This is a genomic window from Roseateles sp. FW305-36 (assembly GCF_058787015.1).
This window is the reverse complement of the sequence record NZ_JBYSZK010000003.1, coordinates 275,937-333,607: the sequence shown is the minus strand read 5'-3', so window position 1 is coordinate 333,607 and position 57,671 is coordinate 275,937. Positions and strand designations below refer to the sequence as shown.

Annotated in this window: 44 protein-coding genes and 1 tRNA gene (2 of these 45 cut by a window edge); 33 read left to right on the top strand and 12 right to left on the bottom strand. The window is 69.1% G+C overall.

What is annotated here, in order from left to right:
* The 14 genes from AC3WOE_RS08220 to AC3WOE_RS08155 form a co-directional block, all read left to right on the top strand.
* On the top strand, positions 1-271 hold the 3' end of the coding sequence (locus tag AC3WOE_RS08220; protein WP_492689611.1) for an Lcl C-terminal domain-containing protein. 515 nt of this gene lie to the left of the window's left edge; only the last 271 of its 786 coding nucleotides appear in the window; its start codon lies off the left edge, out of view; it ends in the stop codon at positions 269-271.
* Between the two features lie 100 nt (positions 272-371).
* The gene (locus tag AC3WOE_RS08215; protein ID WP_492689609.1) at positions 372-3,401 is read left to right on the top strand and encodes a CHAT domain-containing protein; all 3,030 of its coding nucleotides are present in this window, start codon (positions 372-374) and stop codon (positions 3,399-3,401) included.
* Positions 3,402-3,411: 10 nt separating this feature from the next.
* On the top strand, positions 3,412-4,023 hold the full coding sequence (locus AC3WOE_RS08210; RefSeq protein WP_492689607.1) for a FecR family protein: 612 nt from the start codon (positions 3,412-3,414) through the stop codon (positions 4,021-4,023).
* The gene (locus tag AC3WOE_RS08205; RefSeq protein WP_492689606.1) at positions 4,020-6,971 is read left to right on the top strand and encodes an EAL domain-containing protein; all 2,952 of its coding nucleotides are present in this window, start codon (positions 4,020-4,022) and stop codon (positions 6,969-6,971) included. Before AC3WOE_RS08210 ends, AC3WOE_RS08205 begins: the two co-directional genes overlap by 4 nt.
* Before the next feature lie 136 nt (positions 6,972-7,107).
* Entirely contained in the window at positions 7,108-8,604 is a 1,497-nt protein-coding gene (locus AC3WOE_RS08200) for a DUF7125 family protein (RefSeq protein WP_492689605.1), read from the top strand.
* A complete protein-coding gene (locus AC3WOE_RS08195; RefSeq protein ID WP_492689604.1) occupies positions 8,585-10,153 on the top strand; it encodes a hybrid sensor histidine kinase/response regulator in 1,569 nt (522 codons plus the stop codon). Before AC3WOE_RS08200 ends, AC3WOE_RS08195 begins: the two co-directional genes overlap by 20 nt.
* Before the next feature lie 90 nt (positions 10,154-10,243).
* Complete coding sequence (locus AC3WOE_RS08190) at positions 10,244-13,057, top strand: M16 family metallopeptidase (protein WP_492689603.1); 2,814 nt, start codon at positions 10,244-10,246, stop codon at positions 13,055-13,057.
* A 268-nt stretch (positions 13,058-13,325) separates the two neighbouring features.
* Positions 13,326-13,748 carry a VOC family protein gene (locus AC3WOE_RS08185; RefSeq protein ID WP_492689601.1) on the top strand — a complete coding sequence of 141 codons (423 nt, stop codon included), beginning with the start codon at positions 13,326-13,328 and terminating at the stop codon, positions 13,746-13,748.
* Positions 13,745-14,275 (top strand): hypothetical protein, encoded by a 531-nt coding sequence (locus AC3WOE_RS08180; protein ID WP_492689600.1) that lies wholly within the window; start codon positions 13,745-13,747, stop codon positions 14,273-14,275. Before AC3WOE_RS08185 ends, AC3WOE_RS08180 begins: the two co-directional genes overlap by 4 nt.
* A gap of 8 nt (positions 14,276-14,283) precedes the next feature.
* Positions 14,284-14,805 (top strand): hypothetical protein, encoded by a 522-nt coding sequence (locus AC3WOE_RS08175; RefSeq protein ID WP_492689599.1) that lies wholly within the window; start codon positions 14,284-14,286, stop codon positions 14,803-14,805.
* Positions 14,802-15,428 (top strand): glutathione S-transferase, encoded by a 627-nt coding sequence (locus AC3WOE_RS08170; protein WP_492689597.1) that lies wholly within the window; start codon positions 14,802-14,804, stop codon positions 15,426-15,428. The genes AC3WOE_RS08175 and AC3WOE_RS08170 overlap by 4 nt, the downstream gene beginning before the upstream one ends.
* Positions 15,428-16,531 (top strand): patatin-like phospholipase family protein, encoded by a 1,104-nt coding sequence (locus AC3WOE_RS08165; protein ID WP_492689595.1) that lies wholly within the window; start codon positions 15,428-15,430, stop codon positions 16,529-16,531. The genes AC3WOE_RS08170 and AC3WOE_RS08165 overlap by 1 nt, the downstream gene beginning before the upstream one ends.
* 7 nt (positions 16,532-16,538) lie before the next feature.
* On the top strand, positions 16,539-17,774 hold the full coding sequence (locus AC3WOE_RS08160) for a DUF2252 domain-containing protein (RefSeq protein ID WP_492689594.1): 1,236 nt from the start codon (positions 16,539-16,541) through the stop codon (positions 17,772-17,774).
* Positions 17,767-19,392, top strand: coding sequence for a SulP family inorganic anion transporter (locus AC3WOE_RS08155; protein ID WP_492689593.1), 1,626 nt, complete (start codon positions 17,767-17,769; stop codon positions 19,390-19,392). Before AC3WOE_RS08160 ends, AC3WOE_RS08155 begins: the two co-directional genes overlap by 8 nt.
* On the opposite strand, the gene AC3WOE_RS08150 is transcribed toward AC3WOE_RS08155, so the two are convergent.
* The 7 genes from AC3WOE_RS08150 to AC3WOE_RS08120 all read right to left on the bottom strand — a co-directional run bounded on the left by AC3WOE_RS08150 (position 19,383) and on the right by AC3WOE_RS08120 (position 28,437).
* Positions 19,383-19,898, bottom strand: a complete 516-nt coding sequence (locus tag AC3WOE_RS08150) for a DUF1697 domain-containing protein (protein ID WP_492689592.1) — start codon at positions 19,896-19,898, stop codon at positions 19,383-19,385. The two genes, AC3WOE_RS08155 and AC3WOE_RS08150, sit on opposite strands and share 10 nt — an antisense overlap.
* Before the next feature lie 2 nt (positions 19,899-19,900).
* Positions 19,901-21,571, bottom strand: a complete 1,671-nt coding sequence (locus tag AC3WOE_RS08145) for an amidohydrolase (RefSeq protein WP_492689591.1) — start codon at positions 21,569-21,571, stop codon at positions 19,901-19,903.
* Positions 21,572-21,610: 39 nt separating this feature from the next.
* Positions 21,611-22,180: a hypothetical protein gene (locus AC3WOE_RS08140; RefSeq protein ID WP_492689590.1), complete on the bottom strand. Its 570-nt coding sequence runs from the start codon at positions 22,178-22,180 to the stop codon at positions 21,611-21,613.
* Positions 22,181-22,298: 118 nt separating this feature from the next.
* Positions 22,299-24,287 (bottom strand): M3 family metallopeptidase, encoded by a 1,989-nt coding sequence (locus tag AC3WOE_RS08135; protein ID WP_492689589.1) that lies wholly within the window; start codon positions 24,285-24,287, stop codon positions 22,299-22,301.
* Position 24,288: 1 nt separating this feature from the next.
* Positions 24,289-25,149 carry a bifunctional methylenetetrahydrofolate dehydrogenase/methenyltetrahydrofolate cyclohydrolase FolD gene (gene folD / locus AC3WOE_RS08130; RefSeq protein ID WP_492689587.1) on the bottom strand — a complete coding sequence of 287 codons (861 nt, stop codon included), beginning with the start codon at positions 25,147-25,149 and terminating at the stop codon, positions 24,289-24,291.
* A gap of 67 nt (positions 25,150-25,216) precedes the next feature.
* Positions 25,217-25,840 carry a response regulator transcription factor gene (locus AC3WOE_RS08125; protein ID WP_088483486.1) on the bottom strand — a complete coding sequence of 208 codons (624 nt, stop codon included), beginning with the start codon at positions 25,838-25,840 and terminating at the stop codon, positions 25,217-25,219.
* Positions 25,837-28,437 carry a PAS domain S-box protein gene (locus tag AC3WOE_RS08120; protein WP_492689585.1) on the bottom strand — a complete coding sequence of 867 codons (2,601 nt, stop codon included), beginning with the start codon at positions 28,435-28,437 and terminating at the stop codon, positions 25,837-25,839. Before AC3WOE_RS08120 ends, AC3WOE_RS08125 begins: the two co-directional genes overlap by 4 nt.
* 183 nt (positions 28,438-28,620) lie before the next feature.
* Between AC3WOE_RS08120 and aceE the strand changes: the two genes are divergently transcribed.
* From aceE to AC3WOE_RS08090, 6 genes are all read left to right on the top strand, one after another.
* Positions 28,621-31,332: a pyruvate dehydrogenase (acetyl-transferring), homodimeric type gene (gene aceE / locus AC3WOE_RS08115; RefSeq protein WP_492689584.1), complete on the top strand. Its 2,712-nt coding sequence runs from the start codon at positions 28,621-28,623 to the stop codon at positions 31,330-31,332.
* A gap of 20 nt (positions 31,333-31,352) precedes the next feature.
* Positions 31,353-33,008, top strand: a complete 1,656-nt coding sequence (aceF, locus tag AC3WOE_RS08110) for a dihydrolipoyllysine-residue acetyltransferase (protein WP_492689583.1) — start codon at positions 31,353-31,355, stop codon at positions 33,006-33,008.
* A 15-nt stretch (positions 33,009-33,023) separates the two neighbouring features.
* On the top strand, positions 33,024-34,820 hold the full coding sequence (lpdA, locus tag AC3WOE_RS08105) for a dihydrolipoyl dehydrogenase (RefSeq protein ID WP_492689581.1): 1,797 nt from the start codon (positions 33,024-33,026) through the stop codon (positions 34,818-34,820).
* Between the two features lie 138 nt (positions 34,821-34,958).
* Complete coding sequence (locus AC3WOE_RS08100; RefSeq protein ID WP_492689580.1) at positions 34,959-36,281, top strand: NTP/NDP exchange transporter; 1,323 nt, start codon at positions 34,959-34,961, stop codon at positions 36,279-36,281.
* On the top strand, positions 36,278-37,384 hold the full coding sequence (locus tag AC3WOE_RS08095; RefSeq protein ID WP_492689578.1) for an NAD-dependent epimerase/dehydratase family protein: 1,107 nt from the start codon (positions 36,278-36,280) through the stop codon (positions 37,382-37,384). Before AC3WOE_RS08100 ends, AC3WOE_RS08095 begins: the two co-directional genes overlap by 4 nt.
* Before the next feature lie 66 nt (positions 37,385-37,450).
* On the top strand, positions 37,451-37,663 hold the full coding sequence (locus AC3WOE_RS08090; protein WP_492689577.1) for a hypothetical protein: 213 nt from the start codon (positions 37,451-37,453) through the stop codon (positions 37,661-37,663).
* 7 nt (positions 37,664-37,670) lie between these two features.
* Here the strand turns inward: AC3WOE_RS08090 and AC3WOE_RS08085 are convergent, their stop codons facing one another.
* Together AC3WOE_RS08085 and AC3WOE_RS08080 are read right to left on the bottom strand one after the other, a co-directional pair.
* Positions 37,671-38,237 (bottom strand): hypothetical protein, encoded by a 567-nt coding sequence (locus tag AC3WOE_RS08085; protein WP_492689575.1) that lies wholly within the window; start codon positions 38,235-38,237, stop codon positions 37,671-37,673.
* The gene (locus AC3WOE_RS08080; RefSeq protein ID WP_492689574.1) at positions 38,234-39,139 is read right to left on the bottom strand and encodes an HDOD domain-containing protein; all 906 of its coding nucleotides are present in this window, start codon (positions 39,137-39,139) and stop codon (positions 38,234-38,236) included. The genes AC3WOE_RS08085 and AC3WOE_RS08080 overlap by 4 nt, the downstream gene beginning before the upstream one ends.
* Positions 39,140-39,247: 108 nt before the next feature.
* On the opposite strand from AC3WOE_RS08080, the gene AC3WOE_RS08075 reads away from it, so the two are divergent.
* A complete protein-coding gene (locus AC3WOE_RS08075; RefSeq protein ID WP_492689572.1) occupies positions 39,248-39,889 on the top strand; it encodes a transglutaminase-like cysteine peptidase in 642 nt (213 codons plus the stop codon).
* 13 nt (positions 39,890-39,902) lie between these two features.
* A complete protein-coding gene (locus AC3WOE_RS08070; protein ID WP_492689570.1) occupies positions 39,903-41,822 on the top strand; it encodes a bifunctional diguanylate cyclase/phosphodiesterase in 1,920 nt (639 codons plus the stop codon).
* Between the two features lie 360 nt (positions 41,823-42,182).
* On the opposite strand, the gene AC3WOE_RS08065 is transcribed toward AC3WOE_RS08070, so the two are convergent.
* The 3 genes from AC3WOE_RS08065 to AC3WOE_RS08055 all read right to left on the bottom strand — a co-directional run bounded on the left by AC3WOE_RS08065 (position 42,183) and on the right by AC3WOE_RS08055 (position 46,121).
* Positions 42,183-44,444, bottom strand: a complete 2,262-nt coding sequence (locus AC3WOE_RS08065; RefSeq protein ID WP_492689568.1) for a TonB-dependent receptor plug domain-containing protein — start codon at positions 44,442-44,444, stop codon at positions 42,183-42,185.
* Positions 44,445-44,785: 341 nt separating this feature from the next.
* Positions 44,786-45,217, bottom strand: a complete 432-nt coding sequence (locus AC3WOE_RS08060) for a group I truncated hemoglobin (protein WP_492689567.1) — start codon at positions 45,215-45,217, stop codon at positions 44,786-44,788.
* Between the two features lie 10 nt (positions 45,218-45,227).
* Positions 45,228-46,121, bottom strand: a complete 894-nt coding sequence (locus AC3WOE_RS08055) for a DUF3034 family protein (RefSeq protein WP_492689565.1) — start codon at positions 46,119-46,121, stop codon at positions 45,228-45,230.
* 116 nt (positions 46,122-46,237) lie between these two features.
* Here AC3WOE_RS08055 and apbC point away from each other — a divergent pair, with 116 nt between their 5' ends.
* The 11 genes from apbC to AC3WOE_RS08000 all read left to right on the top strand — a co-directional run.
* A complete protein-coding gene (gene apbC, locus AC3WOE_RS08050) occupies positions 46,238-47,332 on the top strand; it encodes an iron-sulfur cluster carrier protein ApbC (RefSeq protein WP_492689563.1) in 1,095 nt (364 codons plus the stop codon).
* A gap of 177 nt (positions 47,333-47,509) precedes the next feature.
* A complete protein-coding gene (gene fdnG, locus AC3WOE_RS08045) occupies positions 47,510-50,581 on the top strand; it encodes a formate dehydrogenase-N subunit alpha (RefSeq protein WP_492689561.1) in 3,072 nt (1,023 codons plus the stop codon).
* A gap of 12 nt (positions 50,582-50,593) precedes the next feature.
* Entirely contained in the window at positions 50,594-51,508 is a 915-nt protein-coding gene (gene fdxH, locus AC3WOE_RS08040) for a formate dehydrogenase subunit beta (RefSeq protein WP_492689560.1), read from the top strand.
* Between the two features lie 12 nt (positions 51,509-51,520).
* Positions 51,521-52,147: a formate dehydrogenase subunit gamma gene (locus AC3WOE_RS08035; protein WP_492689558.1), complete on the top strand. Its 627-nt coding sequence runs from the start codon at positions 51,521-51,523 to the stop codon at positions 52,145-52,147.
* Positions 52,134-53,135 carry a formate dehydrogenase accessory protein FdhE gene (gene fdhE / locus AC3WOE_RS08030; RefSeq protein WP_492689557.1) on the top strand — a complete coding sequence of 334 codons (1,002 nt, stop codon included), beginning with the start codon at positions 52,134-52,136 and terminating at the stop codon, positions 53,133-53,135. The genes AC3WOE_RS08035 and fdhE overlap by 14 nt, the downstream gene beginning before the upstream one ends.
* Positions 53,135-54,571 (top strand): L-seryl-tRNA(Sec) selenium transferase, encoded by a 1,437-nt coding sequence (gene selA / locus AC3WOE_RS08025; RefSeq protein ID WP_492689556.1) that lies wholly within the window; start codon positions 53,135-53,137, stop codon positions 54,569-54,571. Before fdhE ends, selA begins: the two co-directional genes overlap by 1 nt.
* On the top strand, positions 54,568-56,433 hold the full coding sequence (gene selB, locus AC3WOE_RS08020; RefSeq protein ID WP_492689554.1) for a selenocysteine-specific translation elongation factor: 1,866 nt from the start codon (positions 54,568-54,570) through the stop codon (positions 56,431-56,433). Before selA ends, selB begins: the two co-directional genes overlap by 4 nt.
* Positions 56,434-56,446: 13 nt before the next feature.
* Positions 56,447-56,542: transfer RNA gene (locus AC3WOE_RS08015), tRNA-Sec, on the top strand.
* A 21-nt stretch (positions 56,543-56,563) separates the two neighbouring features.
* Positions 56,564-56,989 (top strand): glycine cleavage system protein H, encoded by a 426-nt coding sequence (locus tag AC3WOE_RS08010; RefSeq protein WP_492689552.1) that lies wholly within the window; start codon positions 56,564-56,566, stop codon positions 56,987-56,989.
* Positions 56,986-57,366, top strand: coding sequence for a DsrE family protein (locus AC3WOE_RS08005; protein ID WP_492689551.1), 381 nt, complete (start codon positions 56,986-56,988; stop codon positions 57,364-57,366). Before AC3WOE_RS08010 ends, AC3WOE_RS08005 begins: the two co-directional genes overlap by 4 nt.
* 17 nt (positions 57,367-57,383) lie before the next feature.
* Positions 57,384-57,671 carry the 5' end (the start) of a putative selenate ABC transporter substrate-binding protein gene (locus tag AC3WOE_RS08000; protein ID WP_492689549.1) on the top strand. Its footprint extends 582 nt past the window's final position, so only the first 288 of its 870 coding nucleotides appear in the window; its start codon is at positions 57,384-57,386; its stop codon lies off the right edge, out of view.

The window sequence follows — 57,671 nt, the reverse complement described above, 5'->3', positions numbered from 1 at the left end:
CTACGACGATGCCTGGAATTTCGACTTCAGGACCGGATATCAGGGCTTTCTGATCAAGGAGTACGACTTTCACAGCTGGGCTGTGCACGACGGCGACGTGGGCAGCCCCATGCCCACCGTGCCCGAACCGCAAGGCCTCCTGCTGGTGCTGATCGGCCTGGCGGCGCTGGCCCTCAGCCGCCCTGGCTGCAAGTTTTCAACGCGTCGAATCCGGCTGACAGCCGCGCAGCGAAAGATGGATTGCCGTCCGGCGGGCCGACAGGGGCGGTGAACCCGCCGCCCTGCGAGCCTGCAGTCGACCGGACGGCCCCCGGCTTGCGTGCTTGCGCCTGTGCGCTTGCGCCGCCTAGCATCGATGCCGGGAGGCGGGTATGCAGGGCAGACGACGAAAGGCGCGCGCGGCCGCATGGCTGGGCCTGATGGTGCTGGCCTTGCTGGCGGCTCAGCCGCTGCGTGCCCAGGTCGACGACGAGGACCCGGGCGACGTGTCCGCCGTTGCCATGCCGGCGGCAGAGGCCGAACGCCTGCTCGCCCAGCCCCTGCCCGCCGACGTCGCCGCCCGCTATGCGCTGTTGCAGCGCCAGGCGAGCGCGGCCCAGGCCCTGGAGCAGCGTGGCAAATACGTGGAGCTGTTGCGCGAACTCGCAACGCTGGGCCGCCGCCAGCCCGGCGGCGAGATCTGGATCCGCCAATACCTCAGCGCTGAATTCATCTGGGGCAGCTCCGGCCAGTCCCTGACGGCGGCCGACGCCTTCGCCAGCGACACCACGTTGCCGCTGACCGCCCGCGCCGAGGCCGCGCTGCGCCAGGTCTATGCCCTGGCCCAGGCCCGCGACCGCGCGGTGCTGGACCGCATGTGGTCGCGCGCCCAGGGCCTGGTCAAGCAGGCCCAGGAATCGCTGGGCGACCGCGACCCCGCCGCGACCCTGAGGCTGCGCGTGCAGTTCCTGCAGGTGCGTACCGAGATCGAGCGCTGGGACGGGCGCCTCGCTGAAGCGGTGGCCACATTGCGCGAGGCGGTGCGGCTGTCGCAAAAGGGTGTCGAGGACGCGCGACGCCTGGCCAAGGGCCCGCGCGACCCCGCCGTGCAGGACGCCTATGGCTGGTACGACGGTTCCCAGGGCATGCTGACCTATGCCCTGGTGCGCCAGGGCCGCGCGCCCGAAGCCATCCAGGTGGCCCAGGGCAACCTGGCGCTGTGGCGGGCCGGCCAGATCAGCGAGTCGCTGGGCGCGCGCTGGAGCTATCGCCTGGCCCAGGCCCAGGTGGCGGCCCGCCAGTACGCCGCGGCGCTGGAGAACGCGCAGCGCTCCGACGAGATGCTGCAGCGCGCCGGCGCCGGCCCGGCCAGCCACACGCGCTGGCTGGCGCGCCAGGAGCAGGTGAGGGCGCTGATCGGCCTGCGCCGCTGGCCCGAGGCCGATGCCTTCTATCGCGACTTCCTGGCCAGCCTGCCGGCCGACAGCCTGGCCAGGGAGCGCGCCAGCGACTGGCGGCTGCGCTCCCTGCTGGCGGCCAAAAACGGCCGCTTCGACGAAGCCCTCGAGACCGTCGACCGCCTCCTGCGCTTTCGCCAGCGCCTGTACGGCGAAGGCCATCCGCAGACCCAGGAAGCCAGCGGCGTGCGCGCCCTGGTGCGGCTGCTCAAAGGTGACATGACCGGGGCCTGGAGCGACTACCAGCCGCTGTTCGTGGCCCTGCTGGACAGCCCCGGCGGCTGGCAGGACTTGGACTTGTCCGGCGCGCGTGGCTTCGTGCTCGGCCTGGCCTTCGACGAGTTCCTGCGCGAGATCGGCGCGCGGGCCTTGCGCGGCGAGGCGCTGGAGCCCGCCTGGACCGACCGTGCCCTGCAGGTGGCCGATCGCCTGCAGGCCGGCGCCGCCCACCGCGCGCTGACGGATGCGACGGCCCGCCTGCTCGCCGCCACGCCGGCCCTGCGCGGCCTGCTCGAGGAAGAGGCCGCGCTGCGTGCCACGGCCAATTCACGCAACGGCGCCCTGGCCACCCAGCTCAACGAGGAAGACCGGCTGCGTCGCCGCAACAGCAGCGAGGAGACCAAGGCCGAGCTGAAGGCCCTGCCCGATGCCGAGCGCAAGAAGAAGGCCAAGGCCATGGCCGATGAACTCGCCACCGTGCGCGAGCAGATCCGCCAGGGCCGCGAGCAGGCCCAGACGGCGCGCGAGGCCTTGAACACCCAGCGCGAGCGGGTCGCCAAGGCCTACCCGGCCTATGCCGATCTCGTCACGCCGACGCTGCCGGCGCCGGCGGCCTTGCAGAAGCTGATGTCGCCCGGCGAGGCCCTGCTCGTCGTGCAGCCCCTGGACGGCGCGACGCTGACCTGGCTCATCACGCCCGGTGCGCCGACGCGCTTTGCGGCCTCGGGCATCGGTGCGGCGGCTTGGGGCGACAAGGTCGCGCAGCTCCGCACAGCCCTGGACCTCAGCACGGGTCGCGCGCCGACGCTGCCGGTGCCCGGCCTGCACGAGGTCTGGCGCGAGCTGGTCGCGCCGCTGCAGCCCGGGGCGGATGTGAAGAGCTTGCTGGTCGCCGCCGATGGGGCGCTGGCGGCCATGCCCTTCGCAGCCGCGCTGACTGCACCCGAGCCGGGTGCCTTTGTCGCGCGCCGCATGGCCGTCACGCAGTTGCCTTCGGCCGGTGCGCTGTTCGCGCTGCGTCGCACGGCCGCCCCCGCACCGGCGCCCAAGCCGCTATTCGGCGTCGGCGACCCGCAGTTCAAGTCCACTGCCAAGGCCGGCCGCGCGGCGCTGGGCAGTGGCGCCACCAAATACGAAGCTGGCTGGGGCTTCAGCTATGCCGACATCCCGCCCCTGCCTGAGACCCGCGCCGAACTGACCGCGCTCGCCAAGGCCCTGGGCGCCAAGCCCGAGACCGATCTGCTGCTCGGCGCCGCGGCCACGCGCGAGGCCGTGCTGGAAGCAAAGCTGCAGGACCGCCGCATCGTCGCCTTTGCCACGCACGGCCTGATGCCGGGCGAACTGCCGGGCATCTCCAAGCCGGCCCTGGCCCTCGCGCCGGGCAAGGATGAGACGGCGTCGCCGCTGCTCGAGCTCGACGACGTGCTGACCCTGCGCCTGAACGCCCAGGCCGTGCTGCTGTCGGCCTGCAACACCGCCGCTGGCGAGCAGGGCGGGGCGGCCATGTCGGGCCTGGTGCGCGGCTTCTTCTTTGCCGGCAGCCGCTCGGTGCTGGCCACGCACTGGTCGGTCGAGACCGCCTCGGCCGCGGCCCTGACTTCCGCCACCTTCTCCGCCAATCTGCCGCGTGCCGAGGCCTTGCGCATGGCTCAACTGAGGATGATCGAGGGAACTCTCGGTGGCGGCCGCTGGGCGCATCCGTTCTACTGGGCGGGATACGCCCTCTTCGGTGACCCGTCTCGATAGGAGTCTTGAAATGCGTGCCCTGGTGTTGTGCCTGTCCCTGTTGAGTTCGACGGCTTTCGCCCAGCAGGCCTGCGAAGTCGTGGCCGTCAGTGGCGAGGCCCAGCGTGTCGACGGCAAGGCGCTGGCGGTGGGCGACAAGCTCGACGTCGGCACCACGCTGCGCACCGGCGCCACCGGCCGTGTGAGGCTCAAGTTCGGCGATGGTTCCGTTCTCGTGCTGGCCGACAAGAGCCAGTTGCGCATCGAAGCCTTCAGTGCGCCGGCGGGCCAGTCGCGCAGTGCCGAGTTTTTGCTGGAGACCGGCCTCATCGGCCAGCGCGTGACACCGTCGGCCGGCGGCAACTGGACGGTCCGCACGCCCACCGCCGTGACGGCCGTGCGCGGCACCGAATTCAGCGTCGAGGTCGGCAGCGACAACGCCACCGCCGTGCATGTGAAGACCGGCGAGGTCGATGTCGAGCCCACCGGCCCGCAGACCCGTGGCATCAAGCCGCGCTATCCGGTGCGCCTCGAGAAGAAGCTCAACGGCACCCATTGCGACGCCAGCCAGTGCGCGGCCGCCATGGCCTGGACGGCCGACAAGCTGCAGCGCCTCGAGCAGCGCCTGGGGTCGCTGGATTGAGGCGCCTCTCACCCGGCCTCGGCTATCTGCTGATCGGCCTCGCGGCCGCACTGCTCGGCTTTGGCATGTTGGCCTCGCGGGCCAATGTGTCGGTGCTGGATCGGCCCGATTCCTGGCAGCTTGATTGGCAGACCGGCTGGCGCGGCCCGCTGGGTCCCGGCACCGAGCTGCCCCTGCTGCTGGTGCGCGTGGACGACGCGGCACTGGAGGCCTTGGGCGGCCGCGTGCCCGACCGCGCCGAGATCGCCCGCGCCATCACGGCCCTGCAGGCCGGCGGCGCGCGCGCGGTCGCCTTGGACATCCTGCTGCTGCCCGGCGGCGGCACGCCCGAGGGCAGCGCGGCCCTGGCCGCGGCGATGAAGGCCTGCGCCTGCACGCTGATCCCCTTCTCCCTGCCCGACGACGGCCAGCCCGACAGCGGCGCGGCGCCCGCACCGGTGCTGGCCCAGGCCCTGCTGCGCTATGACGACGAAGCCGCGCTGGTGCGCAGCGAGGGCTACTACCATCCGCGCCGCCTCGTCGCGCCCGAGGCCGGTCTGGCAGAAGCCGCCGCGGCCCTCGGCCACATCAGCGTGCGGCCCGAGGCCGACGGCAGCATGCGCCGCGACCTGCCGCTGCTGCGCCTGAACGGCGAGGTCTATCCGTCCATGCCGCTGCGCCTGGCAGCGTTCGCGCGCGGCGTCGACTGGAAGCAGGCGCGGGCCCGCTTCGGCACCGGGTTCAGCGTCGGCAGCGGCCTGCAGTCGCGGCTGGACGAGCTGTCGCGCCTGGGCGTGAACTACTACGGCCCCACCGGCAGCTTCGACAACGTCGGCTTTGCCGACCTGCTGGCCGGCCGTGTGGACCCGGCGCGGCTGCAGGGTCGCATCGCCGTCGTCGGCGTGTCGGCCCTGGCGGCTGGCGACCACGTGCCCACGCCCTTCGATGCCCGCCTGCCCGGCATGGAACGCATTGCCACGGTCACCGACAACCTGCTGACCGGCCGCAGCCTGGTGCGCCCGGACTGGGGCGGTGCGGCGGAGCTGGCTGCCGTGCTGCTGCTGCCCTTCGCGGCCGTCGCGCTGCTGGCGCGCCGCCCGCTCGGCGTCGCCCTGGCCGTCATCGTGCTGGCCACCCTGGCCCTGCTTGCCGGCGTGCAGTGGGCCTTCGAGAGCCACTACCTGGTCTTCTCGCTGGCGCCGCCGCTGCTGGCCCTCGCCGTGGCGACGCTGGGCGGCAGCGCGCTGCGCGCCGGCATCGAACAGGGCCAGCGCCGCCTCGCCGCGCGCCAGCTGGCTGCCAGCGAGCAGCGCTACGCGTTGGCCGCCCAGGGTGCCAACGACGGCCTGTGGGACTGGGATCTGACCAGCGACGAGGTCTATTACTCGCCGCGCTGGCTAGCGCTGATGGGCCTGTCGCCCGGCGAGGCGGGGCACGCCATCGAGGCCTGGACGCGGCCGTTGGAGGATGGCGATGCCCACGCCTTCCGTACCGAGCTGCAGGCGCACCTGGACGGCCGCAGCCTGCAGTTCCATCACATGCTGCATTTCCACCAGGGCGGCCAGGAGCGCTGGCTGCTGGCGCGCGGCCTCGCCGTGCGCGAGGACGGCAGGCCGGTGCGCATGGCGGGCTCGCTGACCGACATTTCCGAGAGCCAACGCCTGCAGCAGCAGATCAGCTTCGATGCCCTGCATGACCGTCTCACCGGCCTGGCCAACCGCGTGCTGTTCCGCGAGCAGCTGACGCAGCTGCTGACCGGCGTGCCGGCGCCCGAGACCGGGCTGCTGCTGCTCGGCCTGGACGGGTTCCGTGCGCTCAACGAGGCGCATGGCCCGGTGGCGGGTGACGCGGTGCTGACCGAACTGGGGGCTCGGCTGAGGTCGGCTTTCGGCGCGCGTCATCTCGTCGCCCGCATGGGTCCGGACCAGTTCGCCCTTCTGCTGGCCGGCGGCGACAGCGCGGCCGAGCTGTCGCGCGGCGTGCAGGGCCTGCTGCAGTCGCCCTTCAATGTCGCCACGCCCATGCTGCAGCTGACGGCCGGTATCGCCTGGGCGCAGCGCCGCCACGGCCCGCTCTCGGCCGATGAGCTGATGGCCGCGGCCGAAGGTGCGCTGGCCCGCGCCAAGGCTGGTGGGCCGGGCCAGACCCATGAGTTCGACCCCGCCGAGCAGCTCGTCGAGCAGTCGCGCCGCTGGCTGCGCGATGCCATCGACACGGCGCTGGCGAACGGCGACCAGTTCGAGCTGCACTACCAGCCCTTTGTGCGCCTGGGCGACCGGGCCCTGCTCGGCTTCGAGGCACTGATCCGCTGGAAGCATCCCGAGCGCGGCCTCATCATGCCGGGTGACTTCATCCCGGTCGCCGAGGCCAGCGGCCAGATCTGCGCCATCGGCCGCTGGGCCCTGCTGGCGGCCGCGGCCCAGCTGCGGCGCTGGCAGCCGCTGGGCTTCACCGGCGAGGTGGCCGTCAACCTTTCCGGCGTGCAGCTGGAGCGCGACATCGAACTGCTGGCCGACGCCCGCGCGACGCTGGCGGCCCTGGGCGACGTGCCGACGCATCGCCTCAAGCTCGAGGTCACCGAGAGCATGGCCATGGCCAACCCGCAGCGCAGCGCCGAGGTGCTGCAGGAGCTGGCGCGCATGGGCTTCAAGCTCTCCATCGACGACTTCGGCACCGGCTATTCGTCGCTGGCCTATCTGCACCGTTTTCCCTTCGACACGCTGAAGGTCGATCGCAGCTTCGTCATCCGCCTGGCCGCCGGCCGCGAGGCCCAGGAGATCGTGCGCACCATCGTCGGCCTGGCCCTGGCCCTGGGCAAGCAGACCCTGGCCGAAGGCGTCGAGGACGAAAAGCAGGCGGCCTTGCTGGCGCAGCTCGGCGTGCAGGTGGGCCAGGGCTGGCTGTTCGCCAAGGCGCTGCCCGAGGCGCAGGCGACGGCGGCCATCCAGAGCACGCCCTGGCGGCGCTAGGCAGGTCCTGCAGGCACCTCCATCGGGGCCTCCTGTCGCGGAGTTATCTGACAAGCGGGCCGCTGCCCGCGTCCTAAACTCGTTTCGGCCCGAAAGCCGTCCCACGGAGCGGCCCTGGCTGGACAGGAGGATGACGATGACGACGGGAACCCCGCGTTCCGCAACCGGCGTGCCCGGCCTGGACGAAGTCCTGCATGGCGGGCTGATCCCGGGCCGGCTCTATCTGGTGGATGGCGAACCCGGCGCCGGCAAGACGTCGCTGGCGCTGCAATACCTGATGGAGGGGGCCCGCCAGGGCGAGTCAGCTTTGTACGTGACGCTGGGCGAGACGGCGAACGAGCTGCGTGCGGGCGCGCAATCGCACGGCTGGAGCCTGGACGGCATCGAGATCGTCGAACTCATCGTCGACGAGGACGAGCTCTTCGGTGACGCCGAGCTGACGATGTATCACCCGTCGGAAGTGGAGCTCAACGAGACCACCAAGCGCATCATCCAGGCGGTGGAGCGCTGCAAGCCGCGCCGCATGGTGCTCGATTCGCTGTCCGAGCTGCGCCTGCTGGCCCAGAGCTCGCTGCGCTACCGCCGCCAGATCCTGGCTCTCAAGCAGTTCTTCATCGGCCGCAACTGCACGGTGCTGTTCCTGGACGACCGCTCCAACGAAGGCATAGACACCCAGGTGCACAGCATCGCCCACGGCGTCATCGCGCTGGAGCGCAGCCTGCCGGCCTACGGACCGGCGCTGCGCCAGCTGCGCGTCACCAAGTTCCGCGGCAGCGACTTCATCAGCGGCTTCCAGGACCTGCTGATCCGCCGCGGCGGCCTGCAGGTGTTCCCGCGGCTGACGGCCAACGAGCACGGTGCGTCATTCCAGCGCGAGGTGGTGCCCAGCGGCGTCCCGGCCCTGGACCAATTGCTTGGCGGCGGCACCGAGCGTGGCACGGCGACCCTGCTGGTCGGGCCGGCGGGCTCGGGCAAGTCCACAATCGCGGCCCAGTACGCCGTGTCGGCGGCGCGCCGCGGTGCGCATGCCGCGATCTTCACCTTCGAGGAATCGCGCACCCTGCTGCTGGATCGGCTGGTCGGCCTGGGCATGTCGGTGCAGGAGGGCGTGGGCCCCGGCCGCCTGATGGTGCGCCAGCTCGATCCGGCCGAGGTGCTGCCCAGCCAGTTCGTCAACCTCGTGCGGGCGTCGGTCGAGCAGGACGGCGCGACGGTCGTCATCATCGACAGCCTCAACGGCTATATGAATGCCATGCCCGAGGAGCGCGCGCTGACCATCCAGTTGCACGAACTGCTCAGCTATCTGAACAACCACGGCGTGGCGACCTTCCTGGTGGCGGCGCAGTCGGGCATGATGGGGCCGAACATGCGCAACGCCGTCGACGCCAGCTATCTGGCCGACGCGGTCATGCTGTTCCGCATGTACGAACATGCTGGCGCCGTGCGCAAGGCGATCTCCGTCGTCAAGAAGCGCAGCGGACCCCACGAAGACACCATCCGCCAGCTCTGGTTCAACACCAGTGGCGTCCACCTCGGGCCGCCGCTGTCGCATCTGCGCGGTGTGCTGACTGGCGTGCCGGTCGAAGTGGAAGCGACGCGATTGAGAGCCGCTGGTGACGATCATCCGGACTGAGGTCGACCTGTCCTACAGCGAGCGTGTTGTCGTGCTCGCGCCGACGGCGCGTGACGGCGAGGTCACCCTCCGTCTGCTGGCCGAGGCCGGCGTGCAGGGCGCCGTCGGACGCGACTGGCGGCATGTCGAGGCCCTGCTGAACGAAGGCGTCGGTGCGCTGATGCTGACCGAGGCCACGCTGGCCGACCCCGGCGTGCATGGCCTGCTGCGGTTGCTGCAGTCGCAGCCGCCCTGGTCCAATCTGCCGGTGCTGATGCTGTGCCGCCAAGGCCTGCAGTCGCCGGCGCTGCGCGAGGCGGGCCTGACCAACCTGACCGTGCTGGACAGGCCGACATCGACGGGGGCCATGATCAGCGCCGTGAAGACGGCCCTGCGCGGCCGGCGCTGGCAGTACCAGATCCGCGACCAGATCGATTCCCTGCAGCGCGCCGACCGCTCGCTGCGCCAGGCCGACCAGCGCAAGGACGAGTTCCTGGCCACGCTGGCGCATGAACTGCGCAACCCGCTGGCGCCCATCCGCAACGGGTTGGCGCTGCTGGCCGGCGCGACGCAGGACGAGACGCAGTCCAAGGCGCTCACCGAGATGATGCAGCGCCAGACCCACCAGCTGCAGCGCCTCATCGACGACCTGCTCGAAGTCTCGCGCATCACCACCGGCAAGCTGGTGCTGCAGCGCGAGCGGCTGGACCTGCGGCGCGTCGTCGAGATGGCGCTGGAGTCCTGCGCACCGCTGATCGCGCGCGGCGGCCACAGGCTGGACGTGAACCTGCCCGAGGACGCCGTCTGGGTGGACGGCGACCCGACACGGCTGGCGCAGTCGCTCAGCAATCTGCTGAACAACGCGGCCAAATACACACCGGACGGCGGCGATGTTGCCGTCACCCTGGCCCGCGGCGGCGAACAGGCCGTGCTCAGCGTGCGCGACAGCGGCGTCGGCCTGCCGCCGGACATGATTGGCCGCGTCTTCGACATGTTCGCCCAGGTGAGCCGCTCGCTGGAACGCGCCCAGGGCGGCCTGGGCATAGGCCTGGCCCTGGTCAAGAGCCTGGTCGGCCTGCACGGTGGCCGCGTCAGCGCCGCGAGCGCGGGGCCGGGCCAGGGTTGCACCTTCACCATCGAGCTGCCGCTGGCAGCCGAGGTCGCCGCGACGGCGTCGTCGCCGGCCGAGGTCGCGCCCCCCGCGACCCGGCCGGCGCGCATCCTCGTCGTCGACGACAACGACGATGCGGCCACGTCCCTGGCCATGCTGCTGTCCCTGTCCGGCCACGAGGTGCTGGTCGAGAACGGTGGCCTGGCCGGGCTGAAGACGGCGGACAGCTTCCTGCCTCAGGCCATCTTCTGCGATGTCGGCATGCCGGGCATGAGCGGCCACGAGTTCGCGATGCGGCTCCGGCAGGACCCGCGCTTTGCCGACACCCTGCTCGTCGCGCTGACGGGCTGGGGTTCCGAGGATGACGAGAAGCGCTCGCGCGATGCGGGTTTCGACGAGCACCTGACCAAGCCAGCGAGCGTCGACGCCGTGGATGCGCTGCTGGCGCGGCTCTCGTAACGGCGCTTGGGATCTGACGAACGGCTGCGGGGCCAAAACCACGCAGAATCGCCGCCAAGCCGAAGATGCGGCTGCCTGGAGAGAGACACGATGAGGATGAAGCTGCAAGGGCGGATGAGCCTGGGCCTGGGCGCCGCCCTGTTGAGTCTGGCGCTGGGGGCGGCGCAGGCCCAGCCGGTGGCGGCCCCCAAGCCCAAGGTGGCGGTGCCGCGCGCCATGGCCCTGAAGGCGGAGGTCGTCGCCCTGCCGGAACGGGTGCGCGAGCTGGGCGGCATCGAGGAGTACCGCCTGCCCAACGGCCTGCAGGTCCTGCTCTTCCCCGACGCGACGCAGACCACCACCACCGTCAACATCACCTATCGCGTCGGCAGCCGCCACGAGGCGCCGGGCGAATACGGCATGGCCCATCTGCTGGAGCACATGCTGTTCAAGGGCACGCAGCGCCAGAAGGACATCCCCGGCGCGATGGCCCAGCGCGGCGTGCGCTTCAACGGCACGACGACGGTGGACCGCACCAACTACTTTGCATCGTTCAACGCGAGCGCTGACACGCTGGCCTTCCTGCTCGACCTCGAAGCCGATCGCATGGTCAACAGCCGCGTCGCCAAGGTCGATCTCGACACCGAGATGACGGTGGTGCGCAACGAGTTCGAGCGCGGCGAGAACCAGCCCTTCGCGGTGCTGAGCCAGCGCGTCAATGCGGCGGCCTATGCCTGGCATCCCTACGGCCATGCCACCATCGGCCCCAGGAGCGACATCGAGAACGTGCCCATCGAGAAGCTGCAGGGCTTCTACAAGCGCTACTACCGGCCCGACAACGCCACGCTGCTGATCGCCGGCGCCTTCGACAAGGCCGCCACGCTGGCCCTGATCGCCAAGGATTTCGGCGCCGTCGCCCGGCCCGCCGCGACCATTCCCCAGCCCTACACGGTGGAGCCGGCCCAGGACGGCGAGCGCAGCGTCGTCGTGCGCCGCGTCGGCGGCCAGCCCATCCTGCTGGCGGTCTATCACGTGCCGGCCATCACCCACCCGGACACGCCGGCCCTCATCGTCTACGGCCTGCTGATGAGCCTGCAGCCCAGCGGCCAGCTCTACAAGCAGCTCGTCGAGCCCAAGCTGGCCCTGGCGGCCGGCATTGCGGGCGCGGGTGGCGCGGAGCCCGGCACCATCGCGGCCTATGCGGCCCTGCCGCCGGGTGCGGAGGTGGACAAGATCGAGACCCAGCTGCTGGACCTCGCCGAAGGCCGCGCGGCCAAGCCGTTTGACGAGAGCGAGCTGGTGCGCGTGCGCGACATCGCCGTCAACAGCTACCGCAACCAGATGAAGAACCCCGAGGCGCTGATCCAGCAGATCTCCGGCCTCATCGCGGCGGGTGACTGGCGCCTGCTGTTCCAGCTGATGGAGGACATCCCCAAGGTCACGCTGGCCGACGTGGAGCGCGTGCGCGCCGCCTACTTCAGGCCGGCCAACCGCACGCTGGGGCGCTATCTGCCGGTCGACAAGGTCGAGCGCGTCGAGATCCCCGCCGCACCGGCGCTGGAGCAGCGCCTGGCCGAGCTGAAGGGGCCGCCCAAGGTGGAGGAGGGCGAGCAGCTTGACCCCGTGCCGGCGGTGCTGGAGACGCGCATGAAGCGTGAGACCCTGGCCAGCGGCATCGCCCTGCATACGCTGAAGAAGCAGACGCGTGGCAACACCGTCGTGCTGCAGATGCAACTGCGCTGGGGCGAGCGCGACGCGACCTATGCGCGCAACGGCACCGGTATGGTGGGTTCGCTGATGGATGAGGGCAGCGCGGGCTACACCAAGCAGCAACTGCAGGACGCGCTGATCAAGCTGCGCGCCAACCTCAACATCACCAGCTACGACCAGGGCGCCACCATTTTCCTCAGCGCCGAGCGCGACACCTTGCTGCCCGCCCTGCGCGTGGCGGCCGATGCCATGCGCCAGCCGCTGTTCCCGCAGGACGCCTTCGACCGCGAGATCAAGTCGGCCATCGCCGGCCTCGAGGCCTCGCGCCAGGAGCCCGGCGTGCTGCGCCAGGAAGCCACGCGCGGCCACTACAACAAGGCCCGTGGCGTGACGCTGGGCCACCCCGACTATGTGATGAGCGTGGACGAGCGCATTGCCAACCTGAGGGCGACGACGCTGGACCAGGTGAAGCGTTTCTATGCCGACTACTGGAGCTTCAACGAGGCCCAGGTCAGCGTCGTGGGGGCTCTGCCTGAAATGGCGAATGGGGGCCTGGGTGCCGAGATCGACAAGCTCTTCGGCGACTGGAAGAAGCCGGCGGCGCCGAAGTTCGTGCGCCACGTTCCGCAGCATGTGGGCATTCCGCCGGCGCGCTTCGACGCCATCGCCCGCGACAAGGCCAATGCCATCGTGCGCCTGCACGAGCCCCTGGCCCTGAACAGCCAGGACGCCGACTATCCGGCGCTGGAGCTGGCGGTGCACATCTTCGGCGGCGGCGGGCTGGAGAGCCGCCTGTCCGAGCGCGTGCGCCAGAAGGAGGGCCTGACCTACGGCATCGGCGCCTCGCTGAATGCGAGCTACTGGGGCAACGACGCCAGCTTCGCTATCCAGGCCAGCTATGCGCCGGACAAGCGTGAGCGCGTCATCGCCGTCGTGCAGGAAGAGGTGGCGCGCGTGGCCAAGGACGGCGTCACGGCGGCCGAACTGGAGCGTGCCAAGAAGGACATCCTGGAAGGCCGCAAGCAGGGGCGCGCCGATCCCGGCGCCCTGGCCGGTGGCCTGACCAGCCTGGCCGAGCGCGGCGAGACCTGGGCTGCGGCGCAGCAGCGCGACGAGGCGCTTGCGGCCGTCACGGTCGAGCAGGCGAATGCCGCCTGGCGCAAACACATCAAGGCGGACAGTTTCATCATTTCGACAGCCGGAGACTTCAAGTGAGCCCCTCGCCCGGTCTCGCGTCGCTGTACGCGCGCGTGCCCGATCGGTCTTGCAAACCGCGCTGCGGCAGTGCCGCCGCTCTTTGGCAGGCGCAAGACGCCCACTTGGCGTCTTGCGTCCGGCCTCGAGCCGCAAGCACATCGCCTAGGCGGGCAGGCTCGGGAGCGGCCCAGCGCTCGGCCCGGAAGACCAAACACCTTGACACCGTGGATGTGTATTCCTTGAAGGCCGCGACGCTAGAGTTGTTGATCGCCGCCAGGAGACTGCAATGAAGATCGATCCCTACCTGTTCTTCAACGGCCGCTGCGAAGAGGCCATCGAGTTCTACAAGAAGGCTCTCGGCGCCAAGGTGGAATTCATGATGCGCAACTCCGAGAGCCCGGAGCCGCCGCCGCCCGGCATGCTGCCGCCGGGCTCGGAAAACAAGATCATGCATGCCTCGGTGCACATCGGCGGGGCCCTGGTCATGATGTCCGACGGCATGTGCGACGGCAACACGGCCTTCAAGGGCTTCTCGCTGTCGCTGGACTGCCCCGATGCCGACAGCGCCCGCGAGGCCTTTGCCGCGCTGGCCGAGGGCGGCCAGGTCAATGTGCCGCTGGGCAAGACCTTCTGGGCGCCGCTGTTCGGCATGGTCAATGACCGCTTCGGCGTCGGCTGGATGGTCGGCGTGTCGGACAATGCGGGGTGACCTCTGCAGCGCTACAGCTCCCCGCCCACCTGAAGGCCGATTGCTCGGCCTGCGTGGCGCTGTGCTGCGTGATCCCGCCCTTCGATGCGAGCCAAGGCTTCGGTTTCGACAAGCCGGCCGAGACGCCCTGCCATCACCTCTGCGGCGACCACCGCTGCGGCATCCATGACGCGCTGATCCCGCGCGGCTTCGAGGGCTGCGTGGCCTTCGATTGCCTGGGCGCCGGTCAGCGCCTCACCGCTTTTGCCGTGGACCGCTTTGGCAGCGCCGACTGGCGCGACCGGCCCGAGGTCGCTCGCTGGCTGTTCGCGGTCTACCCTCGCATGCGCCAGGCCCAGGAATGGCTGGCTCGTCTGAGTCTCGCCGCGGCCGTGACCGGCCGGGGCGAACTGAAGACGCTGGCGGCTGAACTCGAGGCCGAGTCGCCGCGCTGGCCGGACTGGACAGCGACCGAGCAGGGCGCCTGGCAAGCCCGTGTGCAGGCGGCGCTGGCGCCGCTCGCCGAAAATCGAATCTCTAGGAATTGATGTTGTCCATGGAATCTTCGAAATCCACGATGGCAGTGGCCCTGGCCGATGAGCTGGCCGGCACGGGCTGGCGGCGCAACCGTACGCGCATCCGCATCGTGGCCGTGCTGTGCAGCCTGCTGGCCGCAGGCGTCGTGTACGGACTGTTCGACCGCTTCCGCGTCTCTGCGGGCGACACCAAGCCGGCACGCGAGTTGATTGCAGCGGTCGACCTGCGCGTCGGCAACCCGGCGGGCGCCGTCGAACGAGGCGAGGCCAAGGCCAAGGCAGACATCGAGGCCGGCCTTTTGCAGCTCGAGATCTTCGGTCCCGCGACGCCGGCGGCCAAGGCCCGGAACCTCAAGCAGCGCTATGGCATCACCACGGTCAGCAAGGGCAGGGAAGCCACGCCCCTGACCCAGGCCCATGCGGACGCCTACAACCGCATCATGCAGGCCGAGATCGAGCGCAAGCACGGGCGTGAAGCGTTGGACCAGGTCTTGCACGAGCTCGCGATCGGCCCCGCGAATCCGAAGGAGTCAGGCTCATGAAGCTCATCGGCATGCTGGACTCCCCCTATGTGCGCCGCGTCGCCATCTCGATGCGCCTGCTCGGCCTGCCCTTCGAGCATGCGTCCATCTCGGTGTTTCGGGGCTTCGACGAGTTCCAGCGCTTCAACCCCGTCGTCAAGGCGCCGACCCTGGTCTGCGACGACGGCACCGTGCTGATGGATTCGTCGCTGCAGTTGCAGTACGTGGAAAGACTCGCCGGCCGCAGCCTGCTGCCGCAGCAGAGCGCGCCGCTGGCGCGCGAGCTGAGGCTGATCGGCCTGGCGCTGGCGGCCTGCGAGAAGTCGGCCCAGATCGTCTACGAGCGCGCACTGCGCCCGGCCGAGAAACGCCACGACCCCTGGGTGCAGCGCGTCACCGGCCAGCTGCTGGCGGCCTATGGCGAACTGGAGCGCGAGCTGGCCACGCAGTCCTTGCATCCCACGGCGGCGGGCATAGGCCAGGCCGGCATCAGCGTCGCCGTTGCCTGGACCTTCACGCAGTCGGTGCTGGCCGACCAGGTGCCGGCGGCGGACTTCCCGCGGCTGGTGGCGCAAGCCGCGGCCTGCGAGGCGCTGCCGGTCTTCCAGGCCATTCCCTGCGACGACGGCGTCGAGCTGCGCTGATGGCCAGCAAACGCCCCTCGCAGACCGTCTACGTCTTCCAGGGCGGTGGTGCCCTGGGCGCCTACCAGGCCGGCTTCGTCGAGGCGCTGGAGGACGCGAAGCTGCCGCCGGACTGGCTGGTGGGGACGTCCATCGGTGCCATCAACGCGGCGCTGATCGCCGGCAATGCACCGGCTGATCGCCTGCCGGCCCTGCGCAAGTTCTGGGACAGCGTGACGCGGCCGGGCCTGTCACCGCATCTGCCCGCCAGCCCCTTCACCGCGGCCTGGCAGACCTGGCAGACGCTGACCACCGGCATCCCCGGCTTCTTCCGCCCGCGCGGCCCCCAGGCCTGGGACATGAACCGCCGCGCGCCGCTGGCCGAGCTGGGCTTCTACGACACCTCGCCGCTGGCCACGACGCTGCGGGATCTTGTGGACTTCGACCGTATCGCCGCGGCCGAGACGCGGCTGACGCTGTGCGCCGTCAATGTGCGCACCGGCGGCCTGGCCCTGTTCGACAACCGTGATGGCAAAACCCGCATAGCCCCCGAGCATGTGATGGCCAGCGGCGCGCTGCCGCCGGGCTTCGCGCCGGTGCAGATCGGCAAGGAGGCCTACTGGGACGGCGGCATCTACTCCAATACGCCGCTGGACGTGGTGCTCGACGACAGCGAGCGCCGCGACACCCTGTGCTTCATGGTCGACCTCTGGGATGCCAGCGAAGCCGCGCCGAGCACGATGGCCGGCGCGCTGACGCGCTACAAGGACATCCAGTACGCCAGCCGCATCCTCGAGCACCTCGAGGACCACGAGCGTCTGCAGAACCTGCGCCGCGCGCTGCGCCTGGTCGGTCGCAAGCTGGATGCCAAGACGGCCGCCGACCCGGCCATCAAGGAGTTGCTGGCCCTGGGCTGCGACTCGCGCATCGACGTCGTCCACCTCGTCATGCAGGCCCTGCCGGGCGAGGACTCCTGGCGCGACATCGACTTCAGCGACGCGCGACTGCGGGCCCGCTGGGACGCCGGCCTGCGTGACGGCCGTCGTGTGCTGCGCCACTCCGACTGGCTGAAGCCCGCGGATGCCAGCGTCGGCATGCGGGTCCACACCCTGCCACAGACCTGAGGCCGCGATGGACGTCGTCCGGGCCATCCTCGAGCACAACGCCGGCCGCGACCCCGAGCGCCTGGCGCTGAAGTTTGCCAAGATGCGCCGCAGCCCCTTTGTCTTCCTGCGCGGCACGAGTCATCTCTTTCACGCGCAGGTGCAGCGCCGCGGCGTGCTGAAGAATTCGCCGCCGGCCTGGTGCTGCGGCGACCTGCACCTGGAGAACTTCGGCAGCTACAAGGGCGACAACCGGCTGGCCTACTTCGACCTCAACGACTTCGACGAGGCCGCCCTGGCTCCGGCCGCCTGGGACCCGCTGCGCCTGCTGACCAGTGTGAGGCTGGCCGCCGAGGAGCTGCGCCTGGACGCGGCCCAGGCCGACGCGATGGCGCGCACGATGCTGGATGCCTACGCCGATGCGCTGGCCGCGGGCAAGGCCTACTGGCTGGAGCGCGAGACCGCCGCCGGCCCGGTGCATGAGCTGCTGGACCAGGTCGGCCTGCGCAAGCGCGCCGACTTCCTGGCCCGCCGCTGCGAGGCCCCCAGCCGCAACGGCAAGTCCCGCCGCCTGCGCGTGGACGGCGTGCGGGCGCTGGCGGCCAGCCCCGATGAGAAGCGCCGCGTCGGCGAGTTCATGCTGGCCTTTGCCCAGACCCAGTCCAACGCGCGCTTCTTCGAGGTGCTGGACGTCGCCCGTCGCATCGCCGGCACCGGCAGCCTGGGCGTACCGCGCTTCGTCATCCTGGTGCGCGGCAAGGGCAGCCCCGACAGCCAGTACCTGCTCGACCTGAAGGCGGCCCAGCCGTCGACGCTGGCCGCTGCGGGCGGCTGCAAGCAGCCCCGCCTGGGCGACGACGCGCAGCGCGTGGTGGCCGTGCAGCGCCGCATGCAGGCGGTGTCCATGGCCTTTCTGCATCCGGTGCAGTTTGACGGCCAGCCCTTTGTGCTGCGCGGCCTGCAGCCCAATGAAGACCGCCTGGACCTGGCAGCCCTGGCGTCGGACCGGCAGGGTCTGGCCGACAGCCTCGCCACCATGGGCCGGCTGCTGGCCTGGGCCCAGCTGCGCTCGTCGGGCCGCAACGGCTCCGCGCTCGCGGACGAGCTGATCGACTTCGGCCAGCGCGGCCGTGGCGAAGGCAAATGGCGCGACCGGCTGATGGCCTTGTCGCGCGCGGCTGCCGGGCAGGCGCGCGAGGACTGGACGCTGTTCTGCCGCGCCAGCGACGGCGGCGCCTTCAACGCCGGTCACCACGATGGCTGAGGCAGCGGCCCCGCGCTCGCCCTGGCGCGCCGACCTGACGGCCGGCCTGTGCGTGGCCGGCCTGCTGCTGCCCGAGGGCGTGGCCTATGCGGGCCTGGCCGGCCTGCCGGTGGCCCACGCCTTTGCGGCGGCCCTGGTCGGTCTGGCCGTCTATGCGCTGCTCGGTCGCAGCCGTGATGCCGTCGTGGCCCCCACCTCATCCAGCGCCAGCCTCGCCGCCGCCGCCGCCGCAGGGTTGGCCGGCATCGCGCCCGGCGAGGCGCTGCTGGCGTTGACCTGCGCCGCCGGCATCGTGCTGCTGGTGCTGGCCGCGGCACGCCAGGGGCAGCTGTCGGCCTTCGTGTCGCGGCCGGTGCTGCGCGGCTTCGCCTTCGCGTTGGCCATCACCATCGTCATCAAGCAATTGCCGGACGTGCTGGGCCTGCATCCACCGCCGGGGCTGGATGCGCCGCGGCTGCTGGCCTGGGTGTTGGCCCACACCTCGGACTGGCATGGGCTGAGTCTGCTCGTCGCCGTGGCCAGCGGCGCCCTCATCGCGCTGCTGCGGCGTTGGCCGACCTGGCCGGCCTCGCTGATCGCGCTGCTGGCTGCCATCGCGGCCACCCGCGTGCTGGACCTGCAGGCCGACGGCGTCGAGGTTGTCGGCGCCGTCGCAGCGCCGGCCTTCGCGCCGCATCTGCCGTCACTGGGCCGCGATGCCTGGCTGCGCGTGGCCGAGCTGGCCGTGGGCCTGGTGGTGCTGCTGTTCGCCGAGTCCTGGGGCAGCATGCGCTCGCTGGCCCTGGTGCGCGGCGACACGCTGAATGCCAACCGCGAGCTGCTGGCTCTGGGGGCCGCCAATCTCGCCGCCGGCCTGTTGCAAGGCATGCCGGTGGGCGCGGGCTTTTCGGCCAGCATGGCCAACCACAGCGCCGGGGCGCAGAGCCGCCGTGCCGGCGTCGTCGCCCTCGTCGTGCTCGCCCTGGCCGTCGCCGTCGCCTTGCCGGCCCTGCAGTGGCTGCCGCGACCGGTGCTGGCGGTGGCCGTCATCGCGGCGCTGTGGCATGCCTTGTCACCGCGGCCGCTGCTGGCGACCTGGCATCTCGGCCGCGACCGCCTGCTCATCGCGGGCGCCGTCGTCGCCGTGCTGGCCCTGGGCCTGCTGCACGGCATGCTGGCCTCGATCGCGCTGTCCCTGGTCGAGGCCCTGCGCCGCTTCAGCCAGCCGGTGCTGCACGAGCTGGGCGCGCTGCCGGGCACGCGCAACTTCGTCAACCGGCCGGAGCATCCCGATGCCCTGCCGGTGGCGGGTGCGTTGATCCTGCGGCCCCAGGAGCCGCTGTTCTTCGCCAGCGCCGAGCGCGTGATGGCCGAGGCCGCCGCGCGCCTGGCCGCCCGGGGCGTGGACACGCTGGTGCTGAGCCTGGAGGAGAGCAGCGACCTCGACAGCACGGCCCTCGAATGCCTGCTGGAGCTGGATCTGCGTCTCGTTGCACGCCAGCAGCGCCTGCTGCTGGCGCGGGTCAAGGAGCCGGTGCGGGCGCTGCTGGCCGCCAGTGCGCCGGACGGGCTGGGCCGGGAAGAAAGGCAGTTCTGGAGCGTGGCCGACGCCGCGGCTTCGCTGACGCTTCAGCCCTGAGCCAGGACGTTGAGCTTCTGCACCGTCGCCCAGTTGCGCGTGGTGCCGCCCTCGCCGAGCTTTTTCAGCAGGGCGACGGCGGCCTTGCTTTCGAGGATGCCGTGGGCGCACCAGAGATAGGCCGCGTCCTCGGTGACGACGAAGTGCTCGTCGCCCACCGTCACGATGCCTTCGGCGGCTTTCAGCGCTGTGGCGTCGGCCGTGATGGCCACGAGCAGGCGGCTGTGGTCATCGGCCCCGTCAATGCCATGCCCGGCCGCGATGGCTGCCCAATCGGCGGCTGTTTTCAGGATGACGGCGGCGTCGACGCCGAGTTTGTCCAGCACGGCGGCGCGGATCTTGTCGGCGCTGATCTTCTTCTTGCTGTCGAAGACGGCGTTGCCGCTGTTCAGCAGCGTCGTCGCATTCGTTGCGCCCAGCTCGGTCAGCAGGGCCTTGAGGTCGGCCATGGCCAGGCGCTTGGCCTTGCCGACGTTGATGCCGCGCCAGAGAGCGATGTAGCGCATGGTCATTCCTCCGCCTTGTGCACCAGCTTGCCGCCTATCCAGGTTTGCAGCACACGCGTCTTGAGCAGGGCTGCGGGCGAGGAGGTCAGCGGGTCGCGGTCGACGAGGATGAAGTCGGCGCGATGTCCGGGCGTCAGCGAGCCGAGGTCCTTCTCGGCGTGGCCCGCAAAGGCGGCGCCGCGCGTGAAGCAGTCCAGGGCCTGGACGGGGTTGAGAGCCTGCTGGCGGTACCAGCCGCCGATGGGCTTGGCCGTAGCGTCCTCGCGCGTGATGGCGGCGTAGAGCCCGGCCCAGGGGCTGGGCTCCTCGACCGGGAAGTCCGAGCCGCAGGCCAGCCGGGCGCCGCTCTTGAGCAGGCGCTGCCAGGCATAGGCGCCCTGGATGCGCTGGGGGCCGACGCGGTCCTCGGCCATGTTCATGTCGGACGTTGCATGCGTGGGCTGGATGGAGGCGATGACCTGGTCCTTGGCGAAGCGCGGGATGTCGGCCAGGGCCACGACCTGGGCGTGCTCGATGCGGTGGCGCAGCTGGGTGCTGCGCGCGCCCATCTCCTTGGCCAGGGCCTCGTAGCCGGCCAGCACCTGGTGGTTGGCCGCGTCGCCGATGGCATGGACATTGACCTGGAAGCCGGCCTTGGCCGCCGCGCGCATCAGTGCTTGCAGGTCGGTGTCACTGCGGAACAGCAGGCCGCGGGTCTGTGGCGCGTCCGAATAGGGCGCCAGCAGGGCAGCGCCACGGCTGCCCAGGGCGCCGTCGGCAAACAGCTTGATGGCGCGCAGTGTGTAGTGGCCGTCGCCGGCGTCCAGCAGCGGCCCGGCGGCGCGCAGCCTGGCCATGAAGGCTTCGTCGCTGCCGCGGGCCATGCCGTAGATGCGCATCTTGAGCAGGCCGGCGGCGGCGCGCTGACGCAGCAATTGATCGGCGGCGGCCGAGATGCCAGCGTCATGGGCCGTGGTGATGCCAAGGGACAGCAGCTCGCGCTCGGCGGTGTCGAGGTTGGCGGCGAGCTCGGTTGCATCCTCGGCCGGCACCTGGCGTTCGACCAGACCCATGGCGGCGTCGACGAGCACGCCGGTGGCCTCGCCGTTGGCATCGCGCTCGATGCGACCGCCGCTCGGGTCGGGCGTGTCACGCGTGATGCCGGCCAGTTGCAGGGCCCGGCTGTTGGCCCAGCCGGCATGGCCGTCGACGCGGGTCAGCCAGACCGGGCGTCGGCTTTCGGCGGTATCCAGCTCGGTCGCGGTCGGGAAGCGGCCCAGCTTCCACACGGCCTGGTTCCAGCCGCCGCCGGTGATCCACGCCGCTTCGGGCCGGGCCTCGGCATGGGCCTGGATGGCGGCGAGTGCGGCGGCGATGTCGACCGTGTCGCGCAGCTGCAGGCTGCGTCGCGCGGCGCCGAGGGACAGCACATGGCCGTGGGCGTCGATGAGACCGGGCATCAGCACGCGGCCACCGGCATCGACGCGCTGCATGTCGCCGCCCGGCAGGTCGCCGAGCTTGCCCAGAGCCAGCACGCGGCCGTCGGCGCCGACCTGCATGGCGTCGAAGCGGACGACGCGGCCGCGCTCGTCCAGCGTCAGGCCGCGGGCGTTGTGGACGAGCAGGGCCTGGGCGGAAACGGCACCGCCGCCAAGAAGCATCAAGGCGGCGGAGAGCAGTGTCTTTAGTCGCATTTACGCAGTCTCGGCCATTGCGGCCGGCCTGCGAGTGGGCTATTTCCCGAGGCAGTTGCCGTTGTAGGCCTCTTCGGCCGCCTTCTTGTTGAGGCGCTCGGTCTCGTTCTCGACGCGGTGGTTGCGCAGCGCGTCGCGCAAGGCCACGCACTTGTCACGCAGGCGCTCGGCGTCCTGGCGCGAGCGCTCGGCCTCGGTGCGCTGGGCCAGCTGGCTCTCACGCTGCTTGCGCTTGGCATCGCTGGCCAGGCGGCGGGCGTAGCTGTCGTCCTCGCTGCAGTCGCGCGAGTATTCGCGGCGCAGGTCGTTGACGGTGGCTGAGCCGACGCCGCGAGCGGGTCCGGTGCGGATGGCTTCGCTGATTTCCGCGCAACGTTGGCTTAGATAGCGGTGATGCTCGGGCGCCTGATCCATGCCCGGCGTGGGCGTCTGGTAGGACGTCGTCGTGCGGGCCGGACCGATGGAGCCCATGGGCGGCGGGCTGCTTCCCGCGCAGGGCTTGTCGGTGATCACGACGGAGCCGCTGACTTCGCAGCGGTAGGTGGCCGCAAAGGCGGCCGGCGTGAGGCAGAGCAGCGCGAGCAGCGCCGGCAGGATTCGGAAGCTCATGGTTCGGTGGTCGTCCCTGAACCTCGAATTGTCCGGGCCGCCCTCCGGTCGCATCACCCTCAGCCGGGTGGGATTCCCTTCGCCACCACGCCGGCGTGAGACTTTTTTCGCGCTGTTTTCAGCTCATGCCCTGGTGGCGCAGCAGCGCATCGATGCGCGGCTCGCGGCCGCGGAAGGCCTTGAAGTTGTCGATGGCATCGCGCGCCCCGCCTTGCTCCAGCACCTCATTGAGGAAGCGCTTGCCGGTGGCGGCGTTGAACACGCCTTCTTCCTCGAAGGCGCTCCAGGCATCGGCGCTGAGCAGTTCGGCCCATTTGTAGCTGTAGTAGCCCGCCGCATAGCCGCCCGCGAAGATGTGGGAGAAGCTGTGCTGGAAGCGGTTGAAGGCCGGCGGGATCAGCACGGCGACTTCGGCGCGCACTTCGTCCAGCACCTTCTGCACATCGGCTTCCGCTCCCGGCTCGCCGTGCAGGCGCATGTCGAACAGCGCGAACTCGATCTGGCGCAGCGTCATCAGGCCGCTCTGGAAGTTCTTGGCCGCGGTCATCTTGTCGAAGAGCTCGCGCGGCAGCGGCTCGCCGCTGTCGACATGGCCGCTGAGCTGCTGCAGCACATCCCATTCCCAGCAGAAGTTCTCCATGAACTGGCTGGGCAGCTCGACCGCGTCCCATTCGACGCCGGAGATGCCGGACACGCCGAGGTCGTTGACCTGGGTCAGCATGTGATGCAGGCCGTGGCCGAACTCGTGGAAGAGGGTGATGACGTCGTCGTGGGTCAGCAGCGCCGGTTTGTCGCCGACAGGCGAGGCGAAGTTGCAGACGAGCTGGGCGACCGGCGTCTGCTGTTCACCCGTGGGCTTGAGCCAGCGGCCGCGCACCTCGTCCATCCAGGCGCCGGGGCGCTTGCCGGTGCGGGCGTAGAGGTCGAGGTAGAACTGGGCGATGAGCTTGCCGCCGCGCTTTAGCTCGTAGAACTTGACGGTCTCGTGCCAGACCGAGGCCTTGGCCTCCGTGATCGACACGTCGAAGAGGCGCTCGATGATGGAGAACAGGCCCGGGACGACCTTGGTCGCCGTGAAGTACTGCTTCACCGTCTGGTCGCTGAAGGCGTAGCGGGCTTCCTTGAGCTTTTCGCTCCAGTAGGACACGTCCCAGCTCTCCAGGGGCTGGCCCTTGGAGAACTCAAGCAGCTCGGCGAGGTCCTTCTCGGCGAAGGGGCGGGCGCGCTTGGCGAGGTCACGCAGGAAGCTCGTGACCTCCGCGGTCGACGAGGCCATCTTGGGCGCGAGGGACACCTCAGCAAAGCTGGCATAGCCCAGCAACTGGGCCTCTTCCTGGCGCAGGGCGACGATCTCGCGCATGGCGGCCGTGTTGTCCCACTCGGCCTTGCCAGCCTCGCTCGCACGGGTCACGTAGGCGCGGTAGAGCTTCTCGCGCAGTTCGCGGTTCTCCGCGTACTGCATGACGGGCAGGTAGACCGGGAAATGCAGGGTCAGCTTGTGGCCGCCGTCGTCGAGTCGGGTGGCATCCAGCAGGTCCTGCGGCACGCCGGCCAGTTCCTCGGCCGTCGCGACGTAGCTCCAGCCGTCGGTCGCGTCCAGCACATGCTCGCTGAACTGCTGCTGCAGCTCGGCGCTACGCTCCTGGATGGCGGCATAGCGCTCGCGGGCCGCGCCCTGCAGCTCGGCGCCTGACAGCACGAAGTTGCGGATGGCATGCTTGAGGACCTGCTGGCGCGCGGCACTCAGGCTGGAACCCTGCGCGGCGACGACAGCCTTGTACTTGGCGAACAGGGCCTCGTTGGCACCCATGGCCGTGCTGAACTCGGTCACGGCGGGCAGCATGGCGTTGAAGGCCTCGCGCAGCGCCGGCGTGTCGGCCACGGCATTCAGGTGGCCGACGGCACCCCAGGCCGCGCCCAGGCGTTCCGTGGCGGTGTCGAGGATGCTCGACAGCGCGTCGTAGTCGGCCGGCGTCTCGGGTTTCGTGGCCTCGTCGAGAGCGGCTTGGGCCTCGGCCAGCAGCTCAGTGATGGCCGGCTGGACATGCTCGGGCGTGATGGCCGCGAACTCGGGCAGGGCGGCGGTGGACAGCAGGGGATTCGTCATATCAGGCGGACTTGAGGCTTCGCTCCGCGGATTCAAGCGTGTTCACCAGCAACATGGCAATGGTCATAGGACCCACGCCACCGGGAACCGGCGTGATAAAGCCGGCCACGTCCTTGACGCCGTCGAAATCGACGTCGCCGCAGAGCTTGCCTTCGTCGTTGCGGTTCATGCCCACGTCGATGACGACGGCGCCGGGCTTGACCATGTCGGCGGTCAGCACATTGCGCTTGCCGACGGCGGCGACGATGACGTCGGCCTGGCGGGTCATGGCGCCCAGGTCGGCCGTGCCGCTGTGGCAGACCGTGACGGTGGCGTTGGCGGCCAGCAGCATCAGGGCCATGGGCTTGCCGACGATATTGCTGCGGCCGATGACGACGGCGTGCTTGCCGCGCAAGTCCTTCATGCCGATGCTTTCCAGCATCTTCATGCAGCCATAGGGCGTGCAGGCCTTGAAACCAGGCTCGCCCACCATCAACGCACCGGCGCTGGCGACGTGGAAGCCGTCGACGTCCTTGGCGGGCGAGATGGATTCGATGACCTTGTGGTCGTCGATGTGCTTGGGCAGGGGCAGCTGCACCAGGATGCCGTGGATGCTGGGGTCGTTGTTCAGGGCTTCGACGCGGGCCAGCAACTCGGCTTCGGTCATGGTGGCGTCGTACTTCTCCAGCACCGAATGGATGCCGGCCTCCTCGCAGGCCTTGACCTTGTTGCGCACATAGACCTGGCTGGCGGGGTTGTCGCCCACCAGCACGACGGCGAGGCCGGGCTGTTTGCCCTGGGCGGTCAGCGCAGCGGCGCGTTGGGCGACTTCGGCGCGGGTGGCCTTGGACAGGGCGAGGCCGTCGATGAGTTGGGCGGTCATGGCAGTGATGCTTTCTGGAATGCAAAAGGCCGCTGGGGTGCAGCGGCCTTTGAAAGGGAGTCGGGGATCAGGCCTTGGCGGTCGCGCCCAAGGCAATCTTGAGCAGGTCCGCCACCGTGTTGGCGTTGAGCTTTTCCATGATGTTGGCGCGATGCGCCTCGACCGTCTTGATGCTGATGCCGAGGTCGTCGGCGATCTGCTTGTTCAGGCGGCCAGCGACGATGCGCTCCAGCACCTGCGCCTCGCGGGTCGTCAGGCGGGCCAGCAGGGCATCGCGGCTGGCGGCTTCCTGGTGGCTGGAGAAGGCGTCGCGGGCCTGGTCGAGCATGCGCTCCACCAGGGCCAGCAGCTCTTCTTCCTTGAAGGGCTTCTCGATGAAGTCCATCGCGCCCTTCTTCATGGTCTGCACCGCCATGGGCACGTCGCCGTGGCCGGTGATGAAGACGATGGGCAGGGGGCTCTTGCGCTCGATGAGGCGGTCCTGGAGTTCCAGGCCGGTCATGCCATCCATGCGGATGTCGGCGATGAGGCAGGCGACCTCACGGGGGTCGTAGCGGGCCAGGAAGGATTCCGCGGAGTCAAAACACTTGACCCGGTAGTCCTTGCCTTCGAGAAGCCACTGCAGGGAGTCGCGGACCGCTTCGTCGTCATCGACAACGTAGACGTTGCCCTTCTTGGGGATCAAGCTCATGGTGCTGTGGGTTCTGTTCTCTGAGCGCTGCCGAGGAGGCTTTGCGGAGCCTCCTGCCGGAGCTGTTCTGAGGTGATGGTGACGGGTATCGTGAAGGCGAATCGGCAGCCAACAACCAGGGAGCCATTGTAGAGGTTCTCGGCTTTTATCCGGCCCTGGTGGGACTCGACGATAGACCGGCATAACCCTAATCCGATGCCCAATCCGTCGGCTTTTGTCGAGAAAAATGCCTCATACATGCGGGCCAGCACCTCATCGGGCAAACCCGGCCCCATGTCGGTGACCGAGAACTCGATCTGCCCGCCCAGCTCGGCGCTGTGCTTGGGGACGACCCGCAATTCGATGTGCCGGCGCGAGGTCGGGAGCGACGCGTTGTCGATGGCTTCGGCGGCGTTCTTCAGCAGGTTCATCAGCACCTGCTCGATCAGGATGGGGTCCACCATCAGTTGCGGCAGGCGCTGGGCCACATAGGTGTGGATGGCGACGGTGCGCCGGCGCAGCTCGATGCCAGCCAGCTCCACGGCGTCCTCGACGATGTCGGCTGCATGGGCCGGCTGGCGCTGCGGCTCGCTGCGCTTCACGAAGTTGCGGATGCGGTGAATGATCTGGCCCGCCCGCTCTGCCTGCTTGGCGGTCTTGGACAGGGCCGCCATCAACGCGTCCTTGTCGATGCTGTCGTTGCGCACCCGGCTGACCATGCCGTTGCAGTAGTTGGTGATGGCCGTCAGCGGCTGGTTCAGCTCATGGGCCACGCTGGAGGCCATCTCGCCCATGGTCATCAGCCGGCTGGTGACCTGGGCCTTCTCGGCCTGCAGGGCGGCTTGCGCCTCGGCGTGGCGGCGCATGGTGATGTCGGTCGCGATCAGCATCTGGGCCAGGCGGCCGTCGGTCCACTGCAGATAGCGGGCGCGGACGTCGAACCACATGGCCAGCGACTCGACATAGACCTCGCGCGGGTCGGAGCCGGTCTCGGTCAGGGCCTCCGCGGGCAGGCCGGAATAGTCGTCGACCTCGTCCTCGCCGTCGCCCAGGCCGCCGCGGCGGCTGGTGGTGCCCATCAAATGGCCGCCCGCCAGCAGGGCGTGGCCGGCCGGATCGGCGCCGAACCACAGGCGGTAGCTGCGGTTGGCGAACAGCAGCTCGGGTGGCTGCACGGACAGCACCGACACGGCTGCATCCAGGCCTTCCAGCACGGTGGTGAAGCGCTCGTGCGAGGCCGAGAGCTGGTCGCGCACGCGCTTGGCCTCGGTGATGTTGGTCATCGAGGTCATCCAGCCGGTCTGCTTGCCCTTGGTGTCGACCAGCGGCGACACATAGACGCGGGCGTCGAACTGGCTGCCGTCCTTGCGCTGGATCTTCACCTCGACGCCACCCGAGGGGCTGCGGCCCTGCAGTTCCTGTTGCAGCAGGCGTGCGTTCTCTTCGCGGCGGTCGGCGGGCCAGAAGGGGTAGGGCGGCGTGCGGCCCACCAGGTCAGCCTCCGAGAAGCCCGTCATCGCGCAGAAGGCCGGGTTCACGTAGGTGATGCGCGTGTCCATGTCCATGGCGCGCATGCCGGTCAGCATGGAGTTCTCCATGGCGCGGCGGAAATTGGTCTCCAGCGTCAGCGCGTTCTGGATCTGGGTGCGACGGCGCATATGGCGCCAGGTGCCCAGCAGCATCCAGACCGTCATGCCCGCCAGGGCCAGCACCAGCCAGAACAAGGCGTTGTTGATGAGGCCGATGGAGGTGCGCCAGCCCTGGCCGCGCAGCACGAGGCCGTTCAGCGCGGGCGCCAGCGGCACGTCGTGCAGCAGGGAGGCGCGGCGCAGCACCTGGCCGGGCATGGGCGTGACGGTGCTGCTGACGATCTGGTCGCGCGCATCCAGCACGGCGATGCTGTGGCGGGTGGCCACCTCGCTGGGCACGTAATAGCGCAGCAGCGACTCGACGGTGTATTCGGCGATCAGCACGCCGGCGAAGCCGCCGCGGTCGATCAGCGGGATGTGCAGCTGGAAGACGGTGGTGCCGTTGGCGTCGGTGAAGGGCGGTGAATAGACCGGCTGGCGCCTTTCCTTGGCGGCCTCGAAGGCGATGGCCGCCGCATTGGACTGGTTGGCCATGGGCATCGACGGGTCGTCGCTGTCCGCCGTCATCAGCCCGTCGGCCTGGAAGCCCGCCGCGCCCACGCTGCTGCGGCGCTCGCGCTTGGCGCTCAGCCAGGTCACATGCGTCAGCTCGGGGCGCTCGCGGGCGAAGGCCTGGGCCTGGGCGGAGAACTCGTGGGCGTCGATTTGGCGCGTGACGACCTCGCGGGCGATGCGCACCAGCTGCTCCTGGTTCTCGATCAGGCGCAGGCGGATCTGCTGCTGGGCGATCTCGGTGTCGCGCTTGACCGACTCGGTCTCGCGCTCGATTTCCTCGTTACGCAAGTACCAGAAGGCCGAAATGATGGCCGCCAGGAAAAGCAGCACCGAGATCAGCGGGCCCAGGGTGGCCAGGCGGTCCTGGCGCGAGGGCGATTGCCGGAACCACCAGGTGGCGACGAAGCGGCGCAGCGGCGCCAGCATGCGTTGACCGCGTGAGGGGATCTCGGGGGCGGGGGAATCGAGGGACATCGGCAAATTATCCGGGCGGGTTTGGATGTGACAATTTCATATTAAGAAATCATCTCGCACCATTTGGGAAATGGCAGGGCTTGTGAGACACTCCGGCCGCTCGCGGGTCTCGGCCTGCGCTTCGCACCCTGTTAGAACAGCCACTTCCGCCCGCCGTAGGCGGATTTACCAGGAGACACGGCCATGTCAGCCCAGCCGCAAGAGTTTCTCGGCGCCGCCGCGAACGACCAAGATCCGACGGAAACCAAGGAGTGGCTGGACGCCCTCTCGGCCGTCATCGACCGTGAAGGCGCCGAGCGCGCCCACTTCCTGATCGAGGAGATGCTGGAGCATGCCCGCCACCACAGCATCGACCTGCCGTTCTCGGCCACCACCGGCTATGTGAACACCATCGAGGCCGACCAGGAAGCCCGCTGCCCCGGCAATATCCAGATCGAGAAGCGCCTGCGCGCCTATATGCGCTGGAACGCCATGGCCATGGTGGTGCGCGCCAACCGACTGCACCCCGCCGACGGCGGCGACCTGGGCGGCCACATCGGCTCCTTCGCCTCGGTGGCCAGCATGTTCGGCGCCGGCTTCAACCATTTCTGGCATGCCGCCAGCGAAGACCACGGCGGTGACTGCCTCTACATCCAGGGCCACAGCGCGCCCGGCATCTATGCCCGCGCCTTCCTGGAAGGCCGCCTGAGCGAAGAGCAGCTGGACAACTTCCGCCAGGAAGTCGACGGCAAGGGCCTGTCCAGCTACCCGCACCCGAAGCTGATGCCCAACTTCTGGCAGTTCCCGACCGTCTCCATGGGCCTGGGCCCCTTGATGGCGATCTACCAGGCGCGCTTCCTGAAGTATCTGCACGCCCGCGGCATCGCCAACACCGAGAACCGCAAGGTCTGGGCCTTCATGGGCGACGGCGAGATGGACGAGCCTGAAAGCCTGGGCGCCATCGGCCTGGCCGTGCGCGAGAACCTCGACAACCTCGTCTTCGTCGTCAACTGCAATCTGCAGCGCCTGGACGGCCCGGTGCGCGGCAACGGCAAGATCATCCAGGAGCTGGAAGGCGAGTTCCGCGGTGCCGGCTGGAACGTCATCAAGCTGATCTGGGGCAAGGGCTGGGACGAGCTGCTGGCGCGCGACAAGAGCGGCAAGCTCAAGCAGCTGATGATGGAGACGCTGGACGGCGACTACCAGGCCATGAAGGCCAACGACGGCGCCTTCGTCCGCAAGAACTTCTTCGGCAAATACCCCGAGACCGCCAAGCTCGTTGCCCACATGAGCGACGAAGAGATCTTCGAACTGCGCCGTGGCGGCCACGAGCCGGAGAAGGTCTACGCCGCCTTCGAGAAGGCCCACAACAACAAGACGGGCCAGCCCACCGTGCTGCTGGTCAAGACCGTCAAGGGCTATGGCATGGGCAAGGCCGGTGAAGGCAAGAACACCGTCCACCAGACCAAGAAGCTGACCGACGAGGACATCAAGTACATCCGTGACCGCTTCAACATCCCGGTGCCGGACAGCGAGCTGCCCAAGATCCCGTATTACAAGCCTGCCGACGACACGCCGGAGATGCGCTATCTGCACGAGCGCCGCCAGGCCCTGGGCGGCTATCTGCCCGCTCGCCGCGCCAAGGCCGACGAGCAGTTCAAGGTGCCCGAGCTGGCCACCTTCCAGGCCGTGCTGGACCCGACCGCCGAAGGCCGCGAGATCTCGACGACCCAGGCCTATGTGCGCTTCCTGACGCAACTGCTGCGCGACAAGGAGATCGGCCCGCGCGTCGTGCCCATCCTCGTCGACGAGGCCCGCACCTTCGGCATGGAAGGCCTGTTCCGCCAGATCGGCATCTACAACCCCAAGGGTCAGCTGTACACGCCGGTCGACAAGGACCAGGTCATGTACTACCGCGAGGACAAGGCCGGCCAGATCCTGCAGGAAGGCATCAACGAAGCCGGCGGCATGGCCAGCTGGATCGCTGCGGCGACGTCGTACTCGACGAACAACCGCGTGATGATCCCGTTCTACGTCTACTACTCGATGTTCGGCTTCCAGCGCATCGGTGACCTGGCCTGGGCGGCGGGCGACATGCAGGCGCGCGGCTTCCTGCTGGGCGGCACGTCGGGCCGCACGACGCTGAACGGCGAAGGCCTGCAGCACGAAGACGGCCACAGCCACATCCTGGCCGGCACGATTCCGAACTGCATCAGCTACGACCCGACCTTCGCCCACGAAGTGGCGGTCATCATGCAGCGCGGCTTGAAGCGCATGGTCGAAGACCAGGAAAACGTCTTTTACTACATCACCCTGCTGAACGAGAACTACCCCATGCCCGGGCTCAAGGCCGGCACCGAGGAGCAGATCCTCAAGGGCATGTATCTGCTGGAAGAGGCCGATGCTTCCAAGTCCCTCAGCGTCAACCTGCTGGGCTCGGGCACCATCCTGCGCGAAAGCCAGGTCGCCAAGATGCTGCTGGAAGAGGACTGGGGCGTCGGCGCCAACGTGTGGAGCTGCCCGAGCTTCAACGAGCTGGCCCGCGACGGCCAGAACGCCGAGCGCTGGAACCTGCTGCACCCGACCGAACTCGCCTGCGTGCCTTATGTGACGCAGCAGCTCGGCCACACCCAGGGCCCGGTCATCGCGTCGACCGACTACATGAAGAACTACGCCGAGCAGATCCGCGCCTACGTCCCCAAGGGCCGTTCCTACAAGGTGCTCGGCACCGACGGCTTCGGCCGCAGCGACTTCCGCTCCAAGCTGCGCGAGCACTTCGAGATCAACCGCCACTACATCGTCGTGGCCGCGCTCAAGGCCCTGGCCGACGATGGTGCGATCCCCGTCGAGAAGGTGGCTGAAGCCATCGCCAAGTACGGCATCGACATCAACAAGATCAACCCGCTCTACGCCTGAGCCCCGGGGGAGACACAAACATGGCATTGGTTGAAGTCAAGGTTCCCGACATCGGCGATTTCGACGAGGTCGGCGTCATCGAGGTGCTGGTCAAGGTCGGCGACACCGTCAAGGTCGAGCAAAGCCTGGTGACGGTGGAGAGCGACAAGGCATCGATGGAAATCCCGTCCTCGCAGGCCGGCGTCGTCAAAGAGATCAAGGTCGTCGTCGGCGACAAGGTCAAGGAAGGCAGCGTGTTGGTGGTCGTGGAAGGTGAGGGCGCTGTTGCCGCTGCGCCGGCCGCCCCGGCTTCCGCTGCGGCTGCACCGGCTCCTGCCGCTGAAGCGCCCGCTCCGGCCGCCGCTGCACCGGCCCCCGCGGCCGGCGGCACGATCACCGTCGAAGTGCCGGACATCGGCGACTTCGACGAAGTGGCCGTCATCGAGCTGCTCGTCAAGGTGGGCGACACCGTCAAGGTCGAGCAGAGCCTGGTTACCGTCGAAAGCGACAAGGCCTCGATGGAGATCCCGTCGTCGACGGCCGGCGTCGTCGAAGAACTGCTGGTCAAGGTCGGCGACAAGGTCAGCAAGGGTTCGGCCCTGGCCCGCGTGAAGTCCGCCGGTGGTGCTCCTGCCGCCGCTGCGTCCGCACCGGCTGCCGCCGCTCCGGCTCCCGCTGCGGGAGCACCCGTTGCTGCTGCTGCTGCGCCGGTCGCTGCCGCTGCGTTGCCGGCCCACCAGCCCACCGCGCCGACGGGTCAACTGCCCCATGCCTCGCCCAGCATCCGCAAGCTCGCCCGCGAGCTCGGTGTGCCGCTGGCCGAAGTGAAGGGCAGCGGCGCCAAGGGCCGCATCGTCGAGAGCGACATCCAGGGCTTCGTCAAGTCCGTCATGTCGGGCGCCGTGCAGACCGCCGCGCAAAAGGCTGCGGTCCCCGCGGCTGCTGCCGCCGGTGGTGGCACGGGCCTCAACCTGCTGGCCTGGCCCAAGGTCGATTTCGAGAAGTTCGGTGCCGTCGAGCGCAAGGAACTGTCGCGCATCAAGAAGATCTCGGGCGCCAACCTGCATCGCAACTGGGTCGTCATTCCGCACGTCACCAATCACGACGATGCCGACATCACCGAACTCGAGGCCTTCCGCGTCCAGCTGAACAAGGAGAACGAGAAGGCCGGCATCAAGGTCACGATGCTGGCGTTCATGATCAAGGCGGCCGTGGCGGCGCTGAAGAAGTTCCCCGAGTTCAACAGCTCGCTGGACGGCGACACGCTGGTGCTGAAGAACTACTTCCACATCGGCTTCGCGGCCGACACGCCCAACGGCCTGGTCGTGCCCGTCATCAAGGACGCCGACAAGAAGGGCATCTTCCAGATCAGCGCCGAGATGTCGGAGTTGGCCAAGAAGGCGCGCGACGGCAAGCTGGGCCCGGCCGACATGAGCGGCGGCTGCTTCTCGATCTCGTCCCTGGGCGGCATCGGCGGCAAGTACTTCACGCCCATCATCAATGCGCCCGAGGTGTCCATCATGGGCGTCTGCAAGAGCTCGATCGAGCCGGTCTGGGACGGCAAGGCCTTCCAGCCGCGCCTGATCCTGCCGCTGTCGCTGAGCTGGGACCACCGCGTCATCGACGGCGCCGCTGCCGCGCGCTTCAACGTCTACTTCGCGTCGCTGCTGGCGGACTTCCGCCGCATCGCCCTGTGATCGGGAGCTGAACTCATGGCACTCATTGAAGTTCAAGTTCCCGACATCGGCGATTTCGACGAAGTCGGCGTCATCGAGGTGCTGGTCAAGGCCGGCGACACCGTCAAGGTCGAGCAGAGCCTGATCACCGTCGAAAGCGACAAGGCATCGATGGAGATTCCGTCGTCTGCCGCTGGCGTGGTCAAGGAGCTGAAGGTCAAGATCGGCGACAAGGTCGCCAAGGGCTCGGTCGTGCTGACGCTGGAGTCGGCCGATGCCGCTGCTCCCGCGCCGGCTCCGGCCGCTGCGGCGCCTGCGCCGGCTGCTGCCACGGTCCAAGCCCCTGCTGCTGCGACCTACAGCGGTAGTGCCGATCAAGCCTTCGACCTGGTCGTCCTCGGCGGCGGCCCTGGCGGCTATTCGGCCGCCTTCCGCGCCGCCGACCTGGGCCTCAAGGTCGCCATCGTCGAGCGTTACGCGACGCTGGGCGGCGTGTGCCTGAACGTCGGCTGCATCCCGTCCAAGGCGCTGCTGCACGTCGCGGCCGTCATGGACGAGGCCAGCCACATGGCCGACCTGGGCGTCGTCTTCGGCGCGCCCACCGTCGACATCGACAAGCTGCGTGCGCACAAGAACAAGGTGACGGCCAAGCTGACCGGCGGCCTCGCGGCCATGGCCAAGATGCGCAAGGTCACCGTGCTGCGCGGCGTCGGCTCGCTGCTGGACGCCCAGCACCTGAAGGTCGAAGCCACCGAAGGCGCCGTGGGCCAGGCCAAGACCGGCGCGGCCCAGACCGTGGCCTTCAAGCGCCTCATCATCGCGGCCGGTTCCCAGGCCGTGCGCCTGCCCTTCCTGCCCAACGACCCGCGCATCGTCGACTCGACCGGCGCGCTGGAGATGGGTGTCAAGCCGCAGAAGATGCTCATCGTCGGCGGCGGCATCATCGGCCTGGAAATGGGCACGGTGTACTCGACGCTGGGCGCGCGCCTGGACGTGGTCGAAATGCTGCCCACGCTGATGACGGGCGCCGACCGCGACCTCGTCAAGGTCTGGCAGAAGTTCAACCAGGGCCGCTTCGACAACATCATGTTGAACACCAAGACGGTCGCGGCCGAAGCCAGGCCCGACGGCATCTACGTCACCTTCGAAGGCGAGGGCGCGCCCAAGGAGGCTCAGCGCTACGACCTGGTGCTGCAGGCCGTGGGCCGCACGCCCAATGGCAAGAAGATAGCCGCCGAGAACGCCGGCGTCGTCGTCGGCGACCGCGGCTTCATCCCGGTCGACGTGCAGATGCGCACCAACGTGGCCAACATCTTCGCCATCGGCGACATCGTCGGCCAGCCCATGCTGGCCCACAAGGCGGTGCACGAAGGCCATGTGGCGGCCGAGGTCTGCGCCGGCGAACTGCTGGGTGACGACAAGCTCAAGAAGAGCCAGTTCGACGCTCGCGTGATCCCGAGCGTCGCCTACACCGACCCCGAGGTCGCCTGGGTGGGCATGACCGAGGACGAGGCCAAGGCCAAGGGCATCAAGTTCACCAAGGGCCTGTTCCCCTGGACGGCTTCGGGCCGCGCCATCGCCAACGGCCGCGACGAGGGCTTCACCAAGCTGATCTTCGATGACGAGAGCCACCGCATCATCGGCGGCGGCATCGTCGGCACCCATGCCGGCGACATGATCGGCGAGATCGCCCTGGCCATCGAGATGGGCGCGGACGCGGTGGACATCGGCAAGACCATCCATCCGCACCCGACGCTGGGAGAATCGCTCGGCATGGCGGCTGAAGTGGCGCACGGTTCCTGCACCGACGTGCCGCCAGTCCGCAAAAAGTAAGCGCGCAGCGCTTCAAGAAAACAGGCCCGCTCCGGCAACGGACGGGCCTGTTGCTTTTGGCACCGTGGGTTTTGCCTGCGTGGGTTTTCCCGCCGTGACGAATCGCAGCGCCCGTCCACCGGTGCGCCAATTCGTCCCATGACGGCCCTGACGACACGACTGCAACGCCTGGTGCTGCTGCGCCCCGGCGAAGGCCGTGCGCTGCTGTACGCGGCGGCCTATTTCTTCTTCCTGCTGCTCGCCCTCTACCTGCTGCGACCGGTACGCGAGGCCATGGGCATTGCGCGTGGCGCCGACTGGTTGCCCTGGCTGATGACGACCACCCTGGTCGTCATGCTGGTCGTCAACCCGGTCTATGCGACCCTGGTGTCACGCCTGCCGCGCCGGCGCTTCATCCCGCTGGTGGCCCACTTCTTCGCCGCCAATCTGCTGGTGTTCGCCGCGCTCTTCTACGCCCTGCCCGGGCATGGCGGCAACCTGCTGGGCTATGCCTTCTACGTGTGGCTGAGCGTCTTCAACCTCTTCGTCGTGTCGGTGTTCTGGAGCCTGATGGCCGACGTCTTCACCGAGGACCAGGGCAAGCGGCTGTTCGGCATGATCTCCATGGGCGGCACGCTGGGGGCGGTTGTCGGCGCCGCGGTGACCCAGGGCGTCAGCAGTGGCGACTGGAGCTTCAAGGTCGAGCCGGCCGGCCTGATGCTGCTCGCGGTGCTGGGCCTGGAGGTGGCGGTGTTCTGCATGCTGCGCCTGGCGGTCCACTTCAAGCTGTCGTCGGGCGAAGGCCAGCGGGCCCGCGAACCCGGTCCCGACTTCAAGGCCGGCCTGAAGGCCATCGCGGCTTCGCGCTATCTGCAGCTGATCTGCGCCTACATGCTGCTGTTCACCATCACGTCGACCTTCCTCTACCTGATGCAGGGCGATATCGTCGCCAAAAGCTTCGCCAGCCCGGCCGAGCGCACGGCGGCCTTCGCCAAGCTGGACTTCTGGACCAATGTGCTGACGCTGACCGTGCAGTTGCTGCTGACCAGCCGCCTGCTGCGCGGCATCGGCGTGTCGGGCGTGCTGCTGGTGCTGCCGCTCCTGACGACGCTGGGCTTCGGCGCGCTGGCCCTGTGGCCCAGCTTCCTGGCGCTGGCCCTGGTGCAGGTGCTGCGCCGCGGCATCCACTATGCGGTGGACCGGCCGGCGCGCGAGATCCTCTACATCCCGCTGGGGCCGGAGGAGCGCTACAAGTCCAAGGCCTTCATCGACACCTTCGTCTTCCGCGGCGGCGACTTCCTCGGCGTCTGGGCGCCGACGCTGTTCGCCGCGTTGCTGGTCCCGGTCTCGCTGGCGGCGCTGGGTTGTGCCGGTGCCTGGGTTGCTTTCGCGGGATGGCTGGGTCGGCTCGTGAACCGTCGCCATCACGAGCACGCTGACACCGCGCCGCTGCCTTTCAATCACAAGGAGACTCCCACATGAAGATCCACCCCTCGCGTCGACAGGTCCTGCAGATGAGCGCCACCCTGCTGCCCGGAGCCGCCTTCGCGGCGGCCACCCCCGCGCCCAAGCGCATCCTCATCCTCGGTGGCACCGGCTTCCTCGGCCCGGCCATCGTCGAGGCGGCGCGGGCGCGCGGCCACACGCTGACCTTGTTCAACCGCGGCAAGACGCGCCCGGGCCTGTTTCCCGACATCGAGAAGCGCCAGGGCGACCGCGACCCGCTGAAGGGCGAGGGCATCAAGTCGCTGGAGACCGGCGAGTGGGATGCCGTCATCGACGACTCGGGCTACTACCCGCGCATGGTCGGCGCCTCGGCGCAACTGCTGGCGCCGCGGGTCAAGCACTACATCTTCATCTCCAGCATCAGCGCCTACAAGGAGCCCAGCCCGATCAATGGCGACGAGAACTCGCCGCTGGCCGTGCTGGCCGACCCCAAGGTCGAGGAGATGGGCAAGGGCTTCGAGAACTACGGCGGGCTCAAGGCCGCCTGCGAGGCGGCCGCCGAAGCGGCGCTGCCCGGCCGCACGACGGTGGTCCGCCCCGGCTTCATCGTCGGCCCCGACGACCCGACCGGCCGCTTCACTTACTGGCCGGCCCGCTTCGACAAGGGCGGCGAGATCGCCGTGCCCGGCGCGCCGACCGACCCGCTGCAACTCATCGACGTGCGCGACCTGGCCGAGTGGCTGGTGCTGATGGTCGAGAACCGCACCATCGGCGTCTTCAACGGTCTGGGGCCGGACAAGCCCATGACCTGGGGCCGCGTCATCGCCGCCTGCCAGAAGGCCACGCCCACGGCAAGCACGCTGACCTGGATCCCCGGCGAGTTCGTCGCCAAGCAGGAGGGCATCGACTTCCCGATCTGGGCACCCTATGCCGGCGAGACCCAGGGCTTCCACACCTGGCAGAACGGCCGCGCCGTCAAGGCCGGGCTGCGCTTTCGGCCCGTCGAGCAGACGGTGGCCGACACCCTGGCCTGGTACCAGGGCCAGCTGAAGGAGGAGAAGGGCCGCACCAAGATGGCCTTCACGCCCGAGCAGGAAGCCGAGATGCTGAAGCGCTGGAAGGCGGCCAAGGCCGGTTGAGTGGCCTGAGCGGCCTGAGGGCTAACGTCAAGCCTCAGGGGCCGGGCGCGTCGCCACAATGGGGCCATGACCTTCTTCTACTGGTTCATGGCCTGCGTGATGGCCGCCACCCTGCTGCCGTCGGCCCTCTACATGGGCATCTATGTCTTCACTGGCGCCGATGAGGCGCTGGAGAGGGCGCGCAAGTTCTGGACCTTCCTGCGCGTCTTCACGCTGCTGGGCTTCAACCTGATGCTCTGGGGGCATGTGGTCGTCGCGGCCTGGCAACTGGTCCACTGAGGACCGATCAGAGGCGCGACGGGTACATCGCCGGGCAGTTGGCCGTGCCGAAACGGTCCACCGGCATGCGAAAGCGCATGCCCACCCGCAGCTGCTTCCAGTGCTCGGGGTCGAGGCGGCAGACCCAGGCGTGGTCGTCGCGGTCGCGCAGTTCGATCTCGAAATAGGCCTCGCGCTTGCCCAGGCGCTCGCTGCCCGCCTGCCCGGGCGCGGCCATGCGCAGTGGCGGGCGCGGCCAGTCGGGATGGTCGTCGGGGCCGCCTTCGGTCTTGGCGATCCAGCTGCGGCGCCAGGCGAGCGTGCTGTAGCGGCAGTGCTCACTGGGCTCGGCCCGCTTGCCGGTGGGATCGGCGATGGTGCGGCGGCTGATGTCGAAGGCGCCCTCGGGCAACTCGTCGCACCAGTCGGAGCCGGACTCGGCGCGCAGGCGCTCGACGATGACCTCCATGCGCCAGCCGCGCCGGGTCAGCTCGACGGCGACGCCCGCCGGGCCGAACACTTTCCAGGCCAGCGCGATCGTGGTGCCCACCACCATGACGGCGAGGACGATGACGCGCAGGCGGGGCAGTTTCACGCGGCGTCGAACTGCGCGCTGATGGCCTCTTCCCACTGGGCCAGTTCGTCCCAGCCGATGTGCAGCCATTCCATGGCGGCCTGGTGGTGACCGGCCCAGTCAGCGTCTTCCGGCAGGCCCTCGTGGCGGCGCATCAGGTGCTCGGCGATCAGGCCGGCGGCGATCAGCGTGTGGATCTCGGGCTCGATGCCGTCATGGCCCAGCGAAGCGAAGTCGTGATGCAGCCGAATGGCCGCCATCAGCGGCGGCGGCAGGTTCCACACCCGCACCACCAGGGCGCCGACGACGGCATGGTCGGTCTTGTGGTTGGCGTTCTCGGTGGCGATATAGGGGCGGTCGATGCGGGCGCCGGCCTCCACCATGGTGGCCGCGTAGCCACGCACGCTCTGCAGCAGCACCGGCATGCCGACGTGCAGGAAGAGGCCGAAGCTGTGCGCCAGATCAGGGGACAGGCCCGGCAGCTGCTGGGCAATGATGGCCATGGCGATGGCGCGCTTGGTGCTGCGCTCCCAGAAGCGCGCCAGCTGCGGCGCGTTGACGGGGATGGCGTGCTGGGCCAGGAAGCCGGTCATGACGGCCACGCTCTCGCGCAGGCCGATGCGCGTCATGGCCTGGCCGACGGTGGTGCAGGGCAGGCCGACGGGCTTGAACAGCGGGCCGTTGGCGATGCGCAGCAGCGTGGCGGCCATGGCCACGTCGCTGGAGGCGATGCGCCCGACCAGGTTGAGGTCGGGCTCGGGCTGGCTCATGGCTTGCTGCAGCTGGGCCAGCAGTTCCGGGCAGGGCGGGATCTGGATCTGCTGCAGGGGACCGCGGCGGCGCGACTGGTCGAGGTCGTCGCGGATCTGCTGCGTCCGCGCGCCGTGAGGGCGAGAGACGTGGGAAGGTGCCGGGTTCTGCATAGCCAAAAATCTTAGAGCCGCTTCGGGCGGCCGCCGGCCGGGTACAGTGAATTCAACCGCTGCCTGCCGTCAATCTTGCCCACTTCCCCGTCCCGTGTCGCTTTCGCCTTGCGCCCGCGCCGGTGGTGGCTGGTCGCCTGGGTGACGGGGCCGGTGTTGGCGCTGGCGGCCTACGACGCCTCGCGCGTGCTCGAGGCCGCGGCCGCCCGCGGCCCGCGCGTCGTCGAGCAGGCCCAGGCCCTGGTGCAGCAGATCGAGCGCAGCGGCACGGTCGAGGAACTGCAGCGGTTGAAGGACATCAACGATTTCTTCAACCGCCGCCTGGCCTTCAAGGACGATTCGGTGGTCTGGGGCGTGCCGGACTACTGGGCCTCGCCGCTGGAAAGCCTGGAAAAGCGCGCCGGCGACTGCGAGGACTACGCCATCGCCAAGTACTTCGGCCTGGCCGCCACGGGCGTGCCGACGGCCAAGCTGCGCATGGTCTACGTCAGGGCGCGGCTTCAGGGGCAGTCGCTCGCCCATATGGTGCTGGCCTACTATGCCCAGCCGGGCGCCGAGCCGCTGATCCTGGACAACCTGCGGCCCGAGGTCTTGCCCGCGTCGCAGCGCGGCGACCTGACGCCGGTATTCAGCTTCAACACCGAGGGCCTGTGGCAGGGCGTGGGCCAGGTGACGGCGGGCGACCCGCTGGCGCGCCTGTCGCTGTGGCGCGAGCTGGTGGCCAAGGTCAGGGCAGAAGGGTTTCTATGACGGGGAGTGAGACATGTCCTTGATGCGGCAGATCGCCTGGCTGGTGCTCGGCGTGGTCCTGGCCGCGCTGGTGGGCGCGGTCGGCCTGTCCACGGTCTCGGCGCGCCAGCTGATGCGCACCCAGCTCGAGCTGAAGAACGCCGACAACGCCCAGGCACTGGCCCTGGCCCTGTCGCAACAGCAGGGCGACCGCGAGCTGATCAAGCTGCTGGTGTCGGCCCAGTTCGACACCGGCGCCTACGAATTCGTGCGTTGGCGCGGCCCCAAGGGCGAGACCCTGTTCGAGCGCGCCGAGGCGCCGCGCCCCGGCCAGGCGCCGGCCTGGTTCCGCGGCCTGCTGCCCATCGAGGCCGCGGCCGGCGTGGCGCAGCTGTCCAACGGCTGGAACGCCATCGGTTCCGTGGAGCTCAGGAGCCATTCCAGCTATGCCCACGACGCGCTGTGGCTGACCTCGCGCCGCCTGCTGGCCTGGCTGCTCCTCGTCGGCATCGTCGCGGCCGTGCTGGCCTGGGCCGGCCTGCGGCGCATCCGCCGCCCGCTGGACGCCGCCGTGGCCCAGGCCGAGGGCGTGCTGGCCGGCAGCTATGGCCAGGTCATCGAGCCGCGCGTGCCCGAGCTGCAGCGGCTGACGCGGGCCATGAATGCGATGGTGCAGCGCGTGCGCGATCTGTTCGAGGCCCAGGCGGGGCAGTTGCTGGTGCTGCGCGAGCAGGTGCATCACGATCCGCTGACGGGGGTCTCGACGCGCAAGCATTTCCTGGCCGAGCTGGACGCCGCGCTGCGCCGGGACGACGGCCCGGCCGTGGCCGGCCTCGTGCTCGTGCGCCTGCGCGACCTGTCCGACCTGAATGCGCGCCTGGGGCGCGGCGCCGTCGACGACGTGCTGCTGACCGTGGTGACGGCCTTGCAGGCCTATCCGGAATCGGTCGCCGGCTGCCGCGTGGGGCGCCTGAACGGTGGCGACTTTGCGCTGTGGTTGCCGGCCGAGGGCGTGGCCGCCGAGACGGCCCACGCGCTGGCCGACGCGCTGCGCGCCAGCCTGCCGGCCTTCGGCCCGGGCGTGCAAGTGGCCCTCGGCGCCATCGAACTGCCGCGTGAGCGGCCCAGCAATATCTGGCTGGGCGAGGCCGATGCCGCCCTGGCCCGTGCCGAACACCAGAGCGAGGCCCGCGGCGGCTTCGTCGTCGAGATCGTGGCTGACCCCGGCATCGGCCGTGAACAGGGCGAGGGCCTGTGGCGGGCCCAGTTGCAGGACGCGGTCAGCCAGCAGCGTGCCCGCCTGGTCGAGTTCCCGGTGCGCGACCGCAGCGGTCGCGTGCTGCACCTGGAATGCCCGCTGCAGCTCCAGCTCGATGAAGACTTCCAGTCCGCTTCGGCGTGGCTGCCCTTGGCGGTGCGGGCGCGCATGACCGCTCACGTCGACCTGCTTGCCGTCGACCTGGCGCTGAAGGCGATCGCGGCCGACGGCAAGGCGCGCTGCATCAATGTGGCGCCGGTGTCGCTGGCCGACGCCGCCTTCCTGCCGCAATTGCGCGAGCTGCTGGCGCAATGGCCGCAGGCCTCGCGTTCGTTGTTGCTGGATCTGGCGGAGGCGGCGGCGACCGAACACTTCGAGCGCCTGCTGGAGTTCGGCCGCCAGCTGCGACCGCTGGGCGTCAAGCTGGGCCTGGAACATGCGGGAGCCGGCCTGGCCCAGGTCGAGAAGCTCTACCAGGCCGGGCTGGACTATGTGAAGCTGGACGCCTCGGTGCTGCTGGGCGTGGCCGGCGAGGCGGGCCGCGCGGCCTTTGTGCGCGGCATGGTCATCATGCTGCGCAGCCTGGCGCTCACGGTCTATGGCGAAGGCGTCGTCGACGAGATGGACGCCCAGGCGCTGTGGGACTGCGAGCTGGACGGGCTGACGGGGCCGTGGGTGACGGGCTGGAAGGGCTAGGTTTTTGGGTTGGTTTTGCATAGAGCGTGTTTGCTCGATGCATTGCCGGGAGTCCGTCCCGGCGGCCGGGTAACTTTCTTCTGCGGGGCCAGAAGAAAGTCACCAAAGAAGAGGCCCTGAACCGCACACCAGCACCACGACGCCATGAATGGCGCGCGAAAACGTCTGCTGGCATTGCGGGAAGAAGCGACCCGCTGCGGTCTCGCAGCTGTCCCTGTCACCAGCACCATTCATCGCACCACCTGTCCGCTGAACGCGCGGCTGCACGCCGGGCTCACGAGAAATGCCAAACGCAGCGTCGCTCGGGCGACGCGACGGGCATCAGAGACGGTGGCGGGTTCGCTGCGAGCAACCCAATCCTTAGATCTTCATCTCCCACCTCAACAGCCACTGCGTATAGCTGGGGCCGCCGCTGCGCGACGTGATGAGCTGGTCGCCCGTGTTGATGATGGTGCCGTTGAAGTAGTCCAGCGCCGACAGATTCGTCGCCGACAGCCGCAGCGACTGCTCGGTGTTGATGGCCCACAGCGCGAAGGCGTCCACCACGGCCTTGCGGCTGGCGGTGGTCTCGGTGATCTGGGTCTGCTGGATGACGGTCGACGGCGTCCAGTTCAGCGACGCGCCGAGCGTCAGCGGAACCGATCTCAGCCTGTAGTCCGCACCCAGATTCGCCGTGCCCTTGGGCTGACCATCGATGTGGTTGTTAGGCCCCGGGATGCCTTCGACGCGTGACGTGAAGACACTGAAGTTGCTGCGCACATTGATGGGCAGGGCATCCTCGACATACTCGTCGAGGCGAAAGCGCGCCTCCAGCTCGACGCCGGCCGTCGAGGCCTTGCCGATGTTCTGCGGCCGGGCCACCCAGCGCTGGGTGGCCGCCCAGGGCACCGTCTCCAGCGAAGTCACGTTGCGCATCAGGTTGGTGATGCGGCGGGCGAAGAAGTTGGCGCTGAGCAGGCCGCCCTTGGTCAGGTAGTGCTCATAGCCGACCTCGAAGCCAGTGGCGAGTTCGGGCTTGAGGTCGGGGTTGCCGGCGCGGTCGGGCGTGTTGGCCTGGTGGGGCACCTGGCTGTTGATGGTCGGCCGGGCGATCAGGTCCTGCAGCTGCGGGCTGCGGTAGCTGCGCGTCAGGCTGGCGCGGATCATGTCGCGGCCCTTGTCGTCGAGCTTGTAGCGGGCGTGGGCCAGCGGCGTGAAGACGCTGGACTTGTTGCGCGCGTCGTAGCTGGCCGCGCTGGATCGGGTGGTGATGCCCTCCCAGCGCAGGCCGGCGTAGAAGTCCCATTGCTTGCCGACGTTCCACTCGTCCTGCGCATAGGCGGCGATGCGGGTGGATGAGGCGTCGAGGTCGTCGCCGAAGTCGTCCAATCCCGGCTGCGGCGCGCCGTTGACGAGGGTGACGCGGTTGGTGTGGCGGCTCGTGCCTTCACCCTCGATGCCGCTGACCAGACTGTGGTCGCCGCCGAGGTTGTGCGAGATCTTGGCCAGTGCGCTCCAGCTGCTGTCCCGACTGGTGTTGCTGTCGTCCTGCAGGCGCGAGGGCGTGCCGGCCAGACTTTCCTGGCGCACGCTATGGCCTTCGGCGCGCGCGCGGCCCAGGCCGCCGCGCGCTTCCACCCGCGTGTCGGCGCTGAGCTTGCTTTGCCATTGCGCGTTCAGCCGCGCCATCGTGAAGCGGCTGTCGCCGTCACTGTCGGCCTGGTCGAAGAAGCCGGGCGGCCTGGGGTTGGGCTGGGGCGTCGTCGTCTGCAGCAGCTGGGTGTTGCTGCTGGACTTGGTGGACACGATGAAGGGCTGGATGGCCAGGCTGTCCGTCGCGTTGAGCTTGAGCTGCAAGCGGCCGGTGATGTTGATGGCGCTGCGCTCGTCCTGGCTGCGGCCGCGCGACACCAGCAGGCTGTCGCTGTTGGTCGCCACCGTGTGGGTCAGCGTGTCGTTGATGATGTTGTCGATGCGCTCGCCATGCATGGCGTTGACGGTCAGGTTGTAGGCATGACCCTCGCCGAAGTTGTCGTTGCGCGTCCAGCTGATGCCGGGGCTGAGCTTGCCGCGCTCGGTGGCAAAGCCGGCGCGGAACTCGTTGAGTCGCTTCTTCAGCGCCTCGCGCAGCACGATGTTGATGGTGCCGGCCACGGCGCGGGTGCCGTACTCGGCCGTGGGCGCACGCAGCACCTCGATGCGCTCGACCTGCTCGGGCGGCAGCTGGTCCAGCGAGAAGCCCGGCGGCATGCGCTCGCCGTTGACGAGGATCTGGGTGTAGCCGCCGCCCATGCCGCGCATGCGGATGTCGCCGCCACGGCCCGGGCGGCCACCGGTCGTCACGCCAGGCAGGCGCTTGATCATCTCGCCCAGCGTCGAGTCGCCGAACTTCTCGATCTCCTCGCGGGTGATGACGATCTTGCTGGCCGTCGAGGCCTTGCGGATGGACTCATCGCTGGCCGTGCCGCTGATCTCGACGCGTTTGAGCTGTTCGGACTTGCCGTCGGCTGGCTTGGCCGCCGGGCGCTGGGCAGGCCGCGCCGGCGCGGACGCGGGAGCATCGGGCGGCGGGGTTTGGGCAGCAGCGGAAAAGCTGCCGCAGGCCGCCAACAGGGCGGCCGCGGAAACACGGGTGAGTCGCATGGCCGGCAGTGTGCCGTCGGGCCCGCGCCGCCTTGTGGCGGGGCGGTGAACGAAAAATTTCTTTACCGAGCCTGCCAGGGCCTGTTGGCGCTACGGCAACGGGCCGCGTTGTGACCAGAAAGGCCGCGAGCAAGGCGCAAAGCGCAGCCGGGTTGGGTACCCGGCGAGCATTTGCAACGCTGCGCGCGGCCTTTCTGGTCACAACCCTTCGGGAAGGCCCGCCGCCAGGGGCCACTCGGCGTTGCACCGCTTGCCCGCACGCGAGTGCGGGCGGCGCGATGCGCCTTGATTGGTCCCTGGCGGCGGGCCTTCGCGACCCATTGCCGTAGCACCAACCGGCCCTAATCGCTCACCGCCGTGACGATTTCGCGATGCATCGGCGCCAGCCGCGCCAGCATGCCGTTCTGGGCGGCGAAGGGAATGCCCCTGGCGTCCATGGCCTGCTGCAGGATCTCCACCAGCGCATTGAAGTCGCGCCGCTGGATCTCCAGGTCCTGGTGCACCAGCTTCATCGGCGCGCCCTGGTAGCTGCAGGGGCCGCCGGCTTCCTGGCAGAGCTGTTCGGTCAGCTGGGCCGTCAGGTTCTCGCGGTTGACGGTCTTGAAGAAGGGGGCCGTGCGCGGGTCGGCGATCAGGCGCGGCACGAAGTCGTCCATCACCGCGCGGATGCCGGCCTTGCCGCCCCAGGCCTGGTAGACGCTGTCGTTGGCCGGCGGCGTCTGGGCAAACGCAGCGGAACAGACCAGCAGGCTGGCGAGGAGAGCAAGGCGCATGGGGTGACTCCTAGAGCGCGAACTGGGCGGACAGATAGCTGCCCGTCTGGCGCTTGGGTTGCACGGCCGGCGCGATGCGGCCGAGATCCACCCAGGCGGCGGTCAACGAGAAATGCTTGCTCGGCGCCCAGGCGACGAAGACATCCTTCCAGTCGTCCTCCTTCAGCGCGCCGGCGCCGAGGACGGACTGGTTCAGGTTGTCGGGCTTGGCGCGGAACTCGAAGCCGATGGCCAGGTCCTTGCGCAACAGCTTGGCGACCGAGAACTCGGGCTGCAGGCGATAGCCCTTGCCCTGGGCGCCGCCAAAGCCCAGCAGGCCGTTCTGATTGGCCTTGGTGGCGCGCAGCGTCAGGTTGACGAGCACACCGTCGGCCAGGAACAGCTTGGTGGCGCTGGCATAGAAGTCGGTGCCCGAGTCCTTGGCGCCCAGCGGCCCGAACAGGGTGGGGCCGAGGTTGCCCGCATGGGTCTTCTTGTGCTCCAGGCCGACGGCGATCTGGGGCATCAGGGTGTCGCTGTCGAGCACGGCGTCGCCGGCGACGCGGACCTTGAGGCCCAGGATGTCCTGCTTCAGGTGCAGGCCATCCAGGCCGAGGGGGGCGAGATTGCTCTCGGTGTCGAAGTCCTGCTTGGCCAGCGACAGCTCGATGCGGTCGTGGAAGGCGACGGCGGCGCCATAGGTCAGCAGGCCGTAGTTGTCGGTCTTGGCGCGGGTGATGAAGGCGGTGCCGCCGATCTCGCCGGCCGTGGCGTAGCTGCCGGTCACCGCCCAGGGCGTCAGGCCACCGCCGGCCGCGCCGTCGATGCTGGACACGCCGCCGGTCAGCAGCAGCTTGCCGCTGGATTGGGCGAAGGCGGGGGCGCCGAGCAGGGCAGCGGTGAGCAGAAGGAGGGGACGGCGCATGGAATCTCCGGCGGCAATGCGAGGCCGCCTCACTCTACGCAGAAAGCCCCCTAACCGGATGCAAACCCCTCGCGGGCTAGACTGCTGGCCCCGTTTCCCGTGAACTGTTCCCTGCCATGACCGCGATCTCTGACGTCCAGCTGCAACCCCTGCTGCAAGCCGTGGTGGACCCTGGTAGCGGCCGCGTGCTGGGCGAGTCCAAGGCGGTCCGCTCCATCAATGTCGACGGCGCCGACGTGAGCGTCGACATCGAGCTGGGCTACCCGGCGGCCAGCCAGCATGCCGCCCTGCGCGCGGCGGTGATCGCCGCGGCCAAGAGCGTGGCCGGCGTCGGCAATGTCAGCGTCGCCATCTCGACCAAGGTCGTGGCCCATGCCGTGCAGCGCGGCGTGCAGTTGCTGCCGGGCGTCAAGAACATCATCGCCGTGGCCTCCGGCAAGGGCGGCGTGGGCAAGAGCACCACGGCCGCCAACCTGGCCCTGGCCCTGCATGCCGAGGGCGCTCGCGTGGGAGTGCTGGACGCCGACGTCTACGGCCCCAGCCAGCCGCTGATGCTGGGCGCCAGCGGCCGCCCCGAGACCCTGGACGGCCAGACCATGGAGCCCCATGTCGCCCATGGCCTGCAGGTCAACTCCATCGGCTTCCTGGTCGATGACGACCAGGCCATGATCTGGCGCGGCCCCATGGCCACCCAGGCCCTGGAGCAGCTGCTGCGCCAGACCCGCTGGCAGGAGCTGGACTACCTCATCGTCGACATGCCGCCCGGCACCGGCGACATCCAGCTGACCCTGTCCCAGCGCGTGCCCGTCACCGGTGCCGTCATCGTCACGACGCCCCAGGACATCGCGCTGATCGACGCCAAGAAGGGCCTGAAGATGTTCGAGAAGGTGGGCGTGCCCATCATCGGCATCGTCGAGAACATGGCCGTGCACATCTGCTCCCACTGCGGCCATGCCGAGCACATCTTCGGCGCCGAGGGCGGCGCGAAGATGGCAGCCCAGTACGGCACGGAGCTGCTGGCGGCCCTGCCGCTGGCCATGAGCATCCGTGCCCAGGCCGATTCCGGCACGCCCACGGTCGCCGCCGAGCCGGACGGCGAAGTGGCGGCGCTTTACAAAGCGCTGGCCCGCAAGGTGGCGTCCAAGATCGCCGCCCAGGGCAAGGACTACTCGGCCAAGTTCCCGAGCATCTCGATCTCCAAGGCCACTTGAGGCGTCACCTGACGCCGCGCTGACACGGCTGGATACCCGACCTGTCTTGTCCCCCTGGATTGCCACCCTGGACAAGCCCTCTCCTTTGTGAAGAAATCACCTTGCGGTGGCCGAAGCTGGCTGCTGGCGTGATTCGTTCCTGCACAAGAGCGGGCGCTGCCCGCAGGAGACAGCCGAATGGACATGGACCGGAGGCAATTCTTCCGGGTGAGCGGGGCAGGGCTGGCAGCGTCCAGTCTGGTGGCCCTGGGGTTCTCGCCGACGGCCGCCCTGGCCGAGGCGCGCAACTTCAAGCTTGCCCGGGCGACCGAGACCCGCAACACCTGCCCCTACTGCTCGGTGGGCTGCGGCATCATCATGTACAGCTTGGGCGACAAGGCGAAGAACGTCACCTCGTCCATCATCCACATCGAGGGCGACCCCGACCACCCTGTCAACCGCGGCACCCTCTGCCCCAAGGGCGCGGGCCTGCTGGACTTCGTGCACAGCCCCAACCGGCTGAAGCATCCGGAGATCCGCGAGCCGGGCGCGACGGAATGGAAGCGCGTCAGCTGGGACGAGGCCATGAACCGCCTCGTCAAGCTGATGAAGGCCGACCGCGACGCCAACTTCCAGGCCAGCAACGCCGCCGGCCAGACGGTCAACCGCTGGACGAGCACCGGCATCCTGGCCGCCTCGGCCTCGTCCAATGAAACGGGCTACATCACGCACAAGGTGATGCGCAGCCTGGGAATGCTCGTATTCGACAACCAGGCCCGTGTTTGACACGGCCCGACGGTGGCCAGTCTGGCCCCGACGTTCGGCCGCGGCGCGATGACCAACCACTGGGTGGACATCAAGAACGCAGACCTGGTACTCATCATGGGCGGCAATGCCGCCGAGGCCCACCCCTGCGGCTTCAAGTGGGTCGTCGAGGCCAAGCAGCACAACAAGGCCAGGCTGGTCGTCGTGGACCCGCGCTTCACGCGCTCGGCCGCCATGGCCGACTACTACGCGCCCATCCGCGCCGGCTCCGACATCGCCTTCCTCAGCGGCGTCATCAACTACCTGCTGAGCAACAACAAGATCCAGACCGAATACGTCCGCCACTACACCAACGCCACCTTCATCGTCGGCGAGGGCTACAAGTTCGAGGACGGCATCTTCAGCGGCTACGACGAGGCCAAGCGCAGCTACAACCCCGCCTCCTGGGGCTATGAGCTGGACGACAAGGGCTTCGCCAAGGTCGACATGAGCATGGAGCACCCGCGCTGCGTGCTCAATGTGATGAAGCAGCACTACTCGCGCTACACGCCCGAGCAGGTCAGCAAGATCACCGGCACGCCCAAGGAGAAGTTCCTCAAGGTCTGCGAGCACATCGCCAGCACCTCCACGCCCGACCGCACCATGACCATCATGTATGCCCTCGGCTGGACGCAGCACAGCATGGGCTCGCAGATGATCCGCACCGGGGCGCTGGTGCAGCTGCTGCTGGGCAATATCGGCCAGCCGGGCGGCGGCATGAACGCGCTGCGCGGCCACAGCAACATCCAGGGCCTGACCGACCTCGGACTGCTGTCCACCTCTTTGCCCGGCTACCTGAGCCTGCCGCGCGACAACGAGCAGGACCTCGACACCTACTACAAGACCCGCGCCCTCAAGCCCCTGCGCCCGGGGCAGATGAGCTACTGGCAGAACTACCCCAAGTTCTTCGTCAGCTACATGAAGTCGACCTTCGGCAAGGCGGCCACGGCCGAGAACAGCTGGGGCTACCACTGGCTGCCCAAGTGGGACGTCGGCTATGACGTGCTGCGCGCCTTCGAGATGATGAACCAGGGCAAGCTCAACGGCTATATCTGCCAGGGCTTCAACCCGGTGGGAAGCTTCCCGAACAAGAAGAAGATCGTCGCGGGCCTCAGCAAGCTGAAGTACCTCGTCATCATCGATCCGCTCAACACCGAGACGGCGGAGTTCTGGAAGAACTACGGCGAGCACAACGACGTCAAGAGCGCCGAGATCCAGACCACGGTGTTCCGCTTCCCGTCGACCTGCTTCGCCGAGGAGGACGGGGCCCTGACCAACTCCGGACGCTGGCTGCAATGGCACTGGAAGGGCGCCGAGCCCCCGGGCGAGGCCCGCGGCGACCCGGAGATCATTGCCGAGCTGTTCATGCGCCTGAAGGCCGCCTACGCCAAGGAAGGCGGCGCCTTCCCCGACCCCATCGTCAACCTGACCTGGCCCTATCTGCAGCCCACCAAGCCCTCGGCCGAGGAACTGGCCAAGGAGTACAACGGCAAGGCGCTTGCCGACGTGACCGACCCCAAGGACGCGACCAAGGTGCTGGCCAAGGCCGGCGAGCAGCTCAGCGGCTTCGGGCTGCTGCGCGACGACGGCACGACGGCGGCCGGCTGCTGGATCTATACCGGCGCCTGGACGCAGGCCGGCAACCAGATGGCCCAGCGCGACAACGCCGACCCCTGGGGCATAGGCCAGACGCTGAACTGGGCCTGGGCCTGGCCGGCCAACCGGCGCGTGCTCTACAACGCCGCGTCCTGCGACCCGACGGGCAAGCCCTGGAACCCCAAGCGTCGCCTCGTCAGCTGGAGCGGTGACAAATGGGGCGGCTCCGACGTGCCGGACATCCGGCCCGACGCCAACCCGGGCGACGCCGATGCGGTGCGGCCCTTCATCATGACGTCCGAGGGCGTGGCGCGCCTCTTTGCGCCCAGCGGCATGGTGGACGGGCCCCTGCCCGAGCACTACGAGCCCTTCGAGACGCCGCTGCTCAACAACCCCATGCACCCGGGCAACGCCAAGGCCAAGTCCAACCCGGCCGCGCGCGTCTTCAAGGGTGACATGGAGGCCTTCGGCCAGCCCAAGGACTTCCCGTATGTGGCGACCAGCTACCGGCTGACCGAGCACTTCCACTACTGGACCAAGAATGTGCGCACCTCGGCCATCATCCAGCCTCAGCAGTTCGTCGAGATCGGCGAGGAGCTGGCCAAGGAAAAGGGCGTGGCCAATGGCGACTGGGTCAAGGTGACGAGCAACCGCGGCTTCATCAAGGCCGTGGCCGTTGTCACCAAGCGCATCGCGTCCCTGGACGTGGACGGCAAGCGCGTGCACACCGTGGGCCTGCCCAATCACTGGGGCTTTGTCGGCGTGGCCAAGCCCGGCTATCTGGTCAACACGCTGACCCCCTTCGTGGGCGACGCGAACACCCAGACGCCGGAGTTCAAGAGCTTCACCGTGAACCTTGAGAAAGCCTGAGGGAGAGCGACCATGTCATCACTCCAATCCCTCGACATCGCCAAGCGCTCGGCCACCACGACGCCATCCACGCAGGCACGCACCCATGTCGCCGAGGTCGCCAAGCTCATCGACGTGAGTTCCTGCATCGGCTGCAAGGCCTGCCAGGTGGCCTGCATGCAGTGGAACGACCTGCGTGACGAGGTCGGCGAGAACCACGGCACTTACGACAACCCGCGCGACCTCACCGCCCAGAGCTGGACGGTCATGCGCTACTCCGAGGTGGAGGTCGAGAAGGACAAGCTCGAGTGGCTGATCCGCAAGGATGGCTGCATGCACTGCGAGGACCCGGGCTGCCTGAAGAGCTGCCCGGCCCCCGGTGCCATCGTGAAGTACACGAATGGCATCGTCGACTTCATCTCCGAGCACTGCATCGGCTGCGGCAACTGCGTGACCGGCTGCCCCTTCGACGTGCCGCGCATCAGCAAGGTCGACACCAAGGCCTACAAGTGCAGCCTCTGCTCGGACCGCGTCGGCGTGGGCCTGGAGCCGGCCTGCGTGAAGGCCTGCCCGACGGGCGCCATCCGCTTCGGCACCAAGGAAGACATGCTGCAGTTCGGCGCCGAGCGCATCGTTGACCTGAAGGAGCGCGGCTATGCCAACGCGGGCGTCTACGACCCGCCGGGCGTGGGCGGCACCCATGTCGTCTATGTGCTGCAGCATGCCGACAAGCCCGAGCTGTACCACGGCCTGCCCGCCGATCCCAAGATCAGCTCGTTGGTGTCGTTGTGGAAGGGCGCGGCCAAGCCGCTGGCCGTGGCGGCCATGATCGGCGCGGCAATTGCCGGCTTCTTCCACTACACGCGCGTCGGGCCCATCGAGGACCCTGACGACCCCGAAGCCGACCGCAACGTCGCCCGCGACGATGCGGACCAACCCAACGCCTGACAGGAGCGCACCATGGGGACCCGCTTCATTCAGCGCTACAACGCTGGCGAGCGCACCAACCACTGGTTGATCGTGCTGTTCTTCCTCGGCGCCGGCCTGTCGGGCCTGGCCTTCTTCCACCCGGGCTTCTACTTCCTGACGGCCCTGTTCGGCGGCGGCACCTGGGCGCGCATCCTGCATCCCTTCATGGGGCTGCTGATGGCGCTGTGCTTCCTCGCCCTGTTCCTCAAGCTGTGGCGACACAACGTGATGAACGAGGCGGACAAGGAATGGATGAAGCACAGCGGCGCGATGCTGCGCGGCGACAAGAGCCGCATGCCGCCCGCGGGCCGCTACAACGGCGGCCAGAAGCAGGTGTTCTGGGTCATGGTCGTCAGCCTGGCCGTGCTGGTGCTGACCGGCTTCATCTTCTGGCAGCCCTGGTTTGCCGACAGCTTCCCCATCGTTGCCCGCCGCATCGCCGTCGTGCTGCATGCCTTGTCGGCCACGGTGCTGATCCTGGCCGTCATCGTGCACGTCTACGCGGCCATCTGGGTCAAGGGCACCCTGCGCGCGATGACGCGAGGCACGGTCACCGAGGGCTGGGCGCGTCAGAATCATGCGCAGTGGCATCGTGAAATGACCAATGACCGTCGGTAGCACGCAAACCAAGATCCTCAGCCCGGAAGAGATCGCCGTCCGCGCCGGCGAGCAACTGACCTTCCTGCATCTGCCCGAGGCCGGCGTCTTCGCCGACCGGGCCCTGCGCCTGCGCGAGTTGGCCGCCGGCCATGCGATGCGCGATTTTTTACTCTTCCTCGCCGAACTGGCCGAGGCCCAGCATCGCGCGTTGTCGGCCGGCGCCGAGGTGCCGCTGCCCACGGCCGAGCAGGTCGATGCTGCTGCCCGCGCGGGTCAACCCCTGCTGCCGGCCGAAACCTGGCCGCGCGCCGCCGTCTGGCGCGAATCGCTGCGCACGCTGCTGGCCGACCTGGCGCGCCGACTGCCTGAGGGCCCGGCCAAGGCCACGACCCTGCAATTGGTGGCTGCCAGCGACGAGCACCTGGAGACGCAAGCCGGCCGCCTGCTGAGCGGCGTCATGCTGGGCCTGGATATGGCCAGCGCGCCGCTGATCGCCGCCGGCCTGCAATTGCATTGGGTGCGGCTGACGCAGCAGACGGCAGCGCGCACGGCGGGCCCGGTCGCCGCCTTCGGCCGCATCGACGACCCCACCGCCTGCCCCTGCTGCGGCTCGACGCCGGTGGCCTCCATCGAGCGCCTCGGCTCGGAAGGGGCCCGCTACCTGGCCTGCGGCCTGTGCGCCACGCAATGGCATTACGTGCGGGTCAAGTGCACGCATTGCCAGAGCACCAAGGGCATTTCGCTGCAAAGCCTGGTGGCCGCCGACGACGGCGCCGCGACGACGACGGACGCGGTCGTGCAGGCCGAGTGCTGCAGCGAATGCGGCCGCTACCTGAAGCTGATGCACCCGGCGCGGGACCCCGGCGCCGAGCCCGTCGCGGACGACCTTGCCAGCCTGACGCTGGACCTCTTGATCAGCGAGACTGGCCTGCAGCGCCACGGCGTCAACCTGCTGCTGCTCTTCGGCGAGTCCGACGAAGCGCCACCACCAGGACGGGAACACTGATGAACGCGCCCGACGAATCCGTGGTCCACGGTTCCAAGGCGAGGCCCCCCGCAAGACCTAGCGATCTGCCGGCCCTCGACAGACTGCTGCGCGACTGCGCTGCTCTGGTCACCGAGCATGGACACACCTTGGTCGCCAAGGAGGCGAGGGCGCTGCTGGATGGTTTGCGCACCCGCGCCGTCGCCGGTGAACTGCTGCGCAGTGAGGTGGAGGCTCTGCCTCAAGCCCTCGCGACTCGCGTGCACGACCGCATGCAGCCGGCCATGCGCGCGGTGCTCAACCTGACCGGCACCGTCATCCACACCAATCTCGGCCGCTCCCTGCTGGCCGACGCGGCGCTGCAGCAGGTGATGGCCCTGATGGGCTCGCCCAACAACCTCGAGTTCGACTTGCAAGCCGGCGCGCGCGGCGACCGCGACGACCTCATCGAAGACCTGCTTTGCGAGCTGACGGGTGCCGAGGCCGCCACCGTCGTCAACAACAACGCCGCCGCCGTGCTGCTCGGCATCGCGGCTCTGGCCCGCGGCAAGGAAGCCATCGTGTCGCGCGGCGAACTCGTCGAGATCGGCGGCGCCTTCCGCATGCCCGATGTGATGAGCGCGGCCGGCGCGACGCTGGTGGAAGTGGGTACGACCAACCGCACCCATCCGCGCGACTATGAGCAGGCCCTCACGCCGCGCACCGGGCTGATCGTCAAGGTCCACACCAGCAACTATCAGGTGCAGGGCTTCACCTCGTCGGTCGATGAGGCGAGGCTGGCCCCCATCGCGCGTCAGGCCGGCGTGCCGCTGATGACCGACCTCGGCAGTGGTGCCCTGGTCGACCTGGCCAAATGGGGCCTGCCGGCCGAGCCTTTGCCGCAGGCCATGCTGGCCGCGGGTTGCGACGTCGTGACCTTCAGCGGCGACAAGCTGCTGGGCGGGCCGCAGGCGGGCCTCATCGTCGGCAGCAAGGCCGCCGTGGGGCGCATCCGCAGGTTCCCGATGAAGCGGGCGCTGCGCCTGTCCAAGCTGCCCTTCGCGGCGCTGGAGGCGACGCTGCGCCTGTATCTGCGGCCCGAGCGGCTGGTGCAGGACCTGCCAACGCTGCGGCTGCTGACACGGCCGCAGGACCAGATTGCCGAACTGGCGCGGTGCCTGCTGCCCGAGGTGGCCGCGGCTGTCACTCCTCGCTTCACCGCCGAGACCGTCGCCCTGCAAAGCCAGATCGGCTCCGGCTCCCTGCCCGTCGACCGCCTGCCTTCTGCGGGCCTGGCCCTCAGCGCCGCCGATGGCCGTGGCCGCACGCTGGAAGCGCTGGCGACGGCTCTGCGCGGCCTGCCGCGTCCCGTCATCGGCCGCATCAACGAAGACCGCCTGCTGCTGGACCTGCGCTGCCTCGAGGAGCCGGCGCTGCTGACCTCGCAGCTCGCATTGTTGAAGGAGGCGCTGGCGTGATCGTCGGTACCGCCGGCCATATCGACCATGGCAAGACCACGCTGGTACGCGCCCTGACCGGCGTCGACACCGACCGCCTGCCCGAGGAGAAGGCCCGCGGCATCAGCATCGAGCTGGGCTACGCCTACCTCGACGTTCCCAACCACGAGGAACGCATCGGCTTCATCGACGTGCCCGGCCACGAAAAGCTCGTCCACACCATGCTGGCCGGCGCCAGCGGCATCGACTTCGCGCTGTTGCTGGTCGCTGCAGACGACGGCGTCATGCCGCAGACGCGCGAGCATCTGGCCGTGCTGAGCCTGCTGGGCCTGACGCGCGGCGCCGTCGTCGTCACCAAGGCCGACCGTGCCGAGACTGGTCGCATCGAGGCGCTGCGGGGCGAGGTGAGGGCGCTGTTGGCTGGAACGGGGCTGGACGATGTGCCCATCCTCGGCGTGTCGGCCCAGACCGGGCAGGGCGTGGCCGAACTGCGCGAACTGCTGTTCGATGCCGCCCGCCGTACGCCGCCACGTGCAACTCAAGGCCTGGCCGCCCGCCTGGCCGTGGACCGCGCTTTCAGCCTCGACGGCGTCGGCACCGTCGTCACCGGCACCCTGCATGCGGGCGAGATCGCCGTCGGCGACGAGCTGTTCATCCAGAGCCGCAGAGCCCGCGTGAAGAGCCTGCATGCGCAGAACCGCGTCGTCGAGCGGGCTCAGGCTGGCCAACGCTGTGCCGTGGCCCTCGCGGGCTTGGCCAAGGAGGACGCGCCGCGCGGCCAGTGGCTGACGGCACCGGCCGCAGCGCTTGCGACCGACCGCTTCGATGCTCGTCTGATGCTGTGGCCCGGCGAAGCCAGGCCGTTGCGCTCCGGCGTCCGCGTGCACCTGCACCTGGGCGCGCAATCGGTGATGGCCAGCGTCGCGGTGCTGGAGGGCGATGCCGTCGAACCCGGCGCCTCCGCCCGTGTGCAGCTGGTCTGCCACGCACCCGTCGGCGCCTGGCGCGGCGACCGCCTGGTGCTGCGCGATGCCAGCGCATCCCGCACCATTGCCGGCGGTCTCGTGCTCGATCCCTTCGCGCCGACGCGCTACCGCCGCACGCCCGAGCGCCTGGCGGAGCTGAGTGCCTGCGAACTACCCACCGTGGCCGAGCGGCGCGAGCAGTTGCTGGCCTTGTCCTCGCTGGGCCTGGACCTCGCCCGCTTTGCCCAGGCCGAAGGTCTGGCCGAGGCGCTCGACGGCTGGGCCTTGGGTGACACGGCCCGCACGGCGCTGACCACCAGGCTGCTTGCTGCGCTGGCGGACTTCCACGCCAGGTCGCCTGATGAACTCGGCCCCGACGCCGCCCGGCTGCGCCGCCTCGTCGCGCCGCGCATCGCCGAGCCGCTGTGGCGCCAGTTGCTGAGCGAGCTGCGCGTCGTGGGCCGCGTCGCCGTGCGTGGCGCCTTCGTCCACCTGCCCGAGCACGGCGTGCAGCTGTCGGCCGCCGAGGAGCGCATCGCGCAGAAGATCGCACCGCATCTCGCCACCGCCGGCGCCGAAGGTGCCTGGGCGCGTGACCTCGCCAAGGACTGCGCCGAGCCCGAGGCACTGCTGCGTGCGACCTTGGCCCGGCTGGCCCAGCAGGGCGAACTGCACCAGGTGGTGAAGGATTTGTACTGCGACACCGCCACCATGGCCAGGCTCGCGGCCGTCGCTCGCACCATCGGCGCCGAGCAGGGCAAGGTCACCGCCGCGGCCTTCCGCGATGCGACCGGCCTGGGCCGCAAACGCGCCATCCAGCATCTCGAGCATTTCGACCGCGTCGGCCTGCTGCGCCGCGTGGGCGACGAACACAGGCTGCGGCCGGACAGCGCGCTGTTTGCGCAGGCGGCGCCGTGATGAAGCAGACCATGGAAAGAGAACGACACCGGTGTGTCGGCCGGGCTTCAAACCCGGTGGGTGGCGCCACGCGTCGCCGGGTGGGTTCGACTCCCTCCTCTTTCCGCCACTCCCTGCAAGGTGGGCCGCGATGAGCCTGCCGACCGGTTTCTGGCTGTGGGCCGAGGATCAGACCTGGGCCGAGCCGCTGCCCGATGGCCATGTCCGCATCGGCATCACGGCACTCGGCTTGCAGGCCTCGGGCGAGATCTATATGTGCCGCCCTAAACCTGCGGGCAGCGAGGTGGAGCAGGGCCGCTCCGTCGGCGTGGTCGAACTGTCCAAGTCCATCGTCGCCGTGAAGTCGCCGCTGTCGGGCGTGGTGGTCAAGGTCAACGAGGCACTGGAGGAGCAACCCGAGCTCGTCCATCAGTCGCCCTACGACGCCGGCTGGCTCGTCGAGCTCGCGCCATCGAATCTCGAAGCCGAGAAGGCCCGCCTCGCCATCGGCGACGCCGCGATCCACGAAGCGATGAGCCGTTGGGCCTGGCTCAACAAACTGGACACCCCCTCATGAAGCGCGCCGGCCTTGCCATCCTGCTCTGGGCTGCCGACCCCGACGACCCGGTGCGCCTGGCCACGCCCTTTGCCGAAGCCGCCGCCGCCGCGGCGCTGGACATGCAGGTCGAGATCTATTTCACCGCCCGCTCCGTGCTGCTGCTCAAGCCCGGCGTGGCCGAGCAACTGCGCGCCTCCGAGCGTTTCGACAAGACGATTGCCGACTGGATGAATGACGCCCAGGACCATGGCGCGCGCTTTTTCGTCTGCACCGATGCCCTCGCGGCCCAGGGTCTGACGCATGAAGATCTGATCCCCGCCGGCCGCCGCCACGGCGGTGCTGTCCAATACGCCTCCCGCGCCGCCCACTCGGCGTGGGCCACCCTCGTGTTCTAACCCTCAGGAGAAATCAAATGGCCCTGTCTCGTGTCGTCGCCGGTCTGGCGCGCGGTGTGGTGATGTCGCTGGCGCTGGCCGGCATCGGTGCGCAGGCCCAGCAGGTGCTGCGCGTGACCGCCATCCCCGACGAGTCGCCCACCGAGCTGGCGCGCAAGTTCGCGCCCCTGGGCCAGTACCTGGAGAGCAAGCTCGGCATGAAGGTCGAGTGGACGCCGGTGACCGACTACGCTGCGGCCGTCGAGACCGTCGTCAACAAGAAGATCGACCTGGCCTGGTTCGGCGGCTTCACCTTCGTGCAGGCC

What these genes read in the sequence shown, in the direction of transcription:
- AC3WOE_RS08215 (WP_492689609.1), top strand. Translation starts at nt 372, where the DNA reads ATGCAGGGCAGACGACGAAAGGCGCGCGCGGCCGCATGGCTGGGCCTG.
- AC3WOE_RS08210 (WP_492689607.1), top strand. Translation starts at nt 3,412, where the DNA reads ATGCGTGCCCTGGTGTTGTGCCTGTCCCTGTTGAGTTCGACGGCTTTC.
- AC3WOE_RS08200 (WP_492689605.1), top strand. Translation starts at nt 7,108, where the DNA reads ATGACGACGGGAACCCCGCGTTCCGCAACCGGCGTGCCCGGCCTGGAC.
- AC3WOE_RS08190 (WP_492689603.1), top strand. Translation starts at nt 10,244, where the DNA reads ATGAGGATGAAGCTGCAAGGGCGGATGAGCCTGGGCCTGGGCGCCGCC.
- AC3WOE_RS08185 (WP_492689601.1), top strand. Translation starts at nt 13,326, where the DNA reads ATGAAGATCGATCCCTACCTGTTCTTCAACGGCCGCTGCGAAGAGGCC.
- AC3WOE_RS08175 (WP_492689599.1), top strand. Translation starts at nt 14,284, where the DNA reads ATGGAATCTTCGAAATCCACGATGGCAGTGGCCCTGGCCGATGAGCTG.
- AC3WOE_RS08170 (WP_492689597.1), top strand. Translation starts at nt 14,802, where the DNA reads ATGAAGCTCATCGGCATGCTGGACTCCCCCTATGTGCGCCGCGTCGCC.
- AC3WOE_RS08165 (WP_492689595.1), top strand. Translation starts at nt 15,428, where the DNA reads ATGGCCAGCAAACGCCCCTCGCAGACCGTCTACGTCTTCCAGGGCGGT.
- AC3WOE_RS08160 (WP_492689594.1), top strand. Translation starts at nt 16,539, where the DNA reads ATGGACGTCGTCCGGGCCATCCTCGAGCACAACGCCGGCCGCGACCCC.
- AC3WOE_RS08155 (WP_492689593.1), top strand. Translation starts at nt 17,767, where the DNA reads ATGGCTGAGGCAGCGGCCCCGCGCTCGCCCTGGCGCGCCGACCTGACG.
- AC3WOE_RS08150 (WP_492689592.1), bottom strand. Translation starts at nt 19,898, where the DNA reads ATGCGCTACATCGCTCTCTGGCGCGGCATCAACGTCGGCAAGGCCAAG.
- AC3WOE_RS08145 (WP_492689591.1), bottom strand. Translation starts at nt 21,571, where the DNA reads ATGCGACTAAAGACACTGCTCTCCGCCGCCTTGATGCTTCTTGGCGGC.
- AC3WOE_RS08140 (WP_492689590.1), bottom strand. Translation starts at nt 22,180, where the DNA reads ATGAGCTTCCGAATCCTGCCGGCGCTGCTCGCGCTGCTCTGCCTCACG.
- AC3WOE_RS08135 (WP_492689589.1), bottom strand. Translation starts at nt 24,287, where the DNA reads ATGACGAATCCCCTGCTGTCCACCGCCGCCCTGCCCGAGTTCGCGGCC.
- folD (WP_492689587.1), bottom strand. Translation starts at nt 25,149, where the DNA reads ATGACCGCCCAACTCATCGACGGCCTCGCCCTGTCCAAGGCCACCCGC.
- AC3WOE_RS08125 (WP_088483486.1), bottom strand. Translation starts at nt 25,840, where the DNA reads ATGAGCTTGATCCCCAAGAAGGGCAACGTCTACGTTGTCGATGACGAC.
- AC3WOE_RS08120 (WP_492689585.1), bottom strand. Translation starts at nt 28,437, where the DNA reads ATGTCCCTCGATTCCCCCGCCCCCGAGATCCCCTCACGCGGTCAACGC.
- aceE (WP_492689584.1), top strand. Translation starts at nt 28,621, where the DNA reads ATGTCAGCCCAGCCGCAAGAGTTTCTCGGCGCCGCCGCGAACGACCAA.
- aceF (WP_492689583.1), top strand. Translation starts at nt 31,353, where the DNA reads ATGGCATTGGTTGAAGTCAAGGTTCCCGACATCGGCGATTTCGACGAG.
- lpdA (WP_492689581.1), top strand. Translation starts at nt 33,024, where the DNA reads ATGGCACTCATTGAAGTTCAAGTTCCCGACATCGGCGATTTCGACGAA.
- AC3WOE_RS08100 (WP_492689580.1), top strand. Translation starts at nt 34,959, where the DNA reads ATGACGGCCCTGACGACACGACTGCAACGCCTGGTGCTGCTGCGCCCC.
- AC3WOE_RS08095 (WP_492689578.1), top strand. Translation starts at nt 36,278, where the DNA reads ATGAAGATCCACCCCTCGCGTCGACAGGTCCTGCAGATGAGCGCCACC.
- AC3WOE_RS08090 (WP_492689577.1), top strand. Translation starts at nt 37,451, where the DNA reads ATGACCTTCTTCTACTGGTTCATGGCCTGCGTGATGGCCGCCACCCTG.
- AC3WOE_RS08080 (WP_492689574.1), bottom strand. Translation starts at nt 39,139, where the DNA reads ATGCAGAACCCGGCACCTTCCCACGTCTCTCGCCCTCACGGCGCGCGG.
- AC3WOE_RS08070 (WP_492689570.1), top strand. Translation starts at nt 39,903, where the DNA reads ATGTCCTTGATGCGGCAGATCGCCTGGCTGGTGCTCGGCGTGGTCCTG.
- AC3WOE_RS08065 (WP_492689568.1), bottom strand. Translation starts at nt 44,444, where the DNA reads ATGCGACTCACCCGTGTTTCCGCGGCCGCCCTGTTGGCGGCCTGCGGC.
- AC3WOE_RS08060 (WP_492689567.1), bottom strand. Translation starts at nt 45,217, where the DNA reads ATGCGCCTTGCTCTCCTCGCCAGCCTGCTGGTCTGTTCCGCTGCGTTT.
- AC3WOE_RS08055 (WP_492689565.1), bottom strand. Translation starts at nt 46,121, where the DNA reads ATGCGCCGTCCCCTCCTTCTGCTCACCGCTGCCCTGCTCGGCGCCCCC.
- apbC (WP_492689563.1), top strand. Translation starts at nt 46,238, where the DNA reads ATGACCGCGATCTCTGACGTCCAGCTGCAACCCCTGCTGCAAGCCGTG.
- fdxH (WP_492689560.1), top strand. Translation starts at nt 50,594, where the DNA reads ATGTCATCACTCCAATCCCTCGACATCGCCAAGCGCTCGGCCACCACG.
- AC3WOE_RS08035 (WP_492689558.1), top strand. Translation starts at nt 51,521, where the DNA reads ATGGGGACCCGCTTCATTCAGCGCTACAACGCTGGCGAGCGCACCAAC.
- fdhE (WP_492689557.1), top strand. Translation starts at nt 52,134, where the DNA reads ATGACCGTCGGTAGCACGCAAACCAAGATCCTCAGCCCGGAAGAGATC.
- selA (WP_492689556.1), top strand. Translation starts at nt 53,135, where the DNA reads ATGAACGCGCCCGACGAATCCGTGGTCCACGGTTCCAAGGCGAGGCCC.
- AC3WOE_RS08010 (WP_492689552.1), top strand. Translation starts at nt 56,564, where the DNA reads ATGAGCCTGCCGACCGGTTTCTGGCTGTGGGCCGAGGATCAGACCTGG.
- AC3WOE_RS08005 (WP_492689551.1), top strand. Translation starts at nt 56,986, where the DNA reads ATGAAGCGCGCCGGCCTTGCCATCCTGCTCTGGGCTGCCGACCCCGAC.